Raw genomic sequence first — 57671 nt, 5'->3', positions numbered from 1 at the left:
TTTAAAAGCAGGAGATCATATTGTAGTACAAAATACCATATATGGAGGCACAACAAATTTTATAAGAGAAGAGTTTCCAAAACTTGATATAGAATTTACATTTACAAATGGGTATAGCAAAGCAGATTTTGAGGCTGCAATACAACCTAATACAAAACTTATACATATAGAAACACCATCTAATCCTTTACTAACAGTAACAGATATTAAAGCAGTAGCTAAATTAGCAAAACGTAAAAAAATAATAACAAGTATAGATAATACTTTTGCAAGTTCTGTAAACCAAACTCCAGCAGATTTTGGTATAGATTTAATTATGCACTCTGCTACAAAATATTATGGTGGACATAGTGATATTTGTGCAGGAGCAGTTGCAGGTTCTAAGGAGCATATGGATAAAATCTGGAACGTTTCTAAAAACTTAGGTGGCAGTTTAAGCGACTTTACTATCTGGATGTTAGAGCGCAGTATGAAAACGCTAGGTTTACGTGTTAAAGCACAAACAAAAAATGCTTTAAAAATGGCGAAATGGCTGGAAAAACAAGATTTTGTAAAACACGTTTATTATCCAGGTTTAAAAAGCCATCCAGAATATGAATTAGCAAAAATGCAAATGAAAGGTTTTGGAGCTATGCTATCCTTTGAATTACAAGATGAATTAGATGCGGTAAAATTTCAAAAAAAATTAAAACTAATTAAAGCATCCATGAGTTTAGCAGGTGTAGAAAGTACAGTTTTAAACCCAGCACAAACGTCGCACTCATTATTAACACAAGCCCAACGCGATGCTTTAGGAATAAGCGATGGACTAATACGTTTCTCGGTAGGTATTGAAGCTGTAAAAGATTTAAAACAAGACATTAAGCAAGCCATTAAATCTCTATAAGCTTTGCATAAAAATAATAAACACAACGCACAGTACGATTTAGAAAAACTTGTAAAAGTACTTCCTGAATTACAACCACATATTTTTGTAAATAAACACGGCAATAGCACTATAGATTTTGCTAACCCAGAGAGTGTAAAATTATTAAATACGAGCCTTTTAAAGGCATATTATAATATAGACTATTGGCAATTTCCAGAAGGTAATTTATGTCCGCCAATACCAGGAAGAGTAGACTATATTCATTATTTAAACGATTTAATAAAAACACTAAATATAACAGGTGTACCAAAAATTTTAGATGTAGGTACAGGTGCCAATTGTATTTATCCTTTACTTGGTAATGCCGAGTATAATTGGCGTTTTTTAGCTTCAGATTGTAATGAGAAAGCAATCGCTTCTGCGGAAAACATAATTGCTAAAAATAATTTAAAAGAAGAAATTAAATTAATTTTACAAAAGGATGAAAATTTAATTTTTAAAGGCATTTTAAAACCTGAAGATACATTTGAAGCCACGTTGTGTAATCCTCCTTTTTATAAAAATGAAGCTGAAGCAATAGCAGCAACAACTAGAAAATTAAAAGGCTTAGGGAAAAGTACAGATACCGTAACAAGAAATTTTGCAGGACAAGCTAATGAGCTTTGGTATAAAGGCGGAGAAAAAGCTTTTTTACATAATTATTTATACGAAAGTTCTCTGTTTAAAACACAGTGTTTTTGGTACACCATTTTAGTGTCTAATAAAGATCATGTTAAAACAATGAAAACATCTTTAACAAAATTAGGTGCAACCACTATAAAAGTAATAAATATGAGTCTAGGTAATAAGCAAAGTAGAGTAGTAGCCTGGACTTTTTTAAATAATAAAGAACAAGAACTATGGCAAAGTAAATAGCCAATGTTTTAAAATGTAATAACAATATGAAATTAGATATATTAGCTTTTGGTGCACATCCAGACGATGTAGAATTAGGAGCTGGAGGAACACTTTGTAAAGCAATTGCCCAAGGTAAAAAAGTAGGTGTTGTAGATTTAACACGTGGCGAATTAGGAACTCGTGGTACGGCAGAAACTAGAGATCAAGAAGCAGCAGATGCTGCAAAAATTATGGGAGTTGCAGTTAGAGAGAATCTTAATTTTGCCGATGGTTTTTTTATAAATGATAAAACACACCAACTAGAAATTATAAAAATGATACGAAAGTATCAACCAGAAATAGTACTGTGTAATGCTATAGATGATAGACATATAGATCATGGTAAAGGCAGTAAGCTAGTAAGTGACGCTTGTTTTTTAAGTGGACTAATTAAAATAGAAACATTTATTAATGATGAGTTACAGGAAAAATGGAGACCTAAATTAGTTTACCATTATATACAGTGGAAAAATATTGAGCCAGATTTTGTTGTTGATATTTCTAACTTTATAGAACAAAAGCAAGAAGCAGTAAATGCTTATGGTACACAGTTTTTTAATAGCAAAAGTAATGAGCCAGAAACGCCAATAACTAGCAAATCTTTTATAGATAGTGTAAATTATAGAGCCAGAGATTTAGGCAGATTGGTAGGAGTAGAGTATGCAGAAGGTTTTACGGTTGAGCGTTACGTAACTGTTGATAGTCTATTTGATTTAAAGTAAGGGAGTTAAAAAAAATATTTTAAAATGTTTGAAAAAGTTTTTGTAGTAAAAAGGATTTCAATTACATTTGCACACGCATTGTAAAAATGCACACAAATGGTGGTTGTAGCTCAGCTGGTTAGAGCGTCGGTTTGTGGTACCGAAAGTCGCCGGTTCGAACCCGGTCTTCCACCCAAAAGCAAAAAGCCTTCAATTTATTGAAGGCTTTTTTTGTTTTCAATACTTTTTCAATACTAAAAAAAAGAAATGCAGGAATTTAATTCCTGCATTTCTTTTTTGCGTTAGCGATAGAACGGTTTGTTTGAGCTCCTCGCAGAGAGCGAGTAGTGATAGCGCGACCTATTGGTAACGCCCAAATACTGTTTTACTCGGTTGCTTTGTCTACAACTATTCTATTTTCTCTATTGGCTAATTCCCATGCTGTATAGAATACTAAGCGTGTGCGGTTTTCTAATAAATCGAATTCTATTTTTTCTACTGTGTCACTTGGTTTGTGATAATCTGCATGTGTACCATTAAAATAGAATATTACTGGTATGTTGTTTTTTGCAAAGTTGTAATGGTCACTTCTATAATAAAAACGGTTTGGGTCGTTTTCGTCGTTGTATTTGTAGTCTAAGTCAATATTCATGTACTTGGTGTTTACAGCTTCTGAGATTTCGTGTAACTCTGTACTTAACTTATCGCTACCTATTAGGTAAACATAATTTCTGTTTTTCTTTTCACGTTTTGGATCTGTACGTCCAATCATGTCTATATTTAAATCTGCAACTGTGTTTGCTAATGGAAATATTGGGTCGTTGTCTGTATAGTGTCTTGAGCCTAATAGACCTTTTTCTTCTCCTGTTACGTTTAAAAATACTATTGAGCGCTTTGGGCCATTACCATCTTTTTTGGCTTTAGCGAAGGCTTCTGCTATTTCTAATACGGCTACTGTTCCAGATCCATCATCATCTGCACCGTTATATATTTTACCATCTTTTATTCCTTCGTGGTCTAAGTGTGCAGAGATTATTATGTACTCGTCTGGTTTTTCGGTTCCTTTTATTACTGCTGCTACATTTTCTGATGAGACTTCTTGTGATTTGTTTGTAAAATCTAAGCTCATATTTGTTGCTACTGCTTGTGTTGTAGTGTTTTTGCTTATGTCTGGAACTAGACTTGTTGCTAGGTTTTCGTTTATCATGAAATAATAAAACGAATCGTTGTTTTGGGCTAACGATAGTCTACCAGATGATGCTCCATATCTAAAAGCAATCATTTTGTAAACATCTGGATAGTAAAAGAATACTGCTGCTGCACCACGTTTTTGTGCTGCGTCTTTTTTTGCTGCAAATTGTTGCCTGAAGTTAGACCATTTAGACTCTTCGTTTGTTCCTGAGATTACAAAAGTTCCGTCTTCGTTTTTTGGTTCACCGTTTTTTATTAAAACTATTTTACCGGTTAAATCTTCCATGTTTGTATAGCTTGAGTAGTTCTCATCGTCTATACCGTAACCTGCATAAATAATTTCGGATGTGTTTATTTTATTTGTATCTCCACTACCTACAGATACTATGTCGTCTACTTGCTTAAAAGTTTTACCATTTACTGTTACCGTAATATCTGGCGCACTCATTAATTTTAATGGTACATTTTGAAAATAATCTCCATCTTTTTTTGCTGCTGGAACACCGTATTTAATATAGTGATTTTTTAAAAATTCTACTGCTAATTTTTGTCCTGGTTGTCCTGTTTCACGACCTTGAAACTCATCTGACGCATATTTATAAAGCGCTGTTTTTAAGTCTTGAGCAGTGATTGTGTTTGCATAAGTTGTTGGGTTAGCTTCAACTTTTTCGCTTACAGTTTTAGTGTTATTGGTTGTTCCGCATGCTAGAAATAATGTTGCAATTGAAAACAGAGAAATTACTTTTTTCATATAATTTAAACGTTGTTATTAAAGGTCTAAAATACGAGAAAAAAACAGAAAAAACGTGTCTTATTTTCTTTTAGATTTATATATCTGTATTGTGTAGTAAAAAGTTTTCTCTATTTGCTAGTTGCCATGCTGTAGCAAAAATTAATTTTGAACGTTTTGCTAATAAGGGATAGTTTATTTTTTCTGGTGTATCTGTAGGTTTATGGTAATCGTCATGTGTACCATTAAAATAGAATATTACTGGTATATTTTGCTTTGCAAAGTTATAATGGTCACTTCTGTAATAATATCTATTATTATCACTTTCTGCATTATATTTATAATCTAACTCTAGGTTAGTAAATGCATTATTTGTTTTTTCGTTAATAAAGTTAAGCTCTTTACTAATGCGGTCTGCACCTATAACATATATATAATTAGGGTTGTCGCTATGGTGTTTGTCTACACGACCAATCATATCTATATTTAAGTTGGCTATGGTTTTACTTAATTCAAATTTTGGATTTTGGGTATAATATAGTGAACCTTGTAATCCAATTTCTTCGGCAGTTAAGTGTAAAAATAGTATGCTTCTTTTGGGTTTATGGCCTTCTTTTTCTGCAATTTTAAAGGCTTGAGCGATTTCTAATATGGCCATTGAACCAGAACCATTATCGTCTGCACCAAAATAAATTTCGTCATTGTCAATACCTAAATGGTCTAAATGTCCTGAGATTATTAAAACTTCTTCTGGTTTTTCTTCTCCTTTAATGTATGCAATAACATTTTCTGAATCTGTTGTTATTTTTTCTGGTAAAAAACTAGCAGGTACGGTTTGTAAGTTTACTTCTATATTATTTTCTAAATAAAAATCTTTTAGAAAGCTTGCTGCTTTTTTTTGTCCAGGTTGGCTAACACCGCGACCTTGAAATTCTTTTGAAGAAAACTTAAATAAGTTTTTTTCTAATTCGCTTGGTGTTATAGTTTTAGAATATTTAGAAATTAATGAGCTATCTGTAACTTTTACACTGTTATTTAAATTTTCAACTTTTGTTGAATATTTTGTTTCTGCACAAGAACCTACAATGGCAAAAACACTATATATAATAAAGAATTTCATTTATAATATTTTGAAATTCAAATATATATAAATTGTTTGAAAATGAAGTAATTTTCTTACTCAGATATGTCGATATCGTCTAATTCTTCTATAGATTCTTCTAACGAGTTGTCTTCACGTTGTTCTAATTGTTCTGTATCTCCAACCTCTGTGACTGTATATACAGATTTGTATGTGGCTAATGCAAGTGCAATTATTGTTAATAGAAATATAAGCTGTATTGTTGATTTTTTATGAACTCCTGTTTTAGATTTAAAAAATGCAATTAAGCCAAATATAAATGCTAATATGGCAGGAACAAATGCAAAGTTTGAAAATGGTAATGCTGCTAATACAACAGCTATTATTGAAAATATTAATCCTAAATATATTGCAGTTTTTCTCATGTTTTTTAATTTTTTAAACCAGTTGCACTTTTAATTTTTAATTCTCCACTTCCAACAGCTACTTTAAATTTTGCGTATACTGGTATTTTGTTTTCATCTGCCGTTAGCCATAATAAATTACCGCTACCTTTTAAAACATCACTATTTACAAGACTAATTCTAAGTTTAAAACATTCTTTTTTACCTAAAGCAGTATTAATAGTCTCTATACCTACTAAAGTAAATTTAAATTTTTTCTCTTCATTATCAAATAATACTGTAAAAGTATCACTATCTCCAATTGATGCTTTTTTAATATCTAAGCTGCGTAAATGATAAATTGTAGTTACAATATCTTTAGTGTTTCCAGAAATGCCATAATTTTTATTAACTTCCCAAATTGTACCGTTACTGCGTCTTTTTTTCATTTGACTTTTAATACTATTAGATATAGGATTGAAATTATATTTCATGTATTTATAATGTCCACCTTCATCAATTTCTCTTTTATATAAATATGGTGTTAGTGTTTTTGGGTTTACGTAGCTTTCATAAAGGTCTCTAATTTTAAAAAAACTGTCCCATTTAGAGTATGTTGTTGCTTTACATTTTAATCTTAATAATGTAGATTTACTTGTTTTTACGCTACTAGTTTCCATAGTGACTTGTGCAAAATCCGTCATTAAACCAGACATGTTATAGCCTGCTGTAAAAGTTAGTTTCTCGCCAGCTTGAAAAGCATTATTTTGTGCTTTTGTTAATAATGAAAAGCTAATTGCTAATAGTAAAAATAGATGTTTCATAAATAGAATTTAAGTTCAAATATAAATAATGTAAACACTAATTATGCCGAAGTATTGTGTTTACAATTTATTTTAATAATTTCTTTCTTAGTATATTTTGTATATCGCTATTGTCTTTTTGTTTTATAAGGAAATTTTCTAATTGACTTTCGTGTGTAATTTGTTCGCTTTTGTCTATAAAACCGTAACCTAAATAGTTTCCATTTTTTACCATTACAAATGCTTCTTCATTTTCGTTTCGGCCTTTTTCTTTTAAAATAGCATCTTTACTTGTATTAACTATTTCTATAATTGCATTGGTTACACGATTATTATAATTTTTTACAGTTTCTTCACCTTTACAAATCCCTTTACAGTTTTTTATTAAATAGTGAGAGCATGTCTCTACATTTTCTTGTAGATGGCAAAATTTTGGGCAGAGATTAAATGTATCACAAATTTGTTCTAAATATAATCTAGCTTCTCTAATACTATAAAAAGTAATTATTGGTTTTGGTGTTGCTTTGCTATTATTAATAGCTATATGCATAATGTCATTTCTGTCTTGATAGCTAAATAACGAAAAGCCTTTTGGTGTTTTTTTAGCAACTTTATTATATTGAGGATAATGGTGTTTTATAGCAGCATCTTCCATTAGTAAAGCAATAAATTCACTCCCAGACAGTTCAAAATCTATATGTGCTGTCTCTCTAACCATGTCTAAAGATTTTTGTGCTTTACTGTAAAAATGACTTAAGACTCTTTTTTTTATGTCTTTAGCTTTACCAACATAAATTATTTTGCCTTTTTTATTTTTAAAAAAATAAATTCCAGTACTGTTTGGTAAATTGTTAAAAACTTCACTTGGTAAGTTAGGCGGTAAGGTTGCTTGTTTACTATTTTTATTTAAAAATTTTAAAAATATTTCTTTTGCGTTTTCTTGTGCTTGAAGTTTTTTAAATAGAATAACTGTTGCTTCTGCATCACCACGAGCTCTATGTCTACCATTAATACTAATATTTAGGTCTTTACAAAGTTTACCTAAACTATAGCTACGGTGTCCAGGAAGGAGTTTACGGCTAAGTCTAACTGTACATAATTTTTTTCTTGAAAATTCTATATTTAAGTTTTTAAATTCATTTCTAATTACATTATAATCGAAATTAACATTATGGGCTACAAAAATACAGTCTTTTGTAATCTCTATTACTTGTTTTGCTATTTCACTAAATTCTGGTGCATTTGCAACAGTACCATTGTCTATGCCTGTTAATGCTGTTATATGTTCTGGAATGTAACAGTTAGGGTTTACCAGAGATGTAAACTCATCAATTATTTTATTGTCGTGGTATTTAAAAATTGAGATTTCTGTAATACGGTTAGTACGACCAGAAGTTTCAACATCAATAATTGTGTAGATCAAATTTATCTTTTTTAGCACGATAAAGATAGTGAATTGTCAACTTTTAAAATAGATAAAATAAAAACCCTTGAAAATAAAATGATTACCAAGGGTTTTAAAAAAACTACTAAAAAAAGAGTATTATTTGTTATTGCAAAAAGTGGGTTGGCTTATGATGCAAACTTTGTTTCAAAAATTAGCTTAAAATAGCTTGTTTTTTACTCAGTTCTTTGTTGTAGCACGTATTTTTCTTTTTTCAAATATTCGTTCCATTCCTCTTTCGTAAATCCATGTTTTCCAGAGCTTGTACCTTTTCCAAATTCAGAATCTTTCAAGTCAATTAATTCTGCACAAAATAATTCAGACATATTAAATTCAACAACAATTCCGAAAGCAGTAGTTAATTCAACCACGCTTTTCTCTGAATTCAGCTCAATATTTTGGATAAAATGATTGTCTTTGAAATTATTATTTTCTTTTGTAATCGAAACTGATTTTATTCCGCTGAATTTTAAAATTGAACTTTTTCCGTTGTATTTCGTTTTGGTTCCGCGTAAGTTTTTTTTACGTGTAACATTTTCAAAAGTTCGTCTTTCAATTGGATATTCTACAGAACCATTTTTCAATTCCGAATTTAGGTCAGAGTATTCAATTCTCGAATCAAAAATCAAAGTATTTAGAATATAAAGTTGATTAATATCAAAAGTGTACGTCATTTTTGTTATATGCACCACAACGGTTTTGTATATGGTTTGTTGCATGTTTTAAGCACCTAATTTAGCAAATACAAACCAAATAGAAAATCCGTGAGGATTTTAGTAAGTAGGCTTTTATTAGTAATGAATTATAAACGTCTTTAAATTTACAATCACATTGCTATAAATAAAAAACAATAAGATTTAGAATAAGAGTTTTTTAATAATCTACAAACATTTTCTTTTTTTAATTCTTTGAGCTTTCTCTCTTAATCTTGCTGTGAAATCTGTATTGAACTTATCAAAAAGATCACTAGGTGAATAATCATAATAGCTTGTAGACTCTTGACCTCTATATTCTAAAATTAATTTATTGATTTTTTGACTAACATCATTTCTTAATCTTATTGGTATAACTTCAAAATTTTGGTGTTTTTTAGGAAGTAATTCAAAACGTATGGATATAGAATCGATATCTTTAAGGTATGGGTATCTAGCTTTTTCTTCAAATTCATCACAAAGTACTAAAGTCTCTTTAATCTCATTACACGTAATAGCATTTTCATCATATTTTCCAGTTTCATCCTTTAGTTTTAACTCAAAACTAGAATACATACTAGTGCTTCTGTCTACAAGGTAATTATGATATTTAGTAAGATTTTCAAAACCAATATAGATTTTCATAATTTTATCTAAATCGGTCTCATTTTCAATTACTTTATTTGTACCAGTCATTTCGGTTAAATAAATAAAATTATTTTGAAAATTATTTACTTTCAAACTTTTATCATCTATAGATTCAATATGTTTTTGGAATAATTTATAGACAAAATTTTGAATTGATTGTTTTTCTAAACCAGCAGGTATTGGCTCTTCTTTAATTGAATAGTATAGCTTTCTTGTTTCTTCTAGCTGGTTATGCAATTTATTATATTGATTTTTAAACGCTTGTATTTTATCTATTTTAAATTTAAGTCTGTCTAAAGTATATAAGGCATTAACATTTTCTTCAAATTGTGGTCTTGTTTTTTGTTCTAGATTATTCCAAAAAGATTTAAAAATTGGGTTATCATCAGTTTGAGTGTAAGATAATAGTGGAAAAAGTAAGAATGTTACAAGGATAAAATGTGTGGTTTTCATAAGTTATTGATTAAAAATGTTGTGTGGTCTAAATGAGCTGTATTGAATAGGTGTTGATTAAATTTTAAGGATGTTAAATTTCTTCGTGAGCCTTTGTGGAACAATATTTTAAAATATCAAAACCGTCTTGATTTAATTGGACAAAATCTCCAAACAATTTTGATAACTTTATTAGAATGCTATAACCACAATTAGGTGATAAATAATTTAGCTTATTCATATTTTTAAAGTTTACTGTTATTATAGCTTACCTTGACTATTTCTTAATATAATAAACTTAAAAATTCACAATATATTTTGAATTTTTAAGTTTATTACGGTTCTCTGATGTTAAGATAATTAGAACTTGATCTATTTTATTTACACGCTCAGGTTTACTATTACTTTTTCCTTTCCATAGAGTTATATTCTGTTTTGGTCGATTAAGTTTTTCATTTTCTACATGGACAATTTTATCTTTATATTTATACTCAAGCCTAACATTTTTTATAATAGAATTTTTATAATCGCCTATTGATGTTTTTTGATTTATAGTAAGCTTAAATATTCTAACTCTTCTTAATATTGTGTCTGAGGGCATTTTGTAATTAATTGAATCTTGAGAGGAAAGGTTGCTATAATATTTGTGGCTAGAAACATCTCGTCTATAAAAAATACTTAAGTCTACCTTTAATGAACCGATTTTAGATTTAATTCTAAAACTTTCTAATGAGTTATTAGACTGAGAAGATATAGAGTGTGTAGTACATAAAAAAAATAATAACACAATTATATGCTGTATAGTTATAATTTTAGAATGTTTCATATATAACTTTGTGCTTTATTTATTCTTTGATTTATTTAAATTTACACTTATTTGCAATTAATTACGCTTTTGCGAAAGCGGAAAACATGAAAGACTCTACAATGAGAATTCTAGCTCAAAATTAGCTTAAAAGCCTATGCTGAGTGTGACCGAAGTAGAGTTGTTTTTTTATCTTAATTATTTGTTGGCAACTGCTTTTGTCTTAAATTTTTAAAATTAATCAATTTTATAAAACTTTTCAATTTTTCTTTAAAGTCTGTTTTTTAAAAAGATATGTTCTTAAAAACACATTTAATTCTATCTACAGTATCTAATAAAAGTAGCGATATCTTTAGAGGTTTTTAAACCTTGGTTTTCAGGAAAATCAATAATTTCACTAGCAGCACCGTAACTAATATTTACATCAATAATTTCATAGTAAAAATGTGAATTTATATCGTCATTTCTAATTCGATCGATAATCTCAACTAGTTCTTTATCAGAAATATTTGTTCTTTTAGGTGGTATTTGAGCTATATTTCTAGCTACATCTTCTATTTTTTCATATGCTCTAAAATTTTGGAAATATTGTTTGTCATAATTTCTGAAACTAAATTTATTAAGTTCATTAATTAACTTATTTACTTTGTTAGTATCGTTTAAATGAGTTTCAATTTCCTTAATTTTAGAGAGTACAAAATTGATTCTTTTATTAGAAGCATTTGGAAGTAACTCATCTCTTAATTTCATTTTATAGTTATATGTGATATTTGCTAACGGTTGAGCTATGATTCCGTTGCGGCGAAAATCCGAAGGATTTTCAGAGTAGGGATCAATCCATTTATTTTTTCACTAATTTAGGTTTTTGCATTAACATAGCAATGGATTATAGCCTTTGTTGTAAATAGTTTACTTACTTGGAAGAGATACTGATAAACTAATTTTTTCCAATGATTTCAATTCATACTTAATCATATTTCCATGAGTATTTCTTCCTTTTGCTTTTAATACAGTAAAATTATACGGAGCTTCTATTTTTTTAAGTAAAAAAAGTTCTGTCGCAGAGTGTTTAAAAATTTGGAAAAAGTTTTTTTTTGATTCTTTTATTTTGAATTTATAATTTCCAATTTTTCTTTTCTTTTCGTTTAAAATTTTAAAGATTATTTCTTTGTGATTTTTCTTTGTCTTTATTTCAGAAAAGTCAAAGTAATATTTTATATCATTTTTTACTATGTTTAAAGTTTTCAAGTATTTCAATTTCATAGAATCCGTACTGTCAACAAAAAAGGTATGAATTTGTTTGTTTTTTGTGTCATATAATCTTGATTTTAAGGAGTCATTTAGACTGTAAAACCTCATGTAGTAAGAGAAATCACTTGAATTAAAAAGATGAGTTCTTTCTTGATTAGGGAAATTTTGCGTCGAAAATGTGCTATTTGTTAGTATATCAAAATCATAATTTTGCCCACTACTAATATTAAAGGATAACATAGTGAGTAATATTGTTAAAGAATAAATTGATTTCATAAAATTATTTATAACGGTTATGTATACGAGTCGTACCGACTCATATCCAAAACTAAAGATAGTTTAAATAAATCAGACTATCTAAAACAAAAGACATGTAAGGTATAACTTGTATACGGCGTTCTGATAAGTTTTTTACAGCAAATTCAGCTTTTTAGCGGTAACCAAAAAAACGTAGTTTAACAAATTTAGTACCAGATATGCTATAGAAGCACACGTGATGATTTATAAGGTATAAGACAAGAAAAATAGAAAAGCAAAATCAGGTTGCTTTAAGTAATGAAGATTTTAGATCAATTTTAAATAAATCAAATTATTGTCTAAATGGTTTTTCTTATTCAAATATGCTAGTTATTCATCAGGAGAGAAATAATATGCTTGTACTAGGTGTTTGAGCCTAGTGTCTTCAAGTAAAAAAAATGAACAAATAAAATCATATACGGTAATCGATAAATTTATTAGGTTTATTTTTTCAGCAAAGAATGTCTATCCGTTATTTATAAAAATTTACAATGAAAAAAATGTAACCAGTATTTCTTTATAATGAATATATTCATAATTGGTTATCATCAGATTTCAATGAAAATGATATTAATGGTTTATTAAAGTTTACTTATCCTGAAGAATCTTTAGATGTATACTCACTCTATTATTAAGGAATTATTTAGTTCTAAAATATAATGAGGTGTTGTAACAATTACTGATGAAGTAAAATTTATTAATTAATTCAATATTTCACTATTTCATCTAAATTTAGGTGGTTAGATTCAATTTAATATAGATTAATTATAGTAAAACAGACGCCTTTATTGGTGCTAAAAAATAAAACCCTTGAAAATCAAACGATTAACAAGGGTTTTGCGGAGAAAGAGGGATTCGAACCCCCGGAGGTGTGACCCTCAACAGTTTTCAAGACTGCCGCATTCGACCACTCTGCCATTTCTCCTGAGTGCCTTATCAAGCTATTTGCCTGAATGCGGCTGCAAATATAGTGTCCTTTTTCTTTCTTTTCAAATAAATTTTGTGATTTTTTTAAAAAAATTAATTTAAAATAGGTATTGGCTTCATTTGTTCGTTGACAGCCACGAACTTAAAGAAACCGGTAACAGTTAATTCTCTTTCATAATTATACATGTTTTCCATAAAAATATCAACTTTTACTGTACAACTAGTGTTTCCAACTTTGTGTATTCGTGCAACTAATTCTACAATTGTGCCTTCAGGTATAGGTTTTTCAAAATCTATTTTATCAGTAGAAATAGTAACAACTTTTTTTCTGCTAAATCTTGTGGCACATATAAATGATGCTTCATCCATCATATGAAGTGCAGTACCTCCAAATAATGTATTGTAATGATTTGTTGTATTTGGAAATATTGCTTTAAAAATTTTAGTTTCAGAGTCGTTAATAAGTTCTTGAGTTGTTCTCATTTTTTAATTTTTATTGTAAATACTTATAGTTTTTAGCTTTATAACGAATGTAATCCTATTTTTGCATAAAGTATACTATTTTATGAATGTAATTGATGCGTTAAAGTGGAGATATGCAACTAAGGAATTTGACCCGTCTAAAAAAGTCTCTAACAAAACATTAGAAACAATTTTAGAAGCTTTTAATTTAACAGCCACATCCTATGGTTTACAACCTATAAAACTACTTGTTATAGAGGATAAAACAAAGCAAAAAGAATTGGTAGCGTTTTCTATGAACCAAGTACAGGTGGCTCAAGCATCTCATGTTTTAGTTTTTTGTATAGATACTTTAATCGATAAAAAATATATTGAAAGTTATTTTAATCTTGTTAAAAAAATAAGAAATACTCCTGATGCTATTTTAGATCCTTTTAAACATTTTTTAATTGAAGATTTTGAAAAGAAAGAGAAACAGGAAATTCTTAACTGGGCTGTAAAGCAAGCTTATTTAGCAATGGGAAATTTATTAACAGTATGTGCGTTAGAAGGTGTCGATGCTTGCCCAATGGAAGGATTTACAAATAAAGATTACGACAAAATTTTGAATTTGTCTTCTAAAAATCTTTCATCAGTGTTGGTTATGCCAATAGGCTACAGAGCAGAAAATGATTATATGTCTAAACTTAAAAAAGTACGTAAAGAACTTAAAGATAGTGTGATAAAGCTTTAAGTTAATAAGTTGGCAAGATTATTGTATATAATATTTTTTTTATAATATTGTACAGTTTATAAGTTTAAAACAATGAGAAATCTACTACTAATACTATCCATTTGTATATCTACAATTGGTTTTTCACAAAACGAAGAAATATCTAATCTAAATTGGTTGTTAGATTTAGAAGAAGCAAAACAAGAATCTGTTAGTTCAAACAAGCCAATATTAATTTATTTTACTGGGAGTGATTGGTGTGGACCATGTAAATTACTTAAGAAAGATTTTTTTAATACAGATGCTTTTGAAGAAAAAGCAAAACATTTTGTTTTATTAAAAGTAGATATGCCAAGACGTATAGATATAATAACTCCAGAACAAAAAGTTAAAAACAAAGTTCTAGTTAAGAAATATAATAAAAATGGAGGTTATCCAAATTTAGTTGTTTTAAATAAAAACTTAAATGTAATTGGAGAATTATCGGGTTATACTTTTCTTAGAGAAACAGATAGACATTTTGCTTTTATTGATGGAATTATAGAAAAGTATTAAATAAGTTATTTTAATATATTAAAAGCCTTTTAAACTTTGTTTTAAGAGGCTTTTTTAATTTTAGAAATAGAAGTATTTTTGAGAAAAATATAATAAAAGTTATGCCAGGATTTGAACGCTTTGGAGATTTAGAAAGAGAAGAATTACAAGATGTATTAGATAATGGAGTTTTAATGCGTTATGGTTTTGATGGTATGCGTAATGGACACTGGAAAGCTAAAGCCTTAGAAGCAGAATTACAAAAAACTTTAGAGAGCGATTATGTACAATTAGTTTCTAATGGAACCTCTGCTGTTTCTGTAGCATTAGCTAGTGCAGGTGTTGGAGCAGGAGATGAAGTTATTATGCCAACATTTACTTTTGTAGCTAGTTTTGAAGCTATTTTATTACTAGGTGCAATTCCTGTGCTTGTTGATATAGATGATACTTTAGGTTTAGATGCAAAAGCTGTAGAGGCTGCAATTACATCAAAAACAAAAGCTGTAATGGTTGTGCAAATGTGTGGTAGTATGGCTAATATGGATGCTCTATCGCAAGTTTGTAATAAGTATAATCTACTTTTAGTTGAAGATGCATGTCAAGCTATTGGAGGTCGTTACAACAATAAACCACTTGGAAGTATAGGAGATTTAGGTTGTTTTTCTTTCGATTTTGTGAAAACTGTAACCTGTGGTGAAGGTGGAGCGGTTATAACAAATAACAAACAATATTATATAAACGCCGACCATTTTAGTGATCATGGGCATGACCACATTGGTAATGATAGAGGCGCAGAAACGCATCCTTTTTTAGGCTATAATTTTAGAATTTCAGAACTACACGCTGCAGTTGGTTTAGCTCAAATTAAAAGACTACCAGAGTTTTTAGAAGTTCAGAAAAAAAATTATACAATTTTAAGAGAGACACTTGCTGAAATTCCAGAAGTTACTTTTAGAACTGTGCCAAAAGGAGGCGAAGAAAGTTATGCTTTTTTTAATTTCTATTTACCAGATTTAGAAATAGCAAGAAAAACAATTGCAGCTTTTAAAGAAAATGGAGTAGATGTTTGTTGGAATTATTACGATAATAATTGGCATTATGTTAGAAAATGGAATCATTTAAAAGACGCTAAATCTTTATACCCTTTATCTAAAGAAATAAAAGATTCTTTAAGTTTATTGAGTAAAAAAACATTTACTCAAAGTGATCATTATATTGGTCGAAATATTTCTTGCCTAATTAAATTATCGTGGACAGAAGAAGAGGTTAGAAGTAGAGCATTAAAAATGAAAGAAGCCATTTTAAATTCTCTCTAAAAATATAATTAGAGATTATAAATCCCTTTTAGACTTAGGTTTAAAAGGGATTTTTTTGTTTTATTTTTTTAACAAAAATGTTAACCTTTTAATTTTTGGGACATAAATAGGAAATGAATAGCTATTAACCATTTCAAAAAAACCAAAAATTATGACATTTTCAAAAAGTAACCATCAATTAAGGCAAGGTAATAATGACTTAATTCATAAAATTGTTTTAACATTATTAATTACATTTTTATTTCTACTAAGCAGCTATGCGCAAAATAGTATAAATTATAAAGCACTTGTAAAAGATGCATCAGGTAATATTTTGGCATCACAACCTATAAGTATTCAGTTTATAATTTATGAGGGTGCAGCTCTTACAAATAATGTTTATCAAGAAAGCCACACCATTAATACCAATGCTAACGGTATTATAATAGTTAATATAGGCGAAGGTGTTACAGCAGGTAATTTTTCTAGTATAAATTGGCAAGATGATGAGCATTTTCTTAATGTACAAATTAATACGGGATCTGGTTTAGTAGATTTGGGAACAACACAATTTAAAGCAGTTCCTTATGCTCTAGTTGCTAAAGATATAGAGAATAAAGTTTGGGACATTAATGGTAATAACACTTTTTATAATGAAGGTAATGTAGGTATTGGTACCAATTTACCTAATGCCAAATTAGATATTGTAGGTTCTGGAACAGATAATACGTCTGCTCGTGTTACATCTCCTATTGGTACTTCATCCTTAGAACTTTTTCACCCAAACCCATCGATAACAGATTGGTCTATTACTAGTGACGTTAGTAATGAATTTCAAATTACTAGCTCTAATAATGACTTAGTTTCTAGTGATGTTAGATTTAAATTAAAATCTAATGGAGATATTTTAATGGCAGAAAACGAAGGTCGTGTAGGTATTGGTATTGTAAATCCAATAAATACTTTTTCTGTATTACAAGCAACTGGTATCGAGAATACTGTTAGAATTGAAACATTTGATCATCCAACGGGAAAAGATTTGTTAGAACTGAAAGTTCCTGAAGGTTCTACATCAGGATCACAATTTATTGAAATGGAAAATGGAGGTTCTATTGTAGCAGCAATTAACTCTGATGGTTCTGCAGAGTTTAAATCTATACAATTTGAAGATAATACCACTCAAACAACTGCAGCTGTTGGACCAGTTGCTTATGGGTTTGTGATATCTAATGGTACAGTATCATCGGGTTCTGGAAACTTTAGTGTGATTTGGAATGCAAGTTTAAATAGGTATGAAATAACGATTTCTAATGTTGATTATTTTTATAGATCTTTCGCATCAAATGTAACGGCTTCTTCTTCTTCAATACACAGATGTCGTGTTAGCAGCCAAAATGGAAATATGTTGGTATATCTCTATAATTCAGCGGGAGCACCAATACAAGGCGAGTTTCAATTTACAACTTTTCAATAAAAATCATTTTAAAATTTATTATTATGAAAACTATAATTATCATTTTAGTTATCCTGATTTTACCATTTTTTGGAAACACTCAATCTATAGAAAGGTTTAGTATAGATAGCGGTGGCGCAAACTCTACAAGTGGAAACATTAATATGCTTTATACCATTGGAGAGGTAAATGTAGCAGAGCGATCGTCATCAACTATTCAAATTTCTGAAGGCTTTATAACTCGTGTAATAAAAATAAAAATTAATCCAAAAGTATTTCTTCAAGGCGCAATTATAAATTCTGAAACAACAGGATTAATGAATGATGATTTAAGAGATTTAGGTTTGTTACCTGTAGTTTCTCCTTTTGGAGATGGAAAAACGGTTGATGCAAATGTGTTTAATCTTGGAGGAACATCTAGTCTTGGTGCTTTTGAAGATGATATTGTAGATTGGGTTTGGTTAGAGTTTAGAGACGAAACAGATGTTTCTAATATTATAAAAGGCACATCTGTATTACTACAACGTGATGGAGATGTGGTTGCATTAGATGGTGTTTCAGATATTTCTTTAGGCATTATTCCTAAAAATTATTACATCGTTTTAAAACATAGAAATCACTTAGGTGTTATGAGTGCAAATCCTGTAGCGGTTACAGAAACTGGGACTGCTATAAACTTCACCTCAAATGCCACAGCTACTTATGGCAATAATGCCCAAGTTATACTTGCAAATGGCGATTTAGCATTATGGACAGGTGATACTAATTCTAATGGTCAAATTCGTTTTTCTGGTCCAAATAACGATGCTAATATTATTAAAGATGACATATTAAACGATCCATTAAACAGCTTTAATTCTGCAACTTATACATCTATTGGTTACTTGCTTATAGACGCAGATATGTCTGGCAGTGGTCGTTTTTCAGGCTCTAATAATGATAGTAATATTATTAAAGATAATGTATTACAGCATCCAGAAAATGGTTTTGCCTCACCAACATTTACAATAAATACAACTATTCCTGAGGGAAATTAAACAACATAAAACGCTATTAATTAATCCAAATAAAACAAAAATTATGAAAATTTTTTACTCAATTTTAGCATTATTATTTTTTTCAATTAATATTAATGCACAATCCTATACTTACGGTATAGTACATACAGATAATTATAATTTTAAAATTGTAGCTATACCAGATTTTGATGCTGGTACCGATGCTTCAGATATGGGTTTTACCTTAACAATGCCAGCAGGATCTGCAGATTTGATTAATGCAAATAGCTTGTTGCCAGGACGTGTTTGGAGTTTACAAGAATATGATGCAGCTTTTTTAACAAGTCAAGGTTTGGGAGATGGAAGTAGAGATGTGTTTCAATTTAATAATCCTCCAGGACAATCTTTAATATCTCATGTAAATGGTGAGCATATAGATTTAGTCTCATTTTCGGTTACTAATATGCCAAGTTCAGGAGAAATGACATTTTTAGATAATGCAGATCCTGTTGCTATTGGCGCTATGGGCGTTTTAGATAGTTTTTACAATTCTAATATAGATAATTCAACCACACAGGATTATTTTGGAGGATATGAACCTGGATATTCGTCTGTAATGTTTAGCACGTTAAGTATTGGCGAAATTGAAACAGAAAACATCTCGGTTATAGTTTATCCAAATCCAACAAAAAACTCTATTTCTATAAAGTCTAAAAATAATATAGCTATAGCTAAGCTTTTTGATGCAACAGGTAAACAATTAATGGTTATAAATAAACCTTCTACTTTGTCTTTAAAAAATTTACCATCAGGTATTTATATTTTAAAATTAATTACTTCTGGCACTACTGTGATAAAACGAATAATAAAGCAATAATGATAATATAAACGAGAATTTATATTATCAATTATTATATCTATAAAACCTAAAGTTAATTGTAAGGTTCTATGCCTTAATAACCAACATATTTTACAATCTCTAATCCATAACCAATAATACCAACTCGTTTTGTTTGTTGTGAGTTAGAGATTAATTTTAGTTTATGTATGTTTAGATCATGAAGAATTTGAGCACCAATACCAAAATCTTTACTATCCATGGCTATTGCCGGTGCTTTGGTAATTTTACCTTCGGTTTGTTTTTCTTTTAAAACATTTAGACGGTTAAGAAGATTTAAAGACTGAGATTGCTGATTAATAAATAAAATAGCACCTTTTCCTTCTTCGTTAATTACACGAAACATATCGTCTAATTTTTTATCAGCATTATTAGTAAGTGTACCTAATATATCATTGTTTACTAAAGTAGAGTTTACCCTAGTTAAAACAGGCTCATTAGTAGCCCAATCTCCTTTTGTAAGAGCAATATGAACTTGGTCGTTTGTAGTTTGTTGGTAAGCACGAAGTCTAAAACTACCAAAACGTGTTTCTATATTAAAATCTTCTTTTTTATTAATTAGTGAATCATGATCCATACGGTATGCCACTAAATCTTCAATAGAAACTATTTTTAAATCAAACTTTTTAGCAACTTCTATTAATTGCGGTAAACGTGCCATTGTACCATCTTCATTCATTATTTCAACAATAACACCAGCAGGTTGTAATCCTGCTAAACGTGCAAAATCTATAGCAGCTTCTGTATGTCCCGTTCTACGTAAAACACCACCTTCTTTAGCAACAAGAGGAAAAATATGACCAGGTCTAGCTAAATCAAATGGTTTTGTGTCGTTATTAACTAAAGCTTGTATGGTTTTAGAGCGATCTCCGGCAGAAATTCCTGTAGTAACGCCTTGACCTTTTAAATCTACAGACACAGTAAATGCAGTCTCCATTGGATCTGTATTATTACTTACCATCATGTGTAAACCTAAATCTTTACAACGATTCTCTGTTAATGGAGCACAAATTAAACCGCGACCATGAGTAGCCATGAAATTAATCATTTCTGGAGTTACTGTTTCTGCAGCGGCTAAAAAATCACCTTCATTTTCTCTATCTTCATCATCGACAACAATTATTACTTTACCAGCTTTTATATCGTTAATTGCTTCTTGAATTGTATTTAATTTAAATGCCACTTTAGATTCGGTTTTAGTCGTCATATTCATGCTTTTAATTATGCAAAGATATTGCTTATTTGTGGTTTTATTTTAAAAAGAGATTTGATTTTTACCTAGTAAGTAAAGAAAATATAGAACTATTTTGTGAATTTGTATTTTATAAAATAAAATACAGCTACAATTAAAGAAACAGCACTTAATTGTGTTGCTGCTACGGCAAATTCTGGTAGTTTGTTATTAGCAAATACAAAATGAAGAATTACAAATGCAACTAAAAGAAATAATGCTATAAATGCATTAACAGCTAAACCTTTATTTTTAAAAGTTTTTTTACTTGTTACTATATCTTTATTAGTAGCATCTATATTGTTTTTAGATTCGTTTTTTAAAGCTTTCTTTTTGTTACCAAAACGTTTTGTATACCAATTTTTTATTGGAACGGTAATATGGTCAAATTCAAAAATACCACGATCTGCAGTAGCTCTTCTGGTTAAATAAATACTAAGTGGCAACATTATTAATGTAGAAAACCAAGTGCCTAAAACAGGATTTAAAGTTCCATCTTTAGCACTGTTTTTTGCAAAAATTCCTATAAAATGATAGGTAAGAAAAAGTACAATTGCAATTACCATTGGTAAACCTAAACCACCTTTTCTAATTAAAGCGCCTAAAGGAGCACCAACAAAAAATAATATAACACAGGCAAATGCTAATGCAAATTTTTCATGAAGTGCAATAATATGTCTATTTAACCAATTAGATTTTGTTTTTAAATTAGCTTCTTTAGTTTGTATTATTTGTGTTGTACTCGAAGTAGCGTTAATGGCGTAATCTAAAAGCTGTATTTTTCTGTTGTTTTGAAATAGATCTATAATATTTCCATTATATGTAGTGTCTTTTTTGGGCTCAACAGATAAGTTAACAGTATTTATATTGGTTCGCTTTTCTAAATTTGTAGCAAAAAGTTCATAAACCTTTTGACGTTCTGTATGCAATGAATCTGTTGTATAATTTAATTGCGAAATATTAAGCATAGAATATTTATTATCTGTGCTTTTATCGTCTAAATCTACAGCATTTAATTGCGATAAGTCAATATTCATTGTGTACTTATCAAATATACTTTTAGCAAAAGGTTTCCTTAAGCGTTCTTTATAGTTTTTAGGTGGTGTATCATCATAATAATAACCATTAAAAAGAATTAATTTTAAAACATCAGATTTTTCTGCACTTACTAATTCTCCGTTTTCAGCTATTATTGTTTTAAAATTTCCTGGTTTTGATTTTTGACTTTGATGTATCACTACTTTTTCTAAAAACTGCCCGCGATCTCCAGTTTTTTTAGAAACTTTTATATTAAAACCTTCACCTATTTGGTTGAATTGGCCTTCTGCAATAGCCATTGCAGGTTTTACTTTGGCTATGTTTTTTCTTAAATTAAAGCTATTGTATTCTGCCCAAGGTATAACGTTATTACTAAAAAAGAATGTAGTAATACTTAATGCTACTATAAATACGCTTAAACCAGACATGGCTCGTTGTAGCGAAATACCTGTAGACTTCATAGCTGCAAACTCATAATTCTCTGCAAAATTACCAAATACCATTATAGATGCTAACAAAATAGTTAATGGTAATATTAAAGGTATTAAAGTAGGAGTAATGTAAAATAAAAATTTTACAACTGTTGCAGGATCTAAATCTTTACCAGCTAATTCTTTGATATACAGCCAAATAGCTTGTAATACAAAAATCAGCATGAGTATAACAAACACGCTGATAAAAGTTTTTAGATAAGAAGTTAATATGTATCTATCTAGTATTTTCACTCAAAGACTTAGTCTAATTTATTTATGTAGTAATCTTTGTACTTATTTTCGTCAAATGTAAACAAGCTTTTCGAGATAGGCTCGTTAGTTTTAAAAGAATTAACAGTTAAAGTTGTTTTTGTTCCGTTACGTCCTATTTCTATTAGGTTATAAATGTGTTTTGTTTCTGCATCAATACCTAATAATATGTATTTTATAGTAGCTTGAGAGTCTATAGGATTTAATTTTACATACTGAATTTTTCTGCCACGAACATTTTGAGTAATATCCATTTTGTAAGTAAATCCATCTTCGTAAAACGATAACATTTTACTAGGTGTAATTGTACCTTCTTCAGAGCTGTTTTCTGAAGAAATAGTAACTTCTTCATCTTCAGGGCTTATTGTGTATAATTTACTGCCATCAAAAACTCTTGTAATGCCAAGAATATTTAATTTAAATTTTTCACCTTGCATGGTAACATCTCCACGTGTTTCTTGTTTTATGTTTTCAGAAGCATTTTCTAAAACGTATTTAAAATCTATGGCTATATTATTATAACTTTTTACTTTTTGAGAAACTTCATTTAATAAAGATTTTGCTTTTGCATCATTTTGTGCAAATGTTGTGCTTGATATAATAATTGCTAATAATAGTATTACTTTTTTCATTTTTTTATATTAATAGTACTGTTTAAAATTTATTTACCTTCATTTTCTAATAATTGATCGAGAGCAACTAAATCTGGAACTAAAACTTGTCTTGCTTTACTGCCTTCAAAACCACCAACAATTCCGGCGGCTTCTAATTGATCTATTATTCTACCGGCACGGTTGTAGCCAAGTTTAAGTTTTCGTTGTAATAAAGAAGCAGAACCTTGTTGTGCTGTCACAATAATTTCGGCAGCTTCTTTAAATAGTTTATCTCTATCTGCAATATCTATATCAAGACTCGTGCCACCTTCTTCACCAACATATTCTGGAAGTAAATATGCGTCTGGATAGGCTTTTTGTGCACCAATAAAATCTACAATTTTTTCTACTTCTGGAGTATCTACAAAGGCACATTGTATTCTAGTAACATCATTACCTTGAGTATATAGCATATCTCCACGACCTATAAGTTGGTCTGCTCCGCCAGCATCTAAAATGGTACGAGAATCTATTTTACTAGATACTCTAAAGGCAATTCGAGCTGGGAAGTTGGCTTTAATAATACCAGTAATTACATTAACCGATGGACGCTGCGTTGCTATAATTAAGTGAATACCAATGGCTCGAGCAAGTTGTGCTAATCGTGCAACTGGAGTTTCTACTTCTTTTCCGGCAGTCATTATTAAATCGGCAAACTCATCAACAACCAAAACAATATATGGTAAAAATGCGTGACCATCATTTGGGTTTAGTTTACGTGCTTTAAATTTTTTATTGTATTCTACAATGTTACGACACAATGCATTTTTTAACATTTCATAACGGTTATCCATTTCAATACAAAGTGAATTAAGTGTGTTAATTACTTTTGTATTATCTGTAATAATCGCTTCAGCTTCATCTGGAAGTTTTGCTAAATAATGGCGTTCAATTTTATTGAATAATGTTAATTCTACTTTTTTAGGATCTACTAATACAAATTTAACCTCGGCAGGATGTTTTTTATATAATAAAGAGGTTAAGACAGCATTTAAACCTACAGATTTTCCTTGACCTGTTGCACCAGCCATTAAAAGGTGTGGCATTTTTGCTAAATCTATAACCATTGTTTCGTTACTAATGGTTTTGCCAATAGCAATAGGTAAGTGCATTTCAGACTTTTGAAATTTTTGAGATGCAATTACAGATCGCATGGATACGATTGTAGAGTTTTTATTTGGTACCTCAATACCAATGGTTCCTTTTCCTGGAATTGGAGCAATAATTCTAATACCTAAAGCAGCAAGTGATAACGCTATATCATCTTCAAGATTTTTAATTTTTGAAATTCTAATTCCAGCATCTGGAACGATCTCGTAAAGTGTAACGGTAGGACCAATGGTTGCTTTAATGGTTTGAATTCCTATTTTATAATTGTTAAGTGTTTCAACAATTTTATTTTTATTGTCTTCTAATTCTTGTTGGTCTATTTTAATGCCTTCAACATCGTACTTTTTTAATAAGTCTAATGGTGGAAATTGAAAATTACTCAATTCAAGAGTTGGATCAAATTGGCCAAAATCTGCAACTAATTTATCTGAAAGGTTATCGGTTTCAGATTTTTCTTCTTCTACTTTTTCAACTTTAATCTCTAAAGCTTCTTCCTCTTCAATGGTTTCCTCTTTTGGTATTTCTACTTCAAGTTTAGCTGAAGTTGAACTTGTATTCGTAGTATCTTCAACTTTAATAGTTTCAGTAGGTGTTTTTAATTCTTCTACTGTATTTGTAATATTAGGTTCTAATGTTGTTTCTTCTACATTAAAGGCTGTTTTAATGGCTTCAGCTTCTTCAGTTAAAGTATTATCTATAGGAACAAAAGTTTCTTTTGATGCATCTTCAAATTCTGTTTTAATATCTTTTTTTGCTTTTTTAAATAATGAAGCAATTCGTTGTGGAGTAAAATTAAACCTTGTGGCTAAATAGGTGATAAATCCAAAAATTAATAAGAGTACAACTCCTATTTTACCAATGTAAGCTTGTAAATATTGATTAAGTTCAAAACCTATAGTACCGCTTAATATACCATAAGTATCGCCTATAAAACCTAGTAAAATTGAAATCCAAATTACTATTATGGTTCCCCAAAACCAATGTTGAATAAGTTTGTTTTTCTTTAAATCTAATAAAGTGTAGATTCCAGATAAAAATATTAGACCTGCAAATATAAAGGATGCAATACCAAAACCACGATATATAAATAAATCACTCACCCAAGCGCCACTTTGGCTTGCCCAATTTTGAGTTTTTACAGTTCTAGAAGGTAATTCTTCTATTAAACTTTGGTCTGCTTTGCCTGTAAATAAAAAGGATAGGAAAGCAATAAAAATTAAAACACCTAAAAGAACTAGTAAACTTCCAAAAATTAACTTTTGTTGGTTAGATAGTTCTATACTTGGCTTTTTAAAAGTCCTTTTTTTCTTGGTAGTTTTAGATTTTGATTTTGCTTTTGCTTTGGCCATTTCTGGAATTTAGATTGCGTAAAAATACAAATTACTAACGGTTTTCCTAATGCGTAATTGTGTTTAAAAATATATTAAAATATTTTAGGTATGTAAATAATGCAACCTATTATTACAGCAGCTATTGCTACTATAAATACTGCGCCTGCAGCTAAATCTTTTATTAATCCAATTTTTGGGTGATGTTCTGGGTGTATAAAATTTGCAATTTCTTCTATTGCAGTGTTAATACCTTCTATCGCCATTATTAATGTAATTACTAAAATTTGTATGCACCATTCTGTAGCATTTATTTTAAAATAAAATCCAGCAATAGTCATAATTACACCAATAAAAAATTGAATTTTTATACTGGCTTCAGTAGTAATTAAAAGGTAGGCACCTTTAAAGGCAAAACCTACACTTTTAATTCTATTAATAATAAATGGTTCCTTTTTTTTATCCATTAGCTAATGCTTGCAAAGACGCTTCGTAGTTAGGTTCTTCGCCAATTTCCGGTACTTGTTCTGTATATTTTACCGTACCATTTTCATCTAAAACAATAACACATCTAGAATGTAATCCAGCAAATCCACCAGAAGTTATTTCTAGTCCATAGTTTTTACCAAAATTTCCATCTTTAAAATCAGACAGCATCATTACATTATCTAAACCTTCAGCTGCACAAAAGCGTGCTTGAGCAAAAGGTAAATCTCTAGAGATACAAAGTACTTTAGTGTTTTCCATTTCAGAAGCTTTTTTGTTAAATTCTCTTGCAGATTGAGCGCAAACTCCTGTATCTACACTTGGGAAAATGTTTAGCAAAACTTTATGCCCTTTTAGGTTAGATAATTCTTGAGTAGATAAATCACTTACTGTTAAATTAAAATTTGGAGCTTTTTCTCCAACTCTAGGTAAATTTCCTGAGGTTTGTATAGGTGTTCCTCCTAATGTAATATTAGCCATTTTATAAATTTTTTGTTTGATAAAAGTAGACATTCTCTTAATATAATAGACTTAACAAAATACTAAATTTTAACAAATAGAACTATTAAGGTTGGTTTAGTTAATTAATTGTTAAAGCACATCATTTTAAAAACCGTATAGATTGTGTTACCGTTTATATGGCAAATAACAAAATAACTTAAACTTAAAAAATTGAAAATTATGAAAACCAAAAACATTTTTAAATCAACTGTTTTAGCATTATCTCTTTTAGTTACTATTGGTGCGTTTGCTCAAGATAAAATGAAAAAAGAAAAAACTGTAATGGTTGGAGGTGCAGCAATGTATCCTTCTAAAAATATTGTTGAGAATGCTGTAAATTCTAAAGACCATACAACATTAGTAGCGGCAGTTAAAGCTGCAGAATTAGTTGATGTGTTACAAAGCGAAGGACCTTTTACTGTATTTGCTCCTACAAATGATGCTTTTGCTAAGTTACCAGAAGGAACTGTTGAAACTTTAGTTAAGCCAGAGAATAAAGAAAAATTACAAGCCATTTTAAAATATCATGTTGTAGCTGGAGATTTTAAAGCTAAAGATATTATGAAAATGATTAAAAAAATGAATGGTAAAGCCGAAATTAAAACTGTAGCTGGTGGAACATTAACAGCTTGGATGAAAGGTAAAGATTTATATATCACTGATGAAAACGGAAACGCTTCAAAAGTAACTATTGCAAATGTAAACCAATCTAATGGTGTAATACATGTTGTAGATACAGTTGTTCTTCCTAAAATGTAATTATATAATAATTAATTTATTTCCCTCAGGCGTCATTTCTTCGGAAGTGGCGCTTTTTTTTTTAAAACAATAGCTTTGTGTTATAGAGCTTTAAAATACGATAGTCTAAAACTATTATTAAATAGTAACAATCAATTTTTTAAATCTTAATTTTAGGTGATTTATAATTAATTTTATGTTCAATTAAAAATTTAAAAACGTTTTAAAAATGGAAAATAATCCGCACGGTAGTGCTCCTCAAGGTAAAAACTTCGACATCAACGAAAGTTCTGCAAAATGCCCTTTTTTAAGTGGTACAGTTAAACAAACTTCGGGTGGTGGAGTTAAAAATAGAGATTGGTGGCCAAATGAATTGAAGTTAAATATTTTACGCCAAAATGCTGCGAAATCGAATCCTATGGGTGATGATTTTGATTATGCAGAAGCTTTTAAAAGTTTAGATTATGATGCTCTTAAAAAAGAATTAAAGGCATTTATGACAGACTCTCAAGATTGGTGGCCAGCAGATTATGGGCATTACGGAGGATTAATGATTCGTATGGCTTGGCACAGTGCAGGAACTTATAGAGTTGGTGATGGTCGTGGTGGAGCAGGAGCCGGAAACCAACGTTTTGCACCAATTAATAGTTGGCCAGATAATGGAAACTTAGATAAGGCAAGATTATTACTTTGGCCTATTAAACAAAAATATGGAAATAAAATTTCTTGGGCAGATTTAATGATTTTAGCAGGAAACTGTGCATTAGAATCTATGGGATTCCCAACGTTTGGTTTTGCAGGAGGACGTGAAGATGTTTGGGAGCCAGAACAAGATATTTATTGGGGAAGCGAAACAGAATGGGGAGCGAATGAAGAAAGATATAAAGAAGGAGATTTAGAAGATCCTTTAGCTGCAGTAATGATGGGTTGGATTTATGTAAACCCAGAAGGACCAAACGGTAATCCAGACCCAATGGGTTCTGCTCACGATGTACGTGAAACGTTTGGTAGAATGGCAATGAACGATGAGGAAACAGTAGCTTTAGTTGCTGGTGGTCATACTTTTGGTAAAGCGCATGGAGCAGCAGACCCTAATAAATATGTAGGTAAAGAACCTCATGGTGCTTCTATTGAAGAAATGAGTACAGGTTGGAAAAATAGCTTTGGTACTGGTGTTTTAGACGATACGATTACAAGTGGAATTGAAGGCGCGTGGACACCAAACCCAACACGTTGGGATGCAGATTATTTTGATGTATTACTTAATTACGAATGGGAATTAACAAAAAGTCCAGGTGGAGCACACCAATGGAAACCTACAGCAGCATCTAACGCTAAAATGGCGCCAAAAGCTGGTGATGCAAATGGTAGACAAGAATTAATGATGACAACTGCAGATATTGCATTAAAAACTGATCCTAAATATTTAGAAATATCTAAGCGTTTTCATAAAGATCATAAAGCTTTTGAAGATGCATTCGCACGTGCTTGGTACAAATTAACACACCGTGATTTAGGTCCAACATCACGTTATTTAGGTCCAGAAGTGCCTAAAGAAGAATTATTATGGCAAGATCCAATTCCAGAAGTAAACTACACTTTAAGTGATTCAGATATAGAAACATTAAAAGGTTTAATTTCAGACTCTGGTTTAACAGTATCGCAATTAGTAACTACAGCTTGGGCTTCAGCTTCAACATTTAGAGGTTCAGATAATCGTGGTGGAGCAAATGGAGCGCGTATTGCTTTAGAGCCACAACGTAGTTGGGAAGTCAACAATCCAGAAGAATTAAATAAAGTTTTAAACGTTTTAGAAGACGTTAAAAATAAGTTTGATGGCGAAGTATCTTTAGCAGATGTTATTGTTTTAGCAGGAAATGTAGGTGTAGAAAAAGGACTAAAAAATGCAGGTTATAACCATACTTTAGAGTTTACTCAAGGTAGAGGTGATGCAACACAAGAACAAACAGATATAGAGCAGTTTGGTTATTTAGAGCCTTTAGCAGATGGTTTTAGAAATTATATAAAAAGTGATTTAAAAATTGCTGCAGAAGATTTATTAGTTGATAAAGCTAATTTACTAACACTATCTGTACCAGAATTAACCGTTTTAGTTGGTGGATTACGTGTTTTAGGTGCTAATTACGATGGTTCAGATTATGGTGTATTTACAGATAATGTAGGAAGCTTAACTAACGATTTCTTTAGAAATATTTTAGATTTCACTTACACATGGAAAGCGACATCTGAAGACGATAGATATTTTGAGGGTACTAATCGTAATACAGGTGAAGTTAAGTTTAAAGGAACAAGAGCCGATTTAATTTTTGGTTCTAATACAGAACTTAGAGCAATTGCTGAAGTTTATGGAGCAAATGATGGGCAAGATCGTTTTGTTAAAGACTTTATTGCAGCTTGGACTAAAGTGATGAATTTAGATCGTTTTGATGTTAAATAAATATCATTAATTTATAATTAAAAGGAATGGATTTTAAAATCCATTCCTTTTTTATTTAAAATCACGAATAAAAAAATAAAGTTTATATAAGTTTAAACACAAGTAAAATGGATAATATAGATAAAGTATTTAATAGTATTAGAAATAAAGATAACGCAACATTAAATACACTTTTAACCGAAAATCCAAAATTAGCGGAAGCTAAAGATCAACGTGGTTTTACACCATTAATATTAGCAACGTATTTTGATAATGAAGCAGCGACCAAAACTTTGGTAAAACACAATGCTCCAATAAACGATAAAGATGCTTCTGGAAATACAGCTTTAATAGGTGTGAGTTTTAAAGGAAATGTTGAATTTGCAACATTTTTAATTGAAAACGGAGCTAATTTAAATGAAGTAAATAATAATGGAACCACTGCATTGGCTTTTGCTACGCAATATGATAAAGTAGAGGTTGTAAAATTATTACTACAACATGGAGCAGATACAACTATAAAAGATAATGTAGGAAAAACAGCTTTAGATTATGCTGAAGCAAAAGGCTTTAATGAGATTATTGCGCTTTTAAAGTAAAAAATTCATTTATAAAAAAACCACTTTGTAATTACAAAGTGGTTTTTAAATTATTCTAATATTTTTTAATCATTTTTGGTAAAATAACCTTCGTTAGAAACAGCAGCTTCACTTACTTGTATACTTGCCGTTTTAAACCAAACTTCAGCATAGTTGCCATCTGCATATTGTTTACTTAAATCGCCATCATGAGTTTCTGCACCAGAGCACCAGTTTTTATTCTCTTCAGGCGATTTACCATTAGTTTGGTTGTAACAACCAAGTTTAAAAAAGCAGCCTTCTCCTGTGTAAGCTTCTGCACGCTCTACGCCATCTTGACCAATTGGAAAAAATAGTTTTTGTGTTTGTTCTGGTATATCTCCTTTTGTTATGTATTCAGATTCGATTAAGTTTTTAGTAAAGGTTTTAGTTTCGTGTCCTTCGCTTGTAAAAGTTAAATTCATAATGCCATCTTTTACTTCAATTTCATAACTAAATTCTTCACCTAAAGCAATCCCATCTTTTGGCTCTTCTGGATATGTGTTTGCATCTAGACCAACTACAGAAAAATCATCTCCCCAAACAGCATGAGAGTAATCCCAACGTTTAGCATTGTTATTTCCAGCAGTATTAATCTCGTAATGCCAAAACACAGAACCTTTAGTATGACCAGGAAATTTTTTGTAGAATATTTTTAATGGTTCGTTTTAAAAAGCATCAGCACTGTGTATTTGTCCAACAACTACTGCGTGTGTTGCAGCTACTCGAGCGTCTCCAGTTGCAGAAACATTCATTACTTTAAGTGTTGCTGTAAGTTTATCGTTCGCTGTTTTTGGATACCATTTTTTTGTTTGAGCTAATTCGGTTCTTGTGTTATTTGAAGTTCCATGAGTATCTCCTCCATTTGGTGTTTTAAAAACTACCCAATTATCTTTACCATCGTTTGTGGTGTAAAAGTAATCTTTGTTTTCAAAATTATTTGCAATTCCAGCGTTAGAGCCATCGTCTAAAATTAATTTCCAATGGTCGAAAAAGGGAATAACATCACTTGCATAAACGGTCTTAGCTGTCTTGGTTTGTTGTGTTGTAGTATTTTTTTGGGTATCGGTTTTACAACTGTTTAAAGAAAAAAAAATACAAAATAAAAATAGTGGAAACTGTAGTTTGGTAAGTTTTTTAATCATTTTTAGTTTAAAGATTAATTGCAATTAATTCGTTTTATAAAGTATCTAAGTTAAATGAAAATTGGTTAACCAGTTGATTGGTTATAAAAAAACCACCTTGCTAGAGCAAAGTGGTTTTAATAATGAATTTTTCTTTTTCTTAGGTTTACTTATCAATAGAACCTAAAACACGTTTCATAAAGTTATTTACAGCCTCTTTTTTAGGTGTACCATCTTTAATCATTTTATTAACTTCAATAGCACCATACATATTAGAGATTAATTCTCCAATAACGTCAAGTTCTTCATCTTTTAGTGATGGTACTTCGGTTAAAGCTTCAAGTGTTTCTATAGTTTCATTAACGTAATCTTCGTCGTTATCTTCTATAAATTGAGCTAAGTGTTTTATTACAGGTAATTTCATTGATAAATTTTTTCTTTATTAGGTTTTACGCAGTTTAAATCTTGCATTTAAACTGCGCTTAACCAAGTGTTATTTTTAAGCTACTTCGTTTACTAAGTCTTTTAAAACGTCAAATTTGTTAGTCTGTGTTTGGTTTACAAATTTTCCACCTTTAAAAGTTGCAAATGTTGGTAGATTATCTACAGTTGCTAATTGTCTTGATTCTGGAAATTTTTCTGCATCTGCTATAACAAATGTTATATTTTCTAACTCACCAGCTAATTTCTTAACTTTTGGTTTCATAATACGACAGTTACCACACCAAGTTGCAGAATATTGCACAACAACAGTATCGTTACTTGCAATAATTTCGTTTAAATTATCTTGACTTAATTCTTGAACCATAATTGCTTAGTTTACGTGGTTTGCTAAATACTCTGCAGTACCTAATCTATTTGCGCTCATTGCGTCTTTTCCTTCTTCCCAGTTTGCAGGACAAACTTCACCTTTTTCTTGTACGTGAGTTAAAGCATCGATAATACGTAAAAATTCGTTTACGTTTCTACCAATTGGCATGTTGTTTACACCTTCGTGTTGTACAATACCATCTTCATCAATTACGTAAGTTGCTCTATAAGTTACGTTATCACCTTCTACAGTTACAACACCAGTTTCTTCGTTGTATTTTTCGTTAGTAATATCTAAAATCCCTAAAGTAGAAGCAAGGTTACGGTTAGAATCTGCTAATATTGGGTATGTTACACCTTCTATTCCACCATTATCTTTTGGTGTATTTAACCAAGCGAAGTGTACTTCTGGAGTATCACAAGAGGCACCAATTACAATTGTATTTCTTTTTGCAAATTCTTCTTTTGCAGCTTCAAAAGCATGTAATTCTGTTGGGCAAACAAAAGTAAAATCTTTTGGGTACCAAAATAATACTACTTTCTTTTTATTATTTTTTGCTTCTTCAAGAACGTTTAATTTAAAGGTATCACCCATTTCGTTCATTGCGTCTACTGTTAAATCTGGAAATTGTTTTCCTACTATTGCCATTTGTAAATTTTTAAAGTTTGTGTTTATATTTTAAGTGCGCAAAAGTACTGTACAACTTTAAAAAAACAAGCCCAATAAAATTTTTAAATCTTATTGGGCTATAAATTTTTACTATTGAAAATTTAAAAAGGAATAGTTTTAAGTTATTTCTTAGAGAGTTCTTTTATTTTAATTGAAAATGCAGCGAATAAAAGTGTCATAAACGGACTTAACCAATTAAATATAGCAAAGAAGAAATAGTCTACAACCGGAACACCTAAAACACCAGATTGATAAGCACCACAAGTATTCCATGGTACTAATACCGAGGTTACAGTTCCTGAGTCTTCTAAGGTTCTACTTAGATTTTCTGGAGCAAGGTTTTTTTCTTCGTATGCTTTTTTAAACATTTTTCCAGGTACAACTAATGCTAAATATTGGTCTGATGCTGTTACATTTAAAGCTAAACAACTGGCTACTGTACTTGCAAATAAACCAAAGGTTGTAGAGGCTAAACTTAATAATGCTCTACTAATTCTAGATAATGCACCAATAGCATCCATAACGCCACCAAATACCATAGCACAAATAATTAACCAAATGGTACCAAGCATTCCAGACATACCACCTGCAGAAAATAAATCGTTTAATTCTGTACTAGAGGTTTCTACAGCAACATCTACAGTCATAGCATTCATTACACCTTTATATGCAGATTGAAAGGTTAAACTTTCTGCTCCAGCAATTGTAGTTACTATTTCTGGTTGAGCAATTACTGCAGCAATTCCGCCTAATAGCGTACCCACTAATAAGGCAACTAATGGCGGTGTTTTTTTTATAATTAAAAAGATAACAACTATTGGAACTATAAATAACCAAGGAGTAATATTAAATGCACCGTTTATAGCATTTAACTTATCAGATATATCTGGTGTACCTGTAGTATCTATATTTAAGCCAATAACTATAAAAACAATTAAAGTTACAGTAATTGTAGGCACTGTTGTATATGCCATGTATTTAATGTGTGAGAACAAATCTGCTCCAGCCATTGCAGGAGCAAGGTTTGTAGTATCACTAAGTGGAGACATTTTATCACCAAAATATGCACCAGATAAAACAGCTCCTGCTGTCATACCTAAAGATATGCCAAGTGTTTCGCCTATACCAATTAATGCAATACCAACAGTTGCAGAAGTCGTCCAGGAACTACCAGTTGCAATAGAAATTATAGCACAAATTATTACAGATGCTGCGAGAAATATAGTGGGATTTAAAATTTGTAATCCGTAATAAATCATAGTAGGTATAATGCCACTAATAAGCCAGGTTCCTGCTAAAGCGCCAACCATAAGTAGAATTAATAGCGCGCCAGAGGTAGATTTTACATTCTCGGCAACTTCATCTATCATTTGTTTATAAGAAACCTTGTTGTAAAAGCCAACAACAGCTGCAACTGCAGCTCCTAAAAGTAGTATAAATTGATTACTTCCACTTAAAGCATCATCTCCATACACGAAAAATACATTATAAAATAACATAATAACTAATGCAATTACAGGAATTAATGCTTCCCAAATATTTAGTTCTTTGTTTTCAATAATATTTTCGTCTTGAGGTACTGATGGTTTAATGTTTTGGCTTTCCATTTAGTATTACTATTAGTTTAATTTTATTTGAATGTAATGTTACGATTTTGTACGATGTTATGCAAATAGAAAAAAGGCTTGAAATACATCAAACCTTTTATTTTTTAATTAGGGATTTATTTTTTTAAACCAATTCTGGCTTAAGTATTTCTAAATCAATCATGCAGGCTTTCATTAGTTTAAAAGTGCGCTCAATATCGGCATCTAAACCTATAGAAAAACGTATTAATCCATCGCTTAGTCCCATTTCTGCTTGTTCTTCTTCAGGAATTTCTGAAGATGTTGAGCTTCCAGGTGCAGAAAATAAGGTTTTATAAAAGCCTAAACTCACAGCTAAGTAGCCCAAGTTTTTCTCTTGCATTAGTTCCATTAAAGCGTTGGCTTTATCTAAAGAACCAACATCTATAGTTAGCATACCACCAAAGCCATACTTATCATTCATCATGTTTTTAAATAGCGTGTGTGATGGATGTGATGCTAAACCAGGATACACTGTTTTTAAACCAAGTTCCTGAAATTTTTCAGCTAAATAAGTAGCATTTACACTGTGCTGCTGCATTCTAATGTGTAATGTTCTTAAGTTTTTTAAAATTGAAGCTGCACGGAGACTATCCATAGTAGAACCTAATAACATACAAGCACCATCGTTTACATTTCTTAGGTCATTAATAAATTCTTGAGTACCACATATAACGCCTCCAACAGTATCAGACGATCCGTTTATAAATTTAGTTAAGCTATGTATTACAACATCTGCACCTAATTGTGCAGGAGAAATAGATAAAGGTGAAAATGTATTATCTACCACTAATTTTAAATTATATTGTTTTGCTAATTTGGCTAAACCAGCAATATCTGCAACCTCTAATAATGGATTGCTAACAGATTCGCAATACAATACTTTTGTGTGAGGCGTAATTGCAGCTTCAACAACATCTAGTTTTGTAATATCTACAAACGATGTAGATACATTAAACCGCGGTGCAAAGTTTTTTAAAAAAGCGTAAGTGCCACCGTAAATCGTTCTACTAGAAACAACATGATCACCAGCACCACAAAGCTGCATAATAACAGGTGTAATTGCACCCATTCCAGAAGCTGTTACATTTGCTGTTTCTGTACCTTCCATAGCAGCAAGCGCTTCTCCTAAATATAAATTTGAAGGCGTAGAATGTCTTGAATATAAATAACAACCATCTGCATTACCTTCAAAAGTATCAAACATGGTTTTAGCAGAAAGAAAAGTGTATGTTGAAGAGTCTGAAATTGAAGGATTAACACCACCAAACTCACCAAAATATTGTAAGTCTTGTATATTATTAGCAGGTTTAAAAGCCATAATTTAATTTTTTAAGTTTAATTTTTAGTAAAAGTCATTTATTTTAGATTATTAATCAATATATTGTTTAAATTTTAGACTTTAAATCTATTTATTTTTGATTTAAGTGTTTTAAATTCTGAAAAAATAATAAATTAAATGTGTAAACAGAAAATTTTTCGATAATGACTTTTGATGCTATAGATACTAAGCTTATAAAACTATTACAAGAAGATAGTAAGCAAACAAATAAAGAACTTTCTAATAAGTTGAATCTCTCTGTTACTGCAGTATACGAGCGCATTAAAAAACTTGAAAACAATGGCGTAATTAATAAATATGTTACTTTAATAAATAAAGAAGTTGTTCAAAAATCTTTTGTAGCATTTTGTAACATTAAATTAGTGAAACATTCTCAAGATTATGTTTTTAAATTTGAAAAAGATGTAACTAATTTAGAAGAAGTTTTGGAGTGCTACCATATTAGTGGAGATTACGATTATTTATTAAAAGTATTAGTAAAAGATATGAAGGCTTTTCGTAATTTTATGGTAAATAAATTAACAAAACTAGATCATATTGGTAGTACACATAGTACGTTTATGATTAATGAAGTTAAACATACTACCGTAATAACAGTTTAGAAAATATGATGCAATCTACTATCTATAAGCTTATAGAGTTTTTTATTATTTTCATAATAATTCCAATAAGTTTTACAATAGATTTTGCATTATGGATTAAAGCTATAATTGCAATAACAGGTTTTATATATATAGTTTATTACTTACTTAGAATTGAAAAAAATAAATTTAAAATTGCTGCTAACTTAAATTGGAGTCGTTTTTTTAAAGCCACTTTTTTTAAACTTATACTAATTGCAGTAATAACTATAACTTTTGTTTTAATTTCTAATCAAGCAAGTTTATTTAAAGTAGTATTAAATAAACCATTATTGTGGTTGGTAATACTGTTTGTGTACTCTGCTTTTTCGGTATATCCTCAAGAGTTAATTTATAGAACTTTTTATTTTCAGCGTTATAAAAATCTATTTAAGAGCGAGCATCTTTTTATATTTATAAATGCCATTGTATTTTCTCTAGCACATATTTTTTTTAGAAATACATTAGTTATTTTATTAACCTTTTTAGGTGGTTTATTATTTGCATTTACTTATAATAAAACCAAATCAACACTATTAGTTTCAATAGAGCATGCTATTTATGGTAGTTGGTTGTTTACCGTTGGAATGGGAGAGATGCTAGGTTTTCCTTCTTAATTTTTTTTAAAAATTAAATTTTATTATTTTGGTATCGCTATTAACAACTAATTAATGAAACACCAAGAAATAAAAGAGGTTTATAAATCTATTTTTGAATCTTACACTAAACCATCGCTAGAAACACATATTAAAAAAATTATTGAGCTAGATACGTATTTGCCATACAGTTCTACTTTTTTCTGTTTAACAAATACCCAAGAGCTTACTTTTGAATATATAAGCAAAAACTTTACCTCTTGTTTAGGTTTAGATGCTACAGATTTAAAAGTAAAAGGAATGAAATACTTTTGGAGTAGAATTCATCCAGAAGACATAGAAATCTGGTTAGGCGCTTTAAATAGTTTAATGGAGTTTACTTTGGCCGAAATACCCGAAAACAAAAGAGAACTTGCTAATTATACATGGAATTATAGAATAAAAAATGCTAGCGATAAGTACGTAAACATTATACAAAACACTACACCATTGGCTTTTGATAGTGAAATGAAACCTATAATTGGTCTAGCGCATTATACCGTTTTAAATATTGAATTAAACTTGCCAATAACCGCAACGGCAAAGTTATTAAATAATAAAAATGAGTACGAAACTGTATATTATAATAACTTTTCTCAAAAATTATTACATGCAGGAATAAGCAATAGAGAACGCGATGTAATACGTCTACTAATACTAAATTTTACTAGTAAAGAAATTTCCGAAAAACTAAATATAAGTCCGCATACGGTAGACACACACCGAAGAAATATTTTAAAAAAATTAAAAATATCTTCAACTGGAGAATTAGTAGGTATGTTAAAAATGGATATGACTTTATTATAGCTAATTAAAAAAATACTCAAATTGAGTATTGTGTATACTTAATATAATAGTGATTTTTACAGTGCTATTAATCAATTCTAATACTAAAACAGTTCTAATCTAATAAAAGAGAATTACTCTTTTTTAAAGATAGAGCTGTTTTTTCTTTGCGGTAAATTTAAAAAATAAGCCTCTCATTATTTTAGTAAAAAATACATCATTGTACATTCGTAAATAAAATTACAAAATTGTATTTTTGCTATAATAATCAATAAGATAGTCTTAATACAAGATAAAATTCATTCTAAATATTACTTATGAGTAAATACGATGTAGCCATAATAGGCTCAGGACCTGGAGGATATGTAGCAGCAATACGTTGTGCACAACTAGGTATGAAAACTGCAATAATCGAAAAATATTCTACACTTGGAGGTACTTGTCTTAATGTAGGTTGTATACCTAGTAAAGCCTTACTAAGTTCATCTCATCATTACGAAGAAGCTACTAAACATTTTGAAGAGCATGGAATAGAAATTCCAGGTGAAATTAAAGTTAATTTAGAAAAAATGATTGGTCGTAAACAAGCCGTTGTAGACCAAACAACTGGAGGTATAGATTTTTTAATGAAAAAAAACAACATCGATGTATTTACAGGTGTTGGTAGTTTTATAGATGCTACACATATTAAAATTGAAGGAGAAAAAACAACAGAAATTGAAGCAAAAAACACCATTATTGCAACAGGAAGTAAACCTTCAAACTTACCATTCATAACACTTGATAAAGAACGAATAATTACATCTACCGAAGCTTTAAAACTTAAAGAAATACCAAAACACATGATTGTTATTGGTGGAGGCGTAATAGGTTTAGAGCTTGGTCAAGTATATAAACGATTAGGAGCAGAAGTTACTGTAATAGAATACATGGATAGAATTTTACCAACAATGGATGGTTCTCTATCTAAAGAATTAAATAAAGTCTTTAAAAAGGCTAAATTTAAAATGATGGTGTCTCACAAAGTACAATCTGTAGAGCGCAATGGAGATGAAGTTATTGTAAAAGCCGAAAACAAAAAAGGAGAAATTGTAGAAGTAAAAGGAGATTACTGCTTAGTATCTGTAGGACGTAAACCTTTTACAGAGGGTTTAAATGCTGAAGCAGCAGGAGTAAAACTTACAGAAAGAGGCCAAATAGAAGTAAACGAACATTTACAAACAAACGTTAGCAATATTTATGCAATAGGAGATGTTGTAAAAGGAGCAATGTTAGCACATAAAGCTGAAGAAGAAGGAACCTTTGTAGCCGAAACTTTAGCAGGACAAAAACCACACATAGATTATAACTTAATTCCAGGTGTAGTATACACATGGCCAGAAGTTGCAGCAGTTGGTAAAACCGAAGAAGAATTAAAAGAAGCTGGAGCAGAATATAAAGTAGGACAATTTCCATTTAGAGCTTTAGGTCGTGCTAGAGCAAGTGGAGATATTGATGGTTTTGTAAAAATTCTTGCAGACAAAAATACAGATGAAGTATTAGGAGTACACATGGTTGGTGCACGTTGTGCAGATTTAATTGCAGAAGCAGTAGTAGCTATGGAGTTTAGAGCTAGTGCCGAAGATATTTCACGTATGTCTCACGCACATCCAACATTTGCTGAAGCAGTAAAAGAAGCCGCTTTAGCAGCTACAGATGATCGTGCTTTACACGTATAAAACAATAACTTTTTAAAAAGTTAAATAAAAAAGCGAACCTAATGGTTCGCTTTTTTTAAATTGTAAACTCAAAAAAATAGATGTCTCAAGAAATTAAATTTGAAGAAAACGATGTTATTGGTGAAGCAACCTTAGATGTAATTGCAAAAGCCGATAAATTTAATAGATGGATGTACCAAACCATTAAACCTTATTGTAAAGGGAAAACTTTAGAAATAGGTAGCGGTATTGGTAATATATCAACATTTTTTCTTGAAGATGATTTTGAGATGGTTTTAACAGATATAAGACAAAATTATTTTGAAAAACTAAACCAAAACTTTAATCAGTATTCAAATTTTTTAGGTTCTGAAATCATGAACCTAACCGATGAGGATTTTGATAAAAAGTTTGAAAAACATTTAGGTGAATATGATACTGTTTTTGCTTTAAATGTAGTAGAACATATAAAAGATGATGTTTTAGCAATTAAAAATTGTAAAAAACTGCTAAAAGAAAATGGGCATTTAATAATATTAGTACCATCATACCAAACGCTTTATAATAAATTTGATAAAGAATTAGGGCATTACAGGCGGTATACTAAAACGTCTCTTTCAAACATTTTTAAATTAAATAATTTTAAAATTATACATAAGCAGAATTTTAATTTTATTGGTATTTTAGGTTGGTATGTAACAGGAAGTATTTTAAAAAAAGAAAGTATTCCTGGCGGACAAATGAAATTATACAATACTTTAGTACCAATATTTAAAATTATAGATAAACTTATTGCAAATAAAATAGGACTGTCTACAATAGTAATAGGTAAGAAGTAGGTTTAAATTACGCTAATTAAATCTTTTATTCTAAGCCTTTTATTATAGTTACTTTCGTTAGTTTCTCTAATAAAACATTGGCTACTTAGAATTCCTTTTTTTACTTTATTTATTAATTCTTTTGCAGTAAAAGGCCCAAATTCTTCAGATTTATTTATAAAATAATACAAATGATTCTGTATAATATTTTTTGCTTTGCTTAAATACTTTGCGTGTAAATAAGTGGTAATATCATCATAAGTATTTAAAATTTTATCACTTTTAGTTTCGTTTATAAAAACAGCAAGTTCGTTAGATTTTCTATCAATATCTAAGGTTAAAATGTCTTCATTTCTAAACGTCATTTTAATTACATTAATACTCCCATCTTCACCAGTAATACGAATATAATTTTCATTTACATAATGCCATTTAGCTTTAGATATTGTACCATTAGTAGTTCTTGTTAAAACATTATCCTTAGAAAAAACATAAGTTGTTTTTTCTTCTTTTATTTTATTTACTAAAAGCCAATTCTGGTTTACAAGAATGCTCACGATGTTATCGTGATAAAATGAATTATCGGCATCAAATAAAAGTTTAGGGATTTCACTCATCATTTAAATGTAAAAAATACACTGTATTGTTAAAAACAAAACGTGATTTTTTCGATAAACGTATAATTTTGAGTGTTTTATTGTAAATTTATAACTAAGCTATTTTCTTTTATTGCGCTTGTTGTAATTTTTGTCACCACGCGTTTTAGGTTTTTTATACTTAGCGGCAATTTTAAACTTGTACGAACCACCTAAATTTTCTTTAGAATTTTTTTCAGACTTCTCATGAAATGCTGGTCCAGGAGCGTCTTCATCTTTTCTGCGTTTATTAGGGTTATTACGTTCTTTAATTTGTGGTCTTTCTTCTTCTATAAGTTCTGTAGAAATTTCAACGGTATCTGGAATTTCTTCTACATTAATAGTCATATTCATTAATGCTTCAATATCTTCTATGGCTTGTTTTTCTTTTTCTGTAGTAAACACCAAAGCATGACCTTCGCGTTCTGCACGACCTGTTCTACCAATTCTGTGCATGTAGTTTTCTGGATATTCTGGTGTGTCAAAGTTTATAACGTGCGACACATTATCTATATCTAAACCACGAGCCATAACATCTGTAGCTACTAATATTCTATTAACGCCTTCGCGAAATTGTTCAATACTACGTAATCTATAATTTTGAGTTTTATTAGAGTGTATTACACAAAGCTCTTCGTTATATTCTTCGTCTAAAGCTTCAAATAAACGATCGGCCATTTTTTTATAAGCCACAAAAATAAGCACCTTATTATAGGTTTCTTCATCTTGCAATAAATACTTAAGTAAGTTTAGTTTTGTGTAAAAATTAGGCGCTTTGTAGCGTGTTTGTTTTATATTTTCTAGTGGTGTACCAGAAGTAGCAATAGATACTTTTTCTGGAGATTTAAAGAAATCTACAATTAAATCGTCTACATCTTTTGTCATTGTAGCAGAAAACATAATGTTTTGTCTACGCGTAGGTAATAAATCGAAAATATTAATAAGTTGATGTCTAAAACCTAAATCTAGCATAACATCGACTTCATCGATAATTAATTTTTGAATAGATTTTAATTGTAAAACTCTACTTAAAGCCAAATCGTATAAACGTCCTGGAGTAGCAACTAAAATATCTATGCCTTGAGCAATAGCTTGTTTTTGTGTATTAATATTTGTGCCACCATAAACACCCAAAACACGATTGTTAATGTATTTAGAGAGTTTTTCAATCTCTTCAACAACTTGTACAACAAGTTCTCTTGTAGGTACTAAAACTAATACTCTTGGGTTTTCTTGTTTAGAAAACGGAAGATTTCTAAGCACAGGTAGCATATAGGCAAAAGTTTTACCTGTTCCTGTTTGTGCTATACCAACCATATCTTTTCCACTTGCAACCACATTAAAAGCTTCTGCTTGTATTGGTGTTGGTGTAGTGTAGCCCAAATCGTCTAGGGCATTATATAATGGTGTGTTTAAGTTTAAGTCTCTAAAAGTCAAAGTAAATTATTTAAGCTACAAAATTACTATTTATATTTTGCTTACCCTAAATGATCCTCATGTATTTGTATACTGTAGGTTGCTGTAAAAGTTTCGCTTTCAGGTAATTTAATAATGCCCTCTTTTTCTTCTATTTTTTGATTTGTATTTTCATGATCTGCAACACCTAACCAAGGTTCTATGCAAACGTATGGTGCATTTGGTTTTGCCCAAATGCCTAAATAATTAAAGTCTTTAAAGCTTAAATTAAGTATTTCGCCATGAGTTTTACTTACTAATGCAACTTTTCTAGACTTTAAATCTTTAAAAATTAGTGCATCTTCATTAAATAAATCTGGTCTTAATTTTATGCTATTTCCAGATTTAAAAACGGTTTCAGTTTTATCTGTTACTAAACCATTTTCCATATTTAATAAATGAGTTTTAGAAGTTTCATCGTTTTCAAAAACTAAACTATAATCTGTATAGCTTTCATTTTGGTAAAATGGACATTTAAAAGCAGGATGACCACCAATGGAAAAGTAAATAGCTTTGTCGTCTAAGTTTTTTACTGTGTGTGTAATGTGGATGGTATTTTCTTCTAAAGTATATGTAATTATAAATTGAAATTTAAAAGGGTAAATTTTTAATAAATTGTCATTATACATTAAGCTAAAAACGAGACTGTTTTTAGTTTGTTTCAAAAGTTTTATATTTTTATTTTCTCTTACAAAACCATGTTTAGGAAGCTTAAATGTTTTACCATTATAGGTATAACTGTCTTCTTTTAGTGCACCAATAATAGGAAATAAATTAGGAGCAAAACTTCCCCAAACATCAGGATCTGCATGCCACATAAATTGATTTTTGTTTTTTATTGCTGAAATTTCACAAAGTTCTGCGCCTTTTGTTTGGACTTTAATTTTTAAATTATTGTTAGTTAATTCGAACATGATTTTATTAGTTTTCAACGTTGTTTCTTACTAAAATTTAAAGTTTTTCAAATGTAATAAACCTTAACTAATATGTTTTTAGTGAGACTTTTTTTATAAATTTTCGGCTTTCTTTTTAATAAGTTTTTCTGATTGCGCTTTCCAATTATCACTTAAATAGTTCCAATCTGTCAAGGTGGTATAAGTTTTAAAATCATGTTTTTGTGAGAGTTTAAAATCGGCTTTTACTACTGCTAAATAAGACTCTTCTGTGCCATCATAATCGTAAATTAATGCATAGGCATAATAAGTAACGTTATCTAATTTTAAAGTACCAAGTAAATTTCTTTTATCTGGCCATTCGTCTATTTCTTCTAAATATTGTTGTAAAGATAAGTTTGCAAACGCTGCTTCATTATAATATTTTTTTGAAACCTTTTTAAGGTTATTTGCCTTATGGTATGCTTTCATAATATTATAGCGTGTATCTAAACTATCTAAAAGGGTATTTGTTAACTGGTTTTCAAGTTTTAAATCGTGAAGAATTCTAATTTCTGAAGCTCTAAGCGCTAACCACTTGTTATTTTTAATATCTAATAACTGATTTGTAAAATTATCTATAGTTTGTGCTTGTTTGTTTTTAGGAAATGCCTCAAAATAATTTAGATAATTATAAATTATGGTTTGATGTGAATAGTTAAAGTCTTCTGATGCTTTTTGATTAATAAATGTTTTTAAATCTTTAGTATTATTAATGGTTAAGTTATTAAATAGTGAAATAATATTGCTTTTGTTTTTATAACTAGATTTTAATATTTGTGCTGATAAACTTAGTAGTTGTGATCTGTATTTTTTTGAGTCAATAAGTTTTAATAACCCATTATAATCTTCTATTGCCATTGGGATAGAATCAAAATATGGAGAAAAAATAGCGTAATTGTAATCTTCGGCTGCTTTAGGAGTATTATTTAAAAGTAACTTTCTATAAGTTGTTAAATTGTTGGGCGTTTTTAGTTCGGGAATTATTTGTAATATGCTTCTTTTTAAAGCTTCGTTTAAATTATAATTAGTGTATATTTTTTCTAAAAAAGCAACTGTATTATCATCTGAAACGTTATTAAATTCATTAATTATAGCTTCAATTACTTTTTCTTTATTTTCTGTTGTTGCATACTTAGCATCTATGGCTTTATAAAGTTTTGGTACATCATCTTTACTAAATTCATAATATGTAAATGCACCATAAGCTTGTTTAAATACTAAAGAGTCTTTAGACTTTAAATTGTTTAATAATAAATCTGTTTTAGAGCTGTAATAATTAAATGAGGTAGTATTTGTTTTGGGTAAATAACCGTACAATAGGTTGTTGGTTGTTTTACTGTCAATATTTTCTTTGCTTACAAAAGCCGACGTATAAATAAATTTATCTTTATCTAACCAAAGTAGGTACTTACTATAAATACTATCTTGTTTTTGCATAACAACAAATTCTACAGCTTCGTTATTATTAACTTTCACTTTTTTGCTTCTTACAATAGTATCTGTGTAATTAGTAATGTTTTCTTTATTTAAATCGTAAAATTTAGCTAGGGTATCTATTTTAAAATAAGGTTTTAATTTTGTAAAACCGAAGGCATAAATATCTCCTGATTGTTCGTTTTTAGTATAATAATCATAAGAATTATAAAAATACGTATCAGAATTATCATAATCTTCATCTTCTAAAATTTCACGAATATTTTTAAAGCCTTTAAATTTTACACCTTGTTTTTCATGAACAACAATAGGTTCTTCTTCAAAATCTGTAAGTTTAAAAGATTCAAAAAACGTATTGTTTGGGTCTGCTTTTAAACCTTTTTCAAGTCTTTGTGCAAGAAGTAAATACGTTCTATTGCCTCTAAAAAACAATCTGCAAATAGAATGAGAAATTCCTTTAATATAAAGTTCATATTCTTTACCAATATAACCGTTTTGGTATATTGTTTTTGGTGTGCCAATAATTTCGGCTTTACCAGTAAATGTTTCTGCCATACCTCTAAACGATGCCTCTAAATCATCAATTCTATAGCCGTTTGGTTGGTCGTTATATCGTATTATATAATTAGATTTGTTTTTGGCATCTATGGCCATAAACATATTAATTATGTAAGGTTCTGTAGTGTCTTCAAACGGACTTTCAATTTCTTTAGAACGATCTAAAGGTTTGCTTGGCATTTTTACTGTAAAGGCTCCTTTTTTATGTTTAAACTCATACCAATTTGGTGTTGGTATAGCTTTAGGTTTTGTGATTTTTATAGAGTTTACAAAACGTGACACCATTTTAGAGTTTAGTGAATTATAGTTTCCGTAGACTAAAAATTGATAAAAAACCCCATTTTTAAATACAAAAACAGATTTTACACCATCTTTTTTAGGATCACTTGGTTCAGGAATTTTTATGTCAATTTCATAACCTTGTGTACCACCAATAGTAATGGTTTTTTTGCTAACTATTTCTCCATTATATCTTGTAGTAGCATCTTCAATCATTTTTTCATAAAACATGGTTTTGTCTATTCCATTTTTAGATCTAAAATCTAAAGCAAAATAAGAATAGTTTGTGCCAGTAATTAAGTCTGTGTAGATATAAGCATCAAGTCCCTCGTTATTTGATTCTATAGCAGGAATTCCTGGTGTTTGCAATGTGTAGCCATAATCTTCACTATTAAATGTATGCCAAGACATTTTAGAAGTATCTATAGTATAATTTTTTGCAACTCCTGTAAATTTAGCTTCTACAGGCGTAACTTTATAACCTTTATCGCGAAGCATTTTTATAAGTCCCACATTTCCTGGTAAATGTGCTGCACCAACAGCCGAAAAAATAGAACTATTTTTCATTTGTTTTATAATACTATTAGTCATTACAATGTTTCTACTTTTCATTTCTTCTCCATAACCATCATAAGACATAATCATGGCGTCTATAGCATTAATATCGCCTGTTATATATACCTTTTTTAAGGCTTCAGTTTCAGTTTCATAAGTTTCTATGTCGTAAAAAAGCTCTTCTAAAAGTAGTTCGCGTTTTCTCTCATCTGTAGCATTTTCAAAATAAAATAATTGCGAATCTGTATCTTCTAAACCTACAATTTCTTTTTGCATGGTCTTAGCATGACCTAAAAGGTGCATGTCTACAAAAGTTGTTTTATCGGTTTCTTTTTCATCATCAGGACTTAGCATAGACATTAAAATACTTGGGTCGTAAAGTGTAGATTCTTCAATATCGTAACCATTTATAGCCTTAAACCGTTTGGCAATTTTGCTATATTCATCATCATTTAAAAGTTTTTTAAACTGCAAATAAGCAAGCTCAATTTTTGGTTTTGTAAACATTTTTATCACTAAAGAATCGGGCTGAATCTCTAATGCAAATTTCTCGGTATTTTCAATTGCTGGCAAAACAGCATCGCTAAAATTAAACGCGCGCTCGTCGCTAACATGCATTGTGCCAAATAAATAAGAAGGTTTAAGTTGGTCTTTACCTTCAATTTTCCATAATAAAGAATATTTAGATTTTTCTTGAGCAGATAATTGTAAACCGAAAATTAATAAAAGCAAAATGGTTAGTAAATGCTTTTTAAAATTAATAGAAAATAAAGTCATAAGATTGGGATAGTGAAACGTTTTATATATTATACTTAGAAAATAGTGAGATTCTTTATAAATTTGAAAAGGTTAATATAAGCACTTTAATTGAGAACAAGTAAAACAAAACAAATAGTTAATATTGAGGAATTTAAGAGAAAACTACTTTCTTGGGCACAACATTTTGATGATGTTGTTTGGCTTGATTCCAACAATTACTCACAAAAATATTCAAATTATGATGCCGTTTTAGCGGTTGATGCATTTACAGCAATACAAACAGATTATCATGATGCTTTTGGTAAACTTAAAGAATACCAAAACAATACTAACGATTGGATTTTTGGTTATTTAACTTACGATTTAAAAAACGATACCGAAAACTTAAAATCTAATAATACCGATGGTTTAGCTTTTGCAGACCTGTATTTTTTTCAGCCTAAAAAAATCTTTTTAGTACAAGGTAATACGGTTACTATAAAATATTTAAATGCTGTTGATGATGAGTTAGAAATAGATTTAGAAACCATAGAGAATTATAAATCTACTATTAATACTCAAGCAAATACAAACATAAAAATTAAGCTGCGTACAAGTAAAGATGATTACTTTGAAAAAGTAGCAAAAATGCAATGGCATATAAATAGAGGTGATATTTACGAAGCTAATTTTTGTCAAGAATTTTATGCCGAAAATACAACCATAAACCCAATAGAAACTTATTATAAACTTAACGAAATTTCACAACCGCCATTTGCAGCTTTTTTTAAAACAAATGATAAATATTTACTCTCTGCTTCGCCAGAGCGATACATAAAAAAAGCAGGTACTAAAATCATTTCGCAACCTATAAAAGGTACAGCAAAACGCGAAAGCGATGCTATATTGGATAATACATTAAAACATAATTTAATTACAGACCAAAAGGAACGTAGTGAAAATATTATGATTGTAGATTTAGTTAGAAACGATTTATCACAAACAGCCACAAAAGGTAGCGTTGAAGTCGAGGAGCTTTGTAAAGTTTATAGCTTTAAACAAGTACATCAAATGATATCTACAGTAGTTTCTCAAGTAGAAAACACTATAGATCCTATAGAAGTTTTAAAAACTACATTTCCAATGGGAAGCATGACTGGAGCTCCAAAAATTTCAGCAATGAAAATTATTGAAACTCTAGAAGACGCTAAACGTGGTTTGTATTCTGGTTCTGTAGGTTACATTACTCCAGAAAACGACTTCGATTTTAATGTTATAATTCGTAGTATTTTATATAACGAAACACAGCAGTATGTTTCTTATTCTGTTGGTGGAGCAATTACTGCAAAAAGTGAACCAACTAGCGAATACGAAGAGTGTTTATTAAAGGCAAAAGCCATGCGAACAGTTTTAGAAAACAATAATTAATAAGCAGTAACACATGTTTAATGCCTTTAAAAATAATATAGAGAATAATATGCCTTATTTAAAAAAGGCTAAAATTCTTATTGCGGTTTCTGGAGGTTTAGATAGTGTTGTTTTAACTCATTTGTGTTCAAAGTTAAATTTAAATATTGCGCTAGCACATTGTAATTTTAATTTACGCGGAAATGAAAGTGATACCGATGAAGCTTTTGTTTTAGAATTAGCAAAAACATTAGATATAGAAGTTTTTATACAACATTTTAATACAGAAGCTTATGCTAAAGCAGAAAAAAGCTCAATACAAATGGCAGCCAGAACATTACGTTATAATTGGTTTTTTGATTTAGCAAGGCAATTACAATTCGACTATATATTAACAGCACATCATGCAGATGATAATCTAGAAACTGTACTAATAAATTTTACACGTGGTACAGGAATTGAAGGTTTAACAGGTATTCCAGAGCGTAACGAAAATATCGTGAGACCATTACTTAAGTTTTCAAGAGAAAGTTTAGAGTACTATGCAAAATCTAAAAATATAACATGGCGAGAAGATAGTAGTAATGCTTCAACAAAATATTTAAGAAACAAATTACGACACGATGTCATTCCTATTTTAAAAGAAATAAATCCTACGTTACTTAAAAATGTAGAAACTACACTAGATAATTTAAAAGATACCAAAGCTATTGTTCAAGAAAGTGTAAGTGCAGTTTTAAAACGTGCAATTATACAACGCGATAGTGAAGCCGTAATTTATAAAATACAAGAATTTAAAAATCTAAAACAACCAAAAGCTTATTTATTTGAGGTTTTTAAAATCTATGGTTTTACAGATTGGAACGTACTTGAAAATTTATTGCACGCGCAAAGCGGAAAACAAATAATGTCTAACACCCATACACTGTTAAAAAATAGAGAAACATTAGTTTTAACAGAAAACACAACTGTTACTGCATTTAAAGAAATTACAATAGAAAAACCATCTAAAAGTATTGAAATTGCTAACGGTTTATTATCTATAGAACGCGTTGAAAAACTAGAGAAAAATACAAAATCTACTATTTATTTAGACCAAAAACTGTTAAACTTTCCTTTAAAAGTAAGACAATGGGAAAAAGGAGACTATTTTTACCCGTTGGGAATGACAGGAAAAAAGAAACTAAGTAAGTTTTTTAAAGACGAAAAACTGTCGTTACGAGCTAAAGAAAAATGCCTCGTTTTAACCTCAAACAATACCATAGTTTGGGTTATAAATTATAGAAGTAGTGCGTTGTTTAAAGCAACAAATCAAACAGATAACATATTAAAAATCACATATCAACAATGAAGCAATTTATAGCTTTTATCTTAGTTTTATTTTCAATAAATAGTGTAACAGCACAACTTAATCCTGTAAAATGGAGCACAAGTGTAGAAAAAATATCTGATACAGAGTATAACTTAATATTTAATGCAGATATAGAATCGAAATGGCATTTATACTCACAAACGTTACCAGAAGGTGGCGCTTTACCAACAGCGTTTACATATAATAATGAAGGTGAAGATTATAAAATAATAGGTAAAACAAAAGAGAGTAGAAGTATAACAAAACACGATAAGGTTTTTGATATGGATCTTACGTTTTTTGATGATTCTGCAACATTCACGCAACGTATAGAGTTGGTAAATAAAAATATTATTGCCATAGAAGCAGAGGTTAGCTTTCAAGCCTGTGACGATAAACAATGTATTTTTGAAAGTGAAATTTTAACCTTTCAATTACCAACACCAAACAATGTTGTAGGTAATCAATCTAATATTTTAGAGCCTGTAAAATGGACCTCGAAAGCCAATAAACTTTCAGATACAGAATATGAGATAGAATATAAAGCAGTAATAGATGGCGATTGGCATTTCTATTCACAAGAAAATAATGCAGACGATGGACCAATTGCTACAGAATTTACATTCGATACTGAGTCTAAAGACTATGAAGTAATAGGAGAAACTTCAGAATCAAAATCTAAAAAAGTTTTTGAAGACGTTTTTAATATGGATGTTAAGTATTTTGAAAAAGAAGCAACATTCAAACAAAAAATAAAACTTTTAAATCCAGAAGTAAAAGTTATAAAAGCAGAAGTGTTTTTTCAAGTTTGTGATAACGAAAAATGCCTTGCACCAGAAACCTTTGAGTTTCAAACATCGCTTTCTGGAGATTTATTAAAATCTTCTGGAGCAACACAACTTAGCGATTATGATATTGAACAATCTAAAGCACTTGCATTAGATATAAAAGGAAAAGAAAAGTTTGAAAAAGCAGAAGATGTAGAAGAAAAAAGTAACCTTACCATTTTCTTTTTAGGGTTTTTAGGAGGATTAATAGCCTTGTTAACACCATGTGTTTTTCCTATGATTCCTTTAACAGTTTCGTTTTTTACTAAAAGTGCAGGAAACTCTCAAAAAGGAATTGCAAATTCTGTAATGTATGGTTTTTTCATCTTTTTAATTTACTTTTTATTAAGCTTACCATTTCATGTTTTAGACTCTTTAGACCCAGAAATTTTAAATAATATATCTACAAATGTGACTCTAAATATTATATTTTTCGTCATATTTATAGCATTTGCATTCTCATTTTTTGGTTATTATGAGTTAACATTACCGCATTCGTGGAGTGCTGCTTTAGATAGTAAAGCAAATAGTGTAGGTGGATTAATAGGAGTATTTTTTATGGCGCTAACCTTAGCTATAGTATCGTTTTCATGCACAGGTCCAATTTTAGGAACTTTATTAGGAAGCTCTTTAACTAGCGATGGTGGCGCAACACAATTAACCATGGGAATGAGTGGTTTTGGTCTAGCATTAGCTTTACCATTTACTTTATTTGCTATGTTTCCAAAATGGTTAAATTCTTTACCAAAATCTGGAGGTTGGTTAACAACAGTAAAAGTCGTTTTAGGTTTTATAGAAATAGCTTTAGCCTTAAAGTTTTTATCAAATGCAGATCTTGTAAAACATTGGGGATTATTAAAAAGAGAAGTCTTTATTGGACTTTGGATAATTGTTGGTATTGGCTTACTATTATATCTATTTGGAAAAATAAAATTTCCACACGATGGTCCATATAAAAAGCCTACAAAATGGCGTTGGTCTTTTATATTTTTAGTTTTTGCATTTACAGTATATTTAATTCCAGGTTTAACAAATACTAAATATGCTAACTTAAAGATGTTAAGTGGTTTTCCGCCGCCATTATGGTATAGTATTTATGAAAAAGAATCTGAATGTCCTTTAGGTTTAAATTGTTATAAAGATTTAAACGAAGGCGTAGCAGCGGCAAAAGCATCCAATAAACCTATAATGCTAGATTTTACAGGTTATGCTTGTGTAAACTGCCGTAAAATGGAAGAACAAGTGTGGAGTGAAGACGATATTTATAATATTTTAAACGATGAATATATTATTATTTCACTGTATGTAGATGATAGAAAGGAATTGCCAGAAAATGAACAATTTAAATTTTTAAAATCTAATGGTAGTTTAAAAAGTATAAAAACTATTGGCGATAAATGGGCAACTTTACAAACAGTAACATTTCAAAATAACTCACAACCGTTTTATGTATTACTAAATCACGATATGGAAATGCTAAACCATACTACCGCTTATACTCCAAATGATGAAGAATATTTAGAATGGCTTAAAAAAGGTTTAGAGAATTTTAAGAAGAAATAAATTATTAAGTATATAAAAATCTTATTTATATAATTAAATAAAAAGAATCTTAAATATGTAATAAGATTCTTTTTTTTTACTGCGTTATAACGGCTTAAAACACTAATAAATTATGAAAATTCAAGGTCAAATAGTAGACATCCAAAATAAACGTATTTACAAAGGAGAAATAACTATTAAAGCTGGTAAAATAGCATCAATAGAAGAAAAAGACCATGACGTTAATCATTATATTTTACCAGGATTTGTAGATGCTCACATTCATATAGAAAGCTCTATGTTAGTGCCAAGCGAGTTTGCTAAATTGGCAGTACGCCATGGAACTGTTTCTACAGTTAGTGATCCTCACGAAATAGCAAATGTACTTGGTGTTAAAGGTGTTGAATTCATGATTGAAAATGGAAAGCAAACACCGTTTAAATTTAATTTTGGAGCACCATCTTGTGTGCCTGCTACAAACTTTGAATCGGCTGGAGCAGTTATAGATAGTGACGATATTAAAACATTAATGGCAAATCCAGATATAAAATACCTTGCCGAAATGATGAACTATCCCGGTGTACTTTTTAATGATGAAGAAGTACTAAAAAAAATAGCTTGGGCAAAACATTATAACAAACCAGTAGATGGGCATGCACCAGGCTTACGAGGTGACGATATTTCAAAATATATTGCCGCAGGAATTTCTACAGATCACGAATGTTTTACTTACGACGAAGCGTTAGAAAAACTACAAAAAGGGATGAAAGTTATTATTCGTGAAGGTAGTGCCGCTAAAAATTTTGAAGCTTTAATAGACTTGTTACCAGAACATTTTGAAAACATAATGTTTTGTAGTGATGATAAACATCCAGATGATTTATTATTAAATCATATAAATAAACTTTGTGTGCGCGCCATTGCAAAAGAAATAGACTTGTTTAAAGTATTGCAAGCCGCATGTATAAATCCTGTAAAACATTATAATTTAGATGTTGGTTTGTTACAAGAAAATGATGCTGCAGATTTTATAGTTGTTGAAGATTTAAAGCAATTTAAAACACTTCAAACCTATATAAATGGGGCGTTAGTTTACGACTTTGGGAAAGTAAATATTAAAGATGTTGCATTTAAAAATCTCAATAATTTTAATTGTGACAAAAAAGAAATTTCAGAATTTAGATACGAATCTTCAGCAAAAAAAATAAGAGTTATAGAATGCTTAGATGGCGAGTTAGTCACCAATCAAGTTATAACAAATAGCTTGATAGATAATGGTAATTTAATTTCTAATACAGAAACCGATGTTTTAAAAATTACGGTTGTAAATCGTTATAATAATGCAAAACCTGCTGTTGCTTTTATAAAAAATTTCGGATTAAAAAAAGGCGCAATCGCCAGTTCTGTTGGTCACGATTCGCATAATATTATTGCTGTTGGTGTAAGTGATGACGCTATTTGTAAAGCTGTAAATGCCATAATTGAAGCAAAAGGAGGAATTTCGGCGGTAAACAATTCTGAAACAAAAACAGTAGCATTACCTGTTGCAGGAATAATGAGTGATAAAAATGGAGAAACTATAGGTGAACAATACGCAACGCTTGATGCTATGGCAAAACAAATGGGAAGCAAGCTAAACGCACCATATATGTCGTTATCATTTATGGCTTTATTAGTAATACCAGCACTTAAATTAAGTGATAAAGGCTTATTTAATGGTAGTGATTTTAATTTTGTGACCGTAGAAGCAAACTAAAATTTAGTTTGTAATTATTTTATTTTTATAAAGTTTAAAGCTGTTCCTATTTATAAAGATTTTTTTTTAATATAATTTTTCCTACATTTAGTTTCTAAACTAATCAGTCCATGCTAAAAAAAGTATTTGGAAGCGCCGTTTTTGGCGTGGAAGCTACAACTATAACCGTTGAAGTCAATGTTGACTCAGGTATTGGTTATCATTTAGTTGGACTACCAGATAATGCTATAAAAGAAAGTAATTATCGTATTGCTGCAGCATTGCAAAATAATGGTTATAAAATTCCTGGAAAAAAAATAACCATTAATATGGCGCCTGCCGATTTACGAAAAGAAGGTAGCGCTTATGATTTAACATTAGCAATAGGCATTTTAGCAGCTTCAAAACAAATACAAGCACCAGATTTAGAACGCTATTTAATTATGGGAGAATTATCTCTCGATGGTAGTTTGCAACCAATTCGAGGCGCATTACCTATTGCAGTTAAAGCTTTAGCAGAAGGTTATAAAGGTTTTATTTTACCTTCTCAAAATGCTAAAGAAGCAGCTATTGTTGAGGGATTAGAGGTTTATGGTGTTGATAATATAAAACAACTCATTAATTTTTTTGATAAAAATGAACCTATTCAACAAACTATAATAAACACGAAAGAAGAGTTTGAAAAAAACTTAAATTACCCTGAATTTGATTTTAGTGATGTAAAAGGTCAAGAGTCTATAAAACGTTGTATGGAAATCGCAGCTGCTGGAGGACATAATATAATTTTAATAGGTCCACCTGGAGCAGGAAAAACAATGTTAGCAAAACGGCTGCCAAGTATTTTACCTCCAATGACTTTAGATGAAGCTCTTGAAACTACCAAAATACATTCTGTAGTTGGTCGTGTAAAAGCAGACTCAGGCATAATGGCTCAACGCCCATTTAGAAGTCCACATCATACCATTTCAAATGTTGCTTTAGTTGGCGGCGGTAGTTATCCGCAACCAGGAGAAATTTCATTATGTCATAATGGTGTTTTATTTTTAGATGAATTACCAGAATTTAAACGTGAAGTTTTAGAAGTCATGCGACAACCTTTAGAAGATAGAGAGGTGACTATTTCTAGAGCAAAATTTACAGTAACATATCCATCATCTTTTATGCTTGTTGCTAGTATGAATCCAAGTCCTAGTGGCTATTTTAACGATCCAGATTCACCAATAACTTCCAGCCCAGCAGAAATGCAGCGCTATTTAAGTAAAATTTCTGGACCATTACTAGATAGAATAGATATACATATTGAAGTCACTCCCGTGCCTTTCGATAAATTAAGTGATAGCAGAAAAGGAGAGTCTTCAATAACTATTAGAAAACGAGTTACTAAAGCAAGAGAAGTACAATCTAAGCGGTTTGCAGATTTTACAACAGTTCATTACAATGCCCAAATGAACACAAAACAAATAAATAAATATTGTGAATTAGATAATAATTCTAAGCAATTATTAAAAACAGCTATGGAGCGTTTAAATTTATCTGCTAGAGCATATGATAGAATATTAAAAGTCTCTAGAACAATTGCAGATTTAGAAGGTGCACAAAATATAAACGGAAACCATATAAGTGAAGCTATACAATATAGAAGTATGGATAGAGAAGGTTGGTTAGGTTAACCAACTATTAAATTAAAATTATTATTTTTAAAAATTATAACGCTATTAACCAAAACTAAATATTATGCCTAATCCAAGTGGGATTATTACTCCAAAACAAGCAAAAGAATTAAACGATAACTGGACAAGACTAAGAGCAAGTGCTAATAAAAGCTCTGCAGGACAAGATGATAATAGATCGTCTTGGTATTCTTTAGAAGACATGGAACAGTATATTGAATTAATTAAAAATGAAAATCCAAATGTAAACGGAATTAGATTCTATTTAGGAGTCGAAACAACAGAAACAGACCCAAAAGGTTTAACTACTATTTTCATGGTTCCAACTGAAGAAAAAGATGGAGAAAACGCAGATATAGCAGAAGCAAGTGGTATGGATAGAGGTGGAGTTGGCGGAGGTCGATCTTATCCTCAATAGTAAGTGATGTTAGAGTTTTTATTTAAAAACAATCACATAATTACTCACGGTTTACAATTTATTGCAGCCGTAATAGGTGTGTTTCATATAAAAAAATATAAAAATACATCAGCTACATTTTTTATAAGCATTTTAGTGTATCTATTTTTTATAGATGTGCTTGCTATGTATACATATTACTGTAATTCTTTTTCTTTTTTAAGTTTTATAGCAGGTACTAAGTTTGAAGCTAATTATTGGTGGTATACCTTATTTTTCGATTTTATAGCTGTATTACTTTTTGCTGTTTTTTACCATAAAATCTTAATTAAAAAAGAACATAAAAGGTATGTTAAATATTTAAGTATAACTTACATTATTGCTTTTATTGTAGTTGTTTTAAATGATTTTGAAAACCTATTTATAGGTACATATTCTCAAATTTATATAATTGAAGCAATATTTATATTATTGTGTACAACATTATATTTTATAGAAATCTTACAAAGTGAAAAAGTGCTAATGTTTTCAAAATCATTATACTTTTATGTGAGTATCACTATTTTTCTTTGGTGGTTAATTGTGACGCCAGTAGTATTTTTCGATAAATATTATATAACAGAAGATATCTATTTTAAACAACTAAAAAGAAGTATATACATATTTGCAAATATATTTATGTATTCTGTCTTTTCTATTGGTTTAATTGTTTCAAAACCAGAAAATTAAATTTTTTAATGGATTTTTTTCACTACATTTAAAACGCTATTAACTAAAATTACACTTTACAAAAAGAGCTTAACATTTTAGGCTTTTATGATTTTGAAAAAGTAATTTATAATAATTTTAATAACCAACAAATTAATCAAATCACAATGAAAAATTTTATTACCCTTTTATTAGGCTTAATTATTGGCGCACTTATTATGTATTTTATATGCAATAAAAACACAGATGAAGGTGCTGTAGAAGTTACAAAGCCTACAGGTGTTATAACACCTAGCGAAGCAAGAGTTTTAGACAAAGCTTATAACTCTAGACATGCACTTATTAGTAAAGATATTGTTAATAAAGCAGATAACCGTTCGGCCTGGTGGTCCTTAGAAGATATTCAAAATTATATAGTATATGCACAAAACCAAAGTAGTGATTTAGGTTTTGATATGAATGGTATTCGTGTTTACTTAGGTGCTTACCCTACTCAAGGTGAGGATGTTGGGTATACTACAATGTTTTTAGTGCCTACAGCTTCAGGAATAGGAGATAAAGGAGGTTCACAACTAGGAGGAAATAATGATATACCTGATGCAGATCCTTTAAATATGGGACAAGGAGGTACTCCTCCAGGAGCAAATTATCCTCAGTAGAATTTGGATGGAATCATTTATTCAAAATAATTTTACAAATATTACAAAAGGAATAGAAATTATTGCAGCTGTTACTGGTATTTTTTGTTTAAAAAAATATAAAGGAACAGCTGTGATTTACTTTATTTATTTTTTGATATATGCAGTATTTGTTGAAAATTTTGGAAACTATACAAAGTTAATTGGTAATTACGACTATCTTGATTCATTATCAAACTCCATAAAAGATACTGTTT

At 29.8% G+C, this 57671-nt stretch carries 52 protein-coding genes, 2 tRNA genes and 1 pseudogene (2 of these 55 only partly in view); 27 read left to right on the top strand and 28 right to left on the bottom strand.

Translation table 11 applies throughout. The features are described from left to right. From BM549_RS01835 to BM549_RS01820, 4 genes are all read left to right on the top strand, one after another. Window positions 1-886, top strand: partial view of a PLP-dependent aspartate aminotransferase family protein gene (locus tag BM549_RS01835; protein ID WP_290468698.1) — the 3' portion only. It extends 263 nt beyond the left edge of the window; 886 of the gene's 1149 nt are visible here — the last part of the coding sequence; its start codon lies beyond the left edge, outside the window; it ends in the stop codon at window positions 884-886. A 3-nt stretch (window positions 887-889) separates the two neighbouring features. Continuing rightward, window positions 890-1783 (top strand): 23S rRNA (adenine(1618)-N(6))-methyltransferase RlmF, encoded by an 894-nt coding sequence (gene rlmF, locus BM549_RS01830; protein ID WP_290468697.1) that lies wholly within the window; start codon window positions 890-892, stop codon window positions 1781-1783. A gap of 26 nt (window positions 1784-1809) precedes the next feature. After that, entirely contained in the window at window positions 1810-2526 is a 717-nt protein-coding gene (bshB1, locus tag BM549_RS01825; RefSeq protein ID WP_290468696.1) for a bacillithiol biosynthesis deacetylase BshB1, read from the top strand. 98 nt (window positions 2527-2624) lie between these two features. Beyond that, window positions 2625-2700: transfer RNA gene (locus BM549_RS01820), tRNA-His, on the top strand. A gap of 190 nt (window positions 2701-2890) precedes the next feature. On the opposite strand, the gene BM549_RS01815 is transcribed toward BM549_RS01820, so the two are convergent. From BM549_RS01815 to BM549_RS01760, 12 genes are all read right to left on the bottom strand, one after another. Beyond that, entirely contained in the window at window positions 2891-4447 is a 1557-nt protein-coding gene (locus tag BM549_RS01815; RefSeq protein WP_290468695.1) for a M28 family metallopeptidase, read from the bottom strand. A gap of 76 nt (window positions 4448-4523) precedes the next feature. After that, window positions 4524-5546, bottom strand: coding sequence for a M28 family peptidase (locus tag BM549_RS01810; RefSeq protein WP_290468694.1), 1023 nt, complete (start codon window positions 5544-5546; stop codon window positions 4524-4526). Window positions 5547-5602: 56 nt separating this feature from the next. Continuing rightward, entirely contained in the window at window positions 5603-5932 is a 330-nt protein-coding gene (locus BM549_RS01805) for an FUSC family protein (protein ID WP_290468693.1), read from the bottom strand. 5 nt (window positions 5933-5937) lie between these two features. Then, window positions 5938-6714: a DUF3108 domain-containing protein gene (locus BM549_RS01800; RefSeq protein ID WP_290468692.1), complete on the bottom strand. Its 777-nt coding sequence runs from the start codon at window positions 6712-6714 to the stop codon at window positions 5938-5940. 67 nt (window positions 6715-6781) lie between these two features. Next, window positions 6782-8116, bottom strand: coding sequence for an exonuclease domain-containing protein (locus BM549_RS01795; protein WP_290468691.1), 1335 nt, complete (start codon window positions 8114-8116; stop codon window positions 6782-6784). 197 nt (window positions 8117-8313) lie between these two features. Further along, complete coding sequence (locus tag BM549_RS01790; protein WP_290468690.1) at window positions 8314-8856, bottom strand: hypothetical protein; 543 nt, start codon at window positions 8854-8856, stop codon at window positions 8314-8316. A gap of 162 nt (window positions 8857-9018) precedes the next feature. Further along, the gene (locus tag BM549_RS01785; RefSeq protein WP_290468689.1) at window positions 9019-9930 is read right to left on the bottom strand and encodes a hypothetical protein; all 912 of its coding nucleotides are present in this window, start codon (window positions 9928-9930) and stop codon (window positions 9019-9021) included. A 277-nt stretch (window positions 9931-10207) separates the two neighbouring features. Beyond that, window positions 10208-10735 carry a hypothetical protein gene (locus BM549_RS01780; RefSeq protein ID WP_290468688.1) on the bottom strand — a complete coding sequence of 176 codons (528 nt, stop codon included), beginning with the start codon at window positions 10733-10735 and terminating at the stop codon, window positions 10208-10210. Window positions 10736-11032: 297 nt separating this feature from the next. Further along, on the bottom strand, window positions 11033-11464 hold the full coding sequence (locus tag BM549_RS01775; protein ID WP_290468687.1) for a hypothetical protein: 432 nt from the start codon (window positions 11462-11464) through the stop codon (window positions 11033-11035). A gap of 159 nt (window positions 11465-11623) precedes the next feature. Further along, a complete protein-coding gene (locus BM549_RS01770) occupies window positions 11624-12241 on the bottom strand; it encodes a hypothetical protein (protein ID WP_290468686.1) in 618 nt (205 codons plus the stop codon). Between the two features lie 861 nt (window positions 12242-13102). Next, window positions 13103-13187, bottom strand: a tRNA-Ser gene (locus BM549_RS01765). Between the two features lie 95 nt (window positions 13188-13282). Then, window positions 13283-13672, bottom strand: a complete 390-nt coding sequence (locus BM549_RS01760) for an acyl-CoA thioesterase (protein ID WP_290468685.1) — start codon at window positions 13670-13672, stop codon at window positions 13283-13285. Between the two features lie 82 nt (window positions 13673-13754). Between BM549_RS01760 and BM549_RS01755 the strand changes: the two genes are divergently transcribed. The 6 genes from BM549_RS01755 to BM549_RS01730 all read left to right on the top strand — a co-directional run bounded on the left by BM549_RS01755 (window position 13755) and on the right by BM549_RS01730 (window position 19520). Beyond that, window positions 13755-14384: an NAD(P)H-dependent oxidoreductase gene (locus BM549_RS01755; protein WP_290468684.1), complete on the top strand. Its 630-nt coding sequence runs from the start codon at window positions 13755-13757 to the stop codon at window positions 14382-14384. A gap of 72 nt (window positions 14385-14456) precedes the next feature. After that, on the top strand, window positions 14457-14918 hold the full coding sequence (locus BM549_RS01750) for a thioredoxin family protein (RefSeq protein ID WP_290468683.1): 462 nt from the start codon (window positions 14457-14459) through the stop codon (window positions 14916-14918). A 101-nt stretch (window positions 14919-15019) separates the two neighbouring features. Further along, window positions 15020-16213 (top strand): DegT/DnrJ/EryC1/StrS aminotransferase family protein, encoded by a 1194-nt coding sequence (locus BM549_RS01745; protein ID WP_290468682.1) that lies wholly within the window; start codon window positions 15020-15022, stop codon window positions 16211-16213. 151 nt (window positions 16214-16364) lie between these two features. Further along, window positions 16365-17666 (top strand): hypothetical protein, encoded by a 1302-nt coding sequence (locus BM549_RS01740; RefSeq protein WP_290468681.1) that lies wholly within the window; start codon window positions 16365-16367, stop codon window positions 17664-17666. Between the two features lie 23 nt (window positions 17667-17689). Then, complete coding sequence (locus tag BM549_RS01735) at window positions 17690-18682, top strand: hemagglutinin protein (RefSeq protein ID WP_290468680.1); 993 nt, start codon at window positions 17690-17692, stop codon at window positions 18680-18682. Between the two features lie 43 nt (window positions 18683-18725). After that, window positions 18726-19520 carry a T9SS type A sorting domain-containing protein gene (locus BM549_RS01730; RefSeq protein WP_290468679.1) on the top strand — a complete coding sequence of 265 codons (795 nt, stop codon included), beginning with the start codon at window positions 18726-18728 and terminating at the stop codon, window positions 19518-19520. A gap of 76 nt (window positions 19521-19596) precedes the next feature. Here the strand turns inward: BM549_RS01730 and ribB are convergent, their stop codons facing one another. From ribB to tpx, 6 genes are all read right to left on the bottom strand, one after another. Then, a complete protein-coding gene (ribB, locus tag BM549_RS01725; RefSeq protein WP_290468678.1) occupies window positions 19597-20748 on the bottom strand; it encodes a 3,4-dihydroxy-2-butanone-4-phosphate synthase in 1152 nt (383 codons plus the stop codon). 95 nt (window positions 20749-20843) lie between these two features. Next, entirely contained in the window at window positions 20844-22535 is a 1692-nt protein-coding gene (locus tag BM549_RS01720) for an LptF/LptG family permease (protein ID WP_290468677.1), read from the bottom strand. A gap of 8 nt (window positions 22536-22543) precedes the next feature. Continuing rightward, a complete protein-coding gene (locus BM549_RS01715) occupies window positions 22544-23185 on the bottom strand; it encodes an outer membrane lipoprotein carrier protein LolA (protein WP_290468676.1) in 642 nt (213 codons plus the stop codon). Window positions 23186-23214: 29 nt separating this feature from the next. Then, entirely contained in the window at window positions 23215-25665 is a 2451-nt protein-coding gene (locus BM549_RS01710; RefSeq protein WP_290468675.1) for a DNA translocase FtsK, read from the bottom strand. 74 nt (window positions 25666-25739) lie between these two features. After that, window positions 25740-26111 (bottom strand): diacylglycerol kinase, encoded by a 372-nt coding sequence (locus tag BM549_RS01705; RefSeq protein ID WP_290468674.1) that lies wholly within the window; start codon window positions 26109-26111, stop codon window positions 25740-25742. Beyond that, on the bottom strand, window positions 26104-26610 hold the full coding sequence (tpx, locus tag BM549_RS01700) for a thiol peroxidase (protein WP_290468673.1): 507 nt from the start codon (window positions 26608-26610) through the stop codon (window positions 26104-26106). The genes BM549_RS01705 and tpx overlap by 8 nt, the downstream gene beginning before the upstream one ends. A 282-nt stretch (window positions 26611-26892) precedes the next feature. Here tpx and BM549_RS01695 point away from each other — a divergent pair, with 282 nt between their 5' ends. The 3 genes from BM549_RS01695 (at window position 26893) to BM549_RS01685 (ending at window position 30405) form a co-directional block, all read left to right on the top strand. Beyond that, window positions 26893-27390 (top strand): fasciclin domain-containing protein, encoded by a 498-nt coding sequence (locus tag BM549_RS01695; protein ID WP_290468772.1) that lies wholly within the window; start codon window positions 26893-26895, stop codon window positions 27388-27390. Between the two features lie 208 nt (window positions 27391-27598). Beyond that, entirely contained in the window at window positions 27599-29827 is a 2229-nt protein-coding gene (gene katG, locus BM549_RS01690; RefSeq protein ID WP_290468672.1) for a catalase/peroxidase HPI, read from the top strand. Between the two features lie 107 nt (window positions 29828-29934). Further along, the gene (locus BM549_RS01685; protein WP_290468671.1) at window positions 29935-30405 is read left to right on the top strand and encodes an ankyrin repeat domain-containing protein; all 471 of its coding nucleotides are present in this window, start codon (window positions 29935-29937) and stop codon (window positions 30403-30405) included. Between the two features lie 65 nt (window positions 30406-30470). On the opposite strand, the pseudogene BM549_RS01680 reads toward BM549_RS01685, so the two are convergent. From BM549_RS01680 to BM549_RS01655, 6 genes and pseudogenes are all read right to left on the bottom strand, one after another. Then, a pseudogene (locus BM549_RS01680) lies at window positions 30471-31568 on the bottom strand (polysaccharide lyase family 7 protein). Between the two features lie 145 nt (window positions 31569-31713). After that, entirely contained in the window at window positions 31714-31971 is a 258-nt protein-coding gene (locus BM549_RS01675) for a hypothetical protein (protein WP_290468670.1), read from the bottom strand. A gap of 75 nt (window positions 31972-32046) precedes the next feature. After that, window positions 32047-32355, bottom strand: a complete 309-nt coding sequence (locus BM549_RS01670; protein ID WP_290468669.1) for a co-chaperone YbbN — start codon at window positions 32353-32355, stop codon at window positions 32047-32049. 6 nt (window positions 32356-32361) lie between these two features. Further along, complete coding sequence (locus BM549_RS01665; RefSeq protein ID WP_290468668.1) at window positions 32362-33006, bottom strand: peroxiredoxin; 645 nt, start codon at window positions 33004-33006, stop codon at window positions 32362-32364. Window positions 33007-33149: 143 nt separating this feature from the next. Continuing rightward, window positions 33150-34634, bottom strand: coding sequence for a Na+/H+ antiporter NhaC (nhaC, locus tag BM549_RS01660; protein WP_290468667.1), 1485 nt, complete (start codon window positions 34632-34634; stop codon window positions 33150-33152). A 124-nt stretch (window positions 34635-34758) separates the two neighbouring features. Next, a complete protein-coding gene (locus BM549_RS01655) occupies window positions 34759-35973 on the bottom strand; it encodes an aminotransferase class I/II-fold pyridoxal phosphate-dependent enzyme (RefSeq protein WP_290468666.1) in 1215 nt (404 codons plus the stop codon). Window positions 35974-36137: 164 nt separating this feature from the next. On the opposite strand from BM549_RS01655, the gene BM549_RS01650 reads away from it, so the two are divergent. From BM549_RS01650 to BM549_RS01630, 5 genes are all read left to right on the top strand, one after another. Then, window positions 36138-36596, top strand: coding sequence for an Lrp/AsnC family transcriptional regulator (locus BM549_RS01650; protein WP_290468665.1), 459 nt, complete (start codon window positions 36138-36140; stop codon window positions 36594-36596). Between the two features lie 5 nt (window positions 36597-36601). Next, window positions 36602-37231 carry a CPBP family glutamic-type intramembrane protease gene (locus BM549_RS01645; protein ID WP_290468664.1) on the top strand — a complete coding sequence of 210 codons (630 nt, stop codon included), beginning with the start codon at window positions 36602-36604 and terminating at the stop codon, window positions 37229-37231. A 54-nt stretch (window positions 37232-37285) separates the two neighbouring features. Next, complete coding sequence (locus BM549_RS01640; protein ID WP_290468663.1) at window positions 37286-38056, top strand: helix-turn-helix transcriptional regulator; 771 nt, start codon at window positions 37286-37288, stop codon at window positions 38054-38056. 296 nt (window positions 38057-38352) lie between these two features. After that, window positions 38353-39753 carry a dihydrolipoyl dehydrogenase gene (gene lpdA / locus BM549_RS01635; RefSeq protein ID WP_290468662.1) on the top strand — a complete coding sequence of 467 codons (1401 nt, stop codon included), beginning with the start codon at window positions 38353-38355 and terminating at the stop codon, window positions 39751-39753. Between the two features lie 80 nt (window positions 39754-39833). Then, window positions 39834-40571: a bifunctional 2-polyprenyl-6-hydroxyphenol methylase/3-demethylubiquinol 3-O-methyltransferase UbiG gene (locus BM549_RS01630; RefSeq protein ID WP_290468661.1), complete on the top strand. Its 738-nt coding sequence runs from the start codon at window positions 39834-39836 to the stop codon at window positions 40569-40571. Between the two features lie 2 nt (window positions 40572-40573). Here BM549_RS01630 and BM549_RS01625 read toward each other — a convergent pair whose 3' ends face one another. The 4 genes from BM549_RS01625 to BM549_RS01610 all read right to left on the bottom strand — a co-directional run bounded on the left by BM549_RS01625 (window position 40574) and on the right by BM549_RS01610 (window position 47178). Next, on the bottom strand, window positions 40574-41170 hold the full coding sequence (locus BM549_RS01625) for a hypothetical protein (protein WP_290468660.1): 597 nt from the start codon (window positions 41168-41170) through the stop codon (window positions 40574-40576). Window positions 41171-41266: 96 nt separating this feature from the next. Beyond that, entirely contained in the window at window positions 41267-42622 is a 1356-nt protein-coding gene (locus BM549_RS01620; protein ID WP_290468659.1) for a DEAD/DEAH box helicase, read from the bottom strand. Window positions 42623-42663: 41 nt separating this feature from the next. Further along, window positions 42664-43554: an aldose 1-epimerase family protein gene (locus BM549_RS01615; protein ID WP_290468658.1), complete on the bottom strand. Its 891-nt coding sequence runs from the start codon at window positions 43552-43554 to the stop codon at window positions 42664-42666. A 93-nt stretch (window positions 43555-43647) separates the two neighbouring features. Next, complete coding sequence (locus tag BM549_RS01610) at window positions 43648-47178, bottom strand: TraB/GumN family protein (RefSeq protein WP_290468657.1); 3531 nt, start codon at window positions 47176-47178, stop codon at window positions 43648-43650. 90 nt (window positions 47179-47268) lie between these two features. On the opposite strand from BM549_RS01610, the gene BM549_RS01605 reads away from it, so the two are divergent. The 9 genes from BM549_RS01605 to BM549_RS01565 all read left to right on the top strand — a co-directional run. Continuing rightward, window positions 47269-48567 (top strand): anthranilate synthase component I family protein, encoded by a 1299-nt coding sequence (locus tag BM549_RS01605; protein WP_290468656.1) that lies wholly within the window; start codon window positions 47269-47271, stop codon window positions 48565-48567. Between the two features lie 13 nt (window positions 48568-48580). After that, window positions 48581-49897 carry a tRNA lysidine(34) synthetase TilS gene (gene tilS, locus BM549_RS01600; protein ID WP_290468655.1) on the top strand — a complete coding sequence of 439 codons (1317 nt, stop codon included), beginning with the start codon at window positions 48581-48583 and terminating at the stop codon, window positions 49895-49897. Beyond that, window positions 49894-52287 carry a protein-disulfide reductase DsbD domain-containing protein gene (locus tag BM549_RS01595; RefSeq protein ID WP_290468654.1) on the top strand — a complete coding sequence of 798 codons (2394 nt, stop codon included), beginning with the start codon at window positions 49894-49896 and terminating at the stop codon, window positions 52285-52287. Before tilS ends, BM549_RS01595 begins: the two co-directional genes overlap by 4 nt. 112 nt (window positions 52288-52399) lie before the next feature. After that, window positions 52400-54022 carry an adenine deaminase gene (gene ade, locus BM549_RS01590; RefSeq protein WP_290468653.1) on the top strand — a complete coding sequence of 541 codons (1623 nt, stop codon included), beginning with the start codon at window positions 52400-52402 and terminating at the stop codon, window positions 54020-54022. A gap of 110 nt (window positions 54023-54132) precedes the next feature. Beyond that, window positions 54133-55671 carry a YifB family Mg chelatase-like AAA ATPase gene (locus BM549_RS01585; protein WP_290468652.1) on the top strand — a complete coding sequence of 513 codons (1539 nt, stop codon included), beginning with the start codon at window positions 54133-54135 and terminating at the stop codon, window positions 55669-55671. Between the two features lie 64 nt (window positions 55672-55735). Next, window positions 55736-56089, top strand: a complete 354-nt coding sequence (locus tag BM549_RS01580; protein WP_290468651.1) for a hypothetical protein — start codon at window positions 55736-55738, stop codon at window positions 56087-56089. Window positions 56090-56095: 6 nt separating this feature from the next. Beyond that, complete coding sequence (locus tag BM549_RS01575) at window positions 56096-56797, top strand: hypothetical protein (RefSeq protein ID WP_290468650.1); 702 nt, start codon at window positions 56096-56098, stop codon at window positions 56795-56797. Between the two features lie 146 nt (window positions 56798-56943). Beyond that, on the top strand, window positions 56944-57435 hold the full coding sequence (locus BM549_RS01570; RefSeq protein ID WP_290468649.1) for a hypothetical protein: 492 nt from the start codon (window positions 56944-56946) through the stop codon (window positions 57433-57435). 7 nt (window positions 57436-57442) lie between these two features. Beyond that, on the top strand, window positions 57443-57671 hold the 5' end (the start) of the coding sequence (locus tag BM549_RS01565) for a hypothetical protein (RefSeq protein WP_290468648.1). It continues 515 nt past the right edge of the window; only the first 229 of its 744 coding nucleotides appear in the window; its start codon is at window positions 57443-57445; the stop codon falls past the right edge of the window.

Source organism: Lacinutrix sp. MedPE-SW (assembly GCF_001874145.1).
Taxonomy (GTDB): domain Bacteria; phylum Bacteroidota; class Bacteroidia; order Flavobacteriales; family Flavobacteriaceae; genus Lacinutrix.
Note: the sequence above shows the minus strand (reverse complement) of the source record. Positions and strands in the feature narration are given on the sequence as shown.

What these genes read in the sequence shown, in the direction of transcription:
- bshB1 (WP_290468696.1), top strand. Translation starts at nt 1,810, where the DNA reads ATGAAATTAGATATATTAGCTTTTGGTGCACATCCAGACGATGTAGAA.
- BM549_RS01815 (WP_290468695.1), bottom strand. Translation starts at nt 4,447, where the DNA reads ATGAAAAAAGTAATTTCTCTGTTTTCAATTGCAACATTATTTCTAGCA.
- BM549_RS01810 (WP_290468694.1), bottom strand. Translation starts at nt 5,546, where the DNA reads ATGAAATTCTTTATTATATATAGTGTTTTTGCCATTGTAGGTTCTTGT.
- BM549_RS01805 (WP_290468693.1), bottom strand. Translation starts at nt 5,932, where the DNA reads ATGAGAAAAACTGCAATATATTTAGGATTAATATTTTCAATAATAGCT.
- BM549_RS01800 (WP_290468692.1), bottom strand. Translation starts at nt 6,714, where the DNA reads ATGAAACATCTATTTTTACTATTAGCAATTAGCTTTTCATTATTAACA.
- BM549_RS01790 (WP_290468690.1), bottom strand. Translation starts at nt 8,856, where the DNA reads ATGCAACAAACCATATACAAAACCGTTGTGGTGCATATAACAAAAATG.
- BM549_RS01785 (WP_290468689.1), bottom strand. Translation starts at nt 9,930, where the DNA reads ATGAAAACCACACATTTTATCCTTGTAACATTCTTACTTTTTCCACTA.
- BM549_RS01780 (WP_290468688.1), bottom strand. Translation starts at nt 10,735, where the DNA reads ATGAAACATTCTAAAATTATAACTATACAGCATATAATTGTGTTATTA.
- BM549_RS01775 (WP_290468687.1), bottom strand. Translation starts at nt 11,464, where the DNA reads ATGAAATTAAGAGATGAGTTACTTCCAAATGCTTCTAATAAAAGAATC.
- BM549_RS01770 (WP_290468686.1), bottom strand. Translation starts at nt 12,241, where the DNA reads ATGAAATCAATTTATTCTTTAACAATATTACTCACTATGTTATCCTTT.
- BM549_RS01760 (WP_290468685.1), bottom strand. Translation starts at nt 13,672, where the DNA reads ATGAGAACAACTCAAGAACTTATTAACGACTCTGAAACTAAAATTTTT.
- BM549_RS01755 (WP_290468684.1), top strand. Translation starts at nt 13,755, where the DNA reads ATGAATGTAATTGATGCGTTAAAGTGGAGATATGCAACTAAGGAATTT.
- BM549_RS01750 (WP_290468683.1), top strand. Translation starts at nt 14,457, where the DNA reads ATGAGAAATCTACTACTAATACTATCCATTTGTATATCTACAATTGGT.
- BM549_RS01745 (WP_290468682.1), top strand. Translation starts at nt 15,020, where the DNA reads ATGCCAGGATTTGAACGCTTTGGAGATTTAGAAAGAGAAGAATTACAA.
- BM549_RS01740 (WP_290468681.1), top strand. Translation starts at nt 16,365, where the DNA reads ATGACATTTTCAAAAAGTAACCATCAATTAAGGCAAGGTAATAATGAC.
- BM549_RS01735 (WP_290468680.1), top strand. Translation starts at nt 17,690, where the DNA reads ATGAAAACTATAATTATCATTTTAGTTATCCTGATTTTACCATTTTTT.
- BM549_RS01730 (WP_290468679.1), top strand. Translation starts at nt 18,726, where the DNA reads ATGAAAATTTTTTACTCAATTTTAGCATTATTATTTTTTTCAATTAAT.
- ribB (WP_290468678.1), bottom strand. Translation starts at nt 20,748, where the DNA reads ATGACGACTAAAACCGAATCTAAAGTGGCATTTAAATTAAATACAATT.
- BM549_RS01715 (WP_290468676.1), bottom strand. Translation starts at nt 23,185, where the DNA reads ATGAAAAAAGTAATACTATTATTAGCAATTATTATATCAAGCACAACA.
- BM549_RS01710 (WP_290468675.1), bottom strand. Translation starts at nt 25,665, where the DNA reads ATGGCCAAAGCAAAAGCAAAATCAAAATCTAAAACTACCAAGAAAAAA.
- BM549_RS01705 (WP_290468674.1), bottom strand. Translation starts at nt 26,111, where the DNA reads ATGGATAAAAAAAAGGAACCATTTATTATTAATAGAATTAAAAGTGTA.
- tpx (WP_290468673.1), bottom strand. Translation starts at nt 26,610, where the DNA reads ATGGCTAATATTACATTAGGAGGAACACCTATACAAACCTCAGGAAAT.
- BM549_RS01695 (WP_290468772.1), top strand. Translation starts at nt 26,893, where the DNA reads ATGAAAAAAGAAAAAACTGTAATGGTTGGAGGTGCAGCAATGTATCCT.
- katG (WP_290468672.1), top strand. Translation starts at nt 27,599, where the DNA reads ATGGAAAATAATCCGCACGGTAGTGCTCCTCAAGGTAAAAACTTCGAC.
- BM549_RS01685 (WP_290468671.1), top strand. Translation starts at nt 29,935, where the DNA reads ATGGATAATATAGATAAAGTATTTAATAGTATTAGAAATAAAGATAAC.
- BM549_RS01675 (WP_290468670.1), bottom strand. Translation starts at nt 31,971, where the DNA reads ATGAAATTACCTGTAATAAAACACTTAGCTCAATTTATAGAAGATAAC.
- BM549_RS01670 (WP_290468669.1), bottom strand. Translation starts at nt 32,355, where the DNA reads ATGGTTCAAGAATTAAGTCAAGATAATTTAAACGAAATTATTGCAAGT.
- BM549_RS01665 (WP_290468668.1), bottom strand. Translation starts at nt 33,006, where the DNA reads ATGGCAATAGTAGGAAAACAATTTCCAGATTTAACAGTAGACGCAATG.
- nhaC (WP_290468667.1), bottom strand. Translation starts at nt 34,634, where the DNA reads ATGGAAAGCCAAAACATTAAACCATCAGTACCTCAAGACGAAAATATT.
- BM549_RS01655 (WP_290468666.1), bottom strand. Translation starts at nt 35,973, where the DNA reads ATGGCTTTTAAACCTGCTAATAATATACAAGACTTACAATATTTTGGT.
- BM549_RS01650 (WP_290468665.1), top strand. Translation starts at nt 36,138, where the DNA reads ATGACTTTTGATGCTATAGATACTAAGCTTATAAAACTATTACAAGAA.
- BM549_RS01645 (WP_290468664.1), top strand. Translation starts at nt 36,602, where the DNA reads ATGATGCAATCTACTATCTATAAGCTTATAGAGTTTTTTATTATTTTC.
- BM549_RS01640 (WP_290468663.1), top strand. Translation starts at nt 37,286, where the DNA reads ATGAAACACCAAGAAATAAAAGAGGTTTATAAATCTATTTTTGAATCT.
- lpdA (WP_290468662.1), top strand. Translation starts at nt 38,353, where the DNA reads ATGAGTAAATACGATGTAGCCATAATAGGCTCAGGACCTGGAGGATAT.
- BM549_RS01630 (WP_290468661.1), top strand. Translation starts at nt 39,834, where the DNA reads ATGTCTCAAGAAATTAAATTTGAAGAAAACGATGTTATTGGTGAAGCA.
- BM549_RS01625 (WP_290468660.1), bottom strand. Translation starts at nt 41,170, where the DNA reads ATGATGAGTGAAATCCCTAAACTTTTATTTGATGCCGATAATTCATTT.
- BM549_RS01615 (WP_290468658.1), bottom strand. Translation starts at nt 43,554, where the DNA reads ATGTTCGAATTAACTAACAATAATTTAAAAATTAAAGTCCAAACAAAA.
- BM549_RS01610 (WP_290468657.1), bottom strand. Translation starts at nt 47,178, where the DNA reads ATGACTTTATTTTCTATTAATTTTAAAAAGCATTTACTAACCATTTTG.
- tilS (WP_290468655.1), top strand. Translation starts at nt 48,581, where the DNA reads ATGTTTAATGCCTTTAAAAATAATATAGAGAATAATATGCCTTATTTA.
- BM549_RS01595 (WP_290468654.1), top strand. Translation starts at nt 49,894, where the DNA reads ATGAAGCAATTTATAGCTTTTATCTTAGTTTTATTTTCAATAAATAGT.
- ade (WP_290468653.1), top strand. Translation starts at nt 52,400, where the DNA reads ATGAAAATTCAAGGTCAAATAGTAGACATCCAAAATAAACGTATTTAC.
- BM549_RS01585 (WP_290468652.1), top strand. Translation starts at nt 54,133, where the DNA reads ATGCTAAAAAAAGTATTTGGAAGCGCCGTTTTTGGCGTGGAAGCTACA.
- BM549_RS01580 (WP_290468651.1), top strand. Translation starts at nt 55,736, where the DNA reads ATGCCTAATCCAAGTGGGATTATTACTCCAAAACAAGCAAAAGAATTA.
- BM549_RS01575 (WP_290468650.1), top strand. Translation starts at nt 56,096, where the DNA reads ATGTTAGAGTTTTTATTTAAAAACAATCACATAATTACTCACGGTTTA.
- BM549_RS01570 (WP_290468649.1), top strand. Translation starts at nt 56,944, where the DNA reads ATGAAAAATTTTATTACCCTTTTATTAGGCTTAATTATTGGCGCACTT.